The organism is Cupriavidus sp. 05L310, from assembly GCF_056398185.1.
Genome location: NZ_JBFTOX010000007.1, coordinates 1 through 56847 on the forward strand (window position 1 = coordinate 1; position 56847 = coordinate 56847).

Below are 56847 nucleotides of genomic sequence, written 5' to 3' on the forward strand. Positions count from 1 at the left end.
CAGCCGGCCCATACGCTGGACGGGAACGCCCATCATGAATTTCTGAGGGGCTGGTTCAAACGTTTCGTGCTGCGCACTGACCTTCCCGAGCAGGATGCCCGCGTCTGGACATGCTTCTGCCCATGGTCGGACACGATGACCGACAAACCAGTTTTCCTGACCCACCTGATCGCCCCCGGCATCGACAAGATATTCACCTCCGCGACGTGGCAAGATGCGCAGGACAAGCACCGGCGTGTTGCCGAGAAGGCGCGGCGGGTGCTGCCGCTCACGCCCTTGCCAGGAGATGAGGATGTGCACAGCGAACATGAGAAGAAGCCTGACCGTAGCCGCAAACTGGTATGAGCAAAGGATTCACCCGTCCTGCAGAATAACCAAGCTGGGAGCAAGCATCCTTCTGGGCTGCATCATTTCCATGATTCGCGGCAAGGACCTCAGCTGGGATCTGCTGAACTATCACTACTATGCACCATGGGCGCTGCTCAACGATCGGCTGAGCGTCGATCTGTATCCAGCCCAACTGCAAACATTCTTCAACCCAGTAATTGACCTTCCGTTTTACTACTGTGCCACGACGTTCCCTGACTACGTTTCGGTGCTGCTCATGGGGATCCCATTCGGGCTGGCTGTCTTTGTCACATGGAACATCATTGGGACCATAGGCGTCGCCCATCGAGCGCCTGGCTGGGCCCCGAGAATCAATCGCGGGTTGGCTTGCTTCCTTGCGCTGGTCGGCGCTGCAGGGTATTCCCAGGCCAATACCACTTCGGGCGAGTGGACGACAACCGCGCTTGCATTGCTGGCGATCTGGGCGATCTTCGCCTCGCATCGAGGGAACCTGACTACCAGAATGGCGCTGGTCATTGCCGGCCTTTCGCTCGGGATGGCTACAGGACTCAAACTCACGGCAGCCATTCCAACCCTGGCAATCACACTTGCGTTGCTTTGCTCCCTGTCGTGGCGGAGCCCGCGCGCGACCGCTAACGACTTGGCGCTCTACGCCGTAAGTGGATGCGTTTCATTCGCCGCAGTCGCCGGGCCGTGGATGTGGGTTTTGTATCGGGACTATCAGAACCCGCTATTCCCGTTCTTCAACAGTTTGTTTCGCTCGCCACTCCTCGATGAGGCGACCATGCTGGACACAAGGTTCTTGCCGGGAACATGGGTCGAATATCTCTGGTTCCCGATAAAGACTGCGTTTGAGAAGAATCGGCTTCACACAGAAGAGAACATGCGTGATCCGCGACTGCTGATTGGCGGGGTCATCGCCCTACTATGGCTTTCAAAATCTGCGGCCCTCTGGCTTCGAAATCGCGCCGTGGACAGCCAATCTCAATTTAAGCTATTCCTCAGCATCACCTTTGTCGGAATGTACCTGTTCTGGATGACGATGTTTGGCATTTACCGATATGCCATCCTGCTGGAGATACTGTCGATCCTGATGGCGGGTATGGTAATTGGGGAAGCGATCGATAGCGGCCACCGACGAAAAGCACTCTGGATTGCGGTGCTGGTATATGGCTCCGCCGCCATCCTGACGAGATCCCCGAACTGGGGAAGAACGCCGATGGATGGGAACCTGTATTTTTCCACCGAGCTTCCCAAGCTGCCGCAGAAGTCGCTGGTTCTCAATCTAGTGAACGGTCCGGTGGGGTACCTCGCTCCGCAATGGCCAGACAACCCCCCGTTCGTCTACCCGATCTCGAACCTTTCAGGCCCTGGGCGCAACGAAGCCATCCAGCGGATCATCAACGAAAGAGTCATGTCCCATCGGGGCGAAATCTCCGCACTATGGGATGGCATCGACTTCACCGACTCTATGCGCCAACTGCTTGCGAACTATCACCTGCATGTGGACATGGCGTCCTGCCGGCCGGTGTATCGCCCATCGCTTGCCACGCTTCTAGTTTGCCCAACACGGCGCACAGGCAACAACAGGACACCCGCTGCCGAGTGAAACATGAACATCGCTGACGCGTTTGCAGTTGTTGAATATCTTCCAGTCCGGGATCGGTAGGAAAGACGCCGCCCGATTGAGATGCCTTATCGAAGGTGATCCAACACCTGGTTCGCCGCCATGACCACTGATTCACCGGCCGGATGATCCCAGGCCGTGCCTTGAAGGCGCCTCAAGGCACGGGCGAGGTTTGCCGCTCACGCCCCGCAAGGAGATGAGGATTTGCACTAACTACGCCCCCGTGCAGCGCCAGCTGCTGCGCGATGTGTTCGGCGTCGAGCCACCGCAGCTCGACTATCCGCTGGAGACCCGGCCGGACTGCCGCGCCGTTCATCGTCAGCAACGGTGGCGGCCGACAGGCGCTGGTGGGGACATTCGGTATGGTGCCAAAGACCCGGATCCCGCCCGGCGGGGCCAAATTCGACACGACCAACGCGCGATCGGAAACAGTCGGTGAGAAGCGGTCGTTCTCAGGGCCCTGGAAGAAGGGCCAGCTCTGCCTGGTGCCGGCCAGTTCGTTCTACGAGCCCAACTATGAGAGCGGGACCAAGTCCGTGCGCTGGCGGATCTGGCTGAAGGACGAGCCTGAGTTTGCCATCGCTGGGCTGTGGCGCGCCTGGCCGGACGAGGACGGCGCGGAAGTGTTCAGCTTCACCATGCTTACCATCAACTCGGACAAGCATCCGCTGGTGAACCGCTTCCACGCCCCCGGAAAGGAGAAGCGGATGATCGTCATCGTGCCGCGCGCCGAGTGGGGTGACTGGCTGACGTGTCGGGATCCGGAGCGGGCGCACAGCTTCATGCGGCCCTACCCCCCCGAGCTAATGGACGCTGCGCCGGCGCCGCGCGCGCCGCGGGCAAAAGCTGCCGAGTAGCCTTGCGCATCCCATCGAGAGAGTTATGTTCCCTCGGACCTAATTCCACTAGAGTGATGCCGGGCAAACGCGATTGCGCCGTCTTTCCTTCAGCACCCACTCCTTCCCGGCAGCGGGTGCTTTTTTTTACCGCCAGCGCGCCCGCACCTCGTCCGCCAGGTCCATGAGCCGGCGCACTCCGTCGCGCGCCCATCACTAGTAGGGTACCAGCTGTTGATGCGACGCATTATCATTAGCGATGGCAACAGATTGGACCCCTTGTTGCTTTCCGAGGTGTAGGCGCCATCTCCCTGCGCCTACACCCCTTTCTCCCTCTAAGGTGTCTACCATCAGCGCACCAGAGTACCTACGCTTTACCCCAACTCGTTCTCCAGATTCGCCAAGCCACCTCCCCTGCTCCGCCGCGCGCTAATTGACAAGCGGCCACGGCGGCCTCCAGCCGGATCTAATACGGCGCGCGCTGTGCCACCGCCATCTATGAACACTGCAGTGGTGGCACTTCGCAGGGGATCCCGTCTCCGTCACCGTCAATCTTCACGCCAGGGCAATTGCGCAGGTAGAAGCGAGCTTCCTGACAGGAAGTCATTTGGCTGCAGTGCTGCTTCCCCTGACATTGAAAGACCGGCGAAGCTGCCGGAAGTGCTGTCGCTTCAATCATGGGTTCAGCAGGCTGGGCAGCTTGTTCGGCCTTGGGAGATTGCTTGAAGTAGAACCAGGCGGCGGCGACCGCGACAGCGACCAGTAGGAATTTGTTCATGTGACCCCTTCTTTTTATGCGAAGGATGCCACATTTTCTCCTTTATCAGGTCAAAGCGACGGAATAGCCGGCCTCGTCTTTCGCACTGTAGGATACCTTTCCTATTCCAGAATGACAGGCTGGTGGGGTAGATGCGGTTAAGACTCAATGGCTCTGGCCTACCCATCGCGGTCAGTCACCTAGTGCCCAGTGAACAACCGAGCCTAGCTGAAAGCAGCCTCCAAGCGCGGTCATCGAGATGCATTTTGCGTGCATCCTTCACTGCTGTGTCCTGCCCTATGCCGGACGGCGACTCTGCCTTGACAATGCCGTTACCGCTCGCGCGCCGGTTGCTGGCAGAATCGCACATGACACCGGCTTCTCGAAGCCGGCCAAGGACAAGCACCAATGACACTCCCGATGGATGACCACCCCCCACTGATGAGGAACACCCTCGAAGATGCCCTCCCAGTTGCAGCAATGCGACCAAACCTCTTCAAGTACGCGACGTCCGAATTGTCTCAGGACGCGGTAATCTGCTGGATCCTGGCAGTGGCGGACGTCCATTTCCGCGATTCTTGTCCAGAATTGCATGCGTTCGGCCAGGCCTTCGTCCGGTCACTCCTTTCACGAAGCGCCTCCTGCCCTCAGCCACAGGAGGTCAGAAGAGTCCGCGTCGTCCAGCAGGAAGCAAATATCGACATCCTGTGTTGGATCAACGAGGAAATTGTAATTCTTATAGAGGATAAAGTCGGAACCAAGCAGCACAGTAATCAGCTTCATCGATATAAGAACCACCTCGCAAAGGCGCGGGACCGCATAGCGCATTCGGTACTGATTTACCTTCAGACTGGAGATCAGTGCGATTATTCTCCTGTCACGGATGCGGATTATCATGTCCTGCATCGGCGTGATCTGATTGATCTACTTGGTACCGAGAGCGGACGTCAAGGACGCTTGAAGAGTGACATTCTGGAGGACTTCGCATGCCACCTCGAGCGCATCGAGACCTTAGTCCAGGGCTATCCCGTTATTCCAGTGAAGAAATGGGGGAAGAACGCTCGAATCGGCTTCCTCTCGCGCCTCAAGCGAGACCTAGACAGCGGATCATGGAAGTATTGCCCCGATCAGACCGGGGGGCACTATGGCTATTTCGGAGACAAGGTGCAAGTCGATGGCGCGGCGATTTACTTGCGGGTAGTGCTCAGCGATCGTGAGAACAAACTGTTCTTCAAGATAGACGTTTCTACTCCTGCGGAGCAAGTCCGTCTCAGAGACATGTGGACTAGCCTAATCGTTGGCCACGCATGCAAGCTGGGACTGGCGGTTAGCAAGCCTAGGCGGAAGTTCGACAGTAGCACGATGACAGTCGCTATAGTGGGCCATCCATTCCCAATGACCGATCCAAGCGGCTGCCTCGACCTTGAACAGAGCCTTGAGATAATTCGCGAATGCCAAAGGGTCATTGATACTTGCAAGCGCGAGGTTGTCGATGCGGCCACGGGCTACCACGATCGCGCCGCCCGACAACATGCCGGGTTCGTGGAGGCTTGAGCGATGAAGGTCTACTTGGACGACGAACGCCCCACGCCCGCGGGCTGGACGAGAGCGTATTGGCCATCAGAAACAATAGCACTACTTGAAACCGGTGAGGTCACCGATCTGAGCCTCGACCATGATCTTGGAGACGATGAGCGCGGGACCGGCTACGACGTCATCCTGTGGATTGAGGAGGCCGTGGCGCTTAGGGACTTCGTCCCGCCGCGAATCACTGTCCATTCCTCGAATGCATCGGCCGCTGAAAAGATGCGCGCTGGCATCTTGGCCATTGAGCGATTGGCAGGAGGCCGTTGATAGGCCAAGGGAGCGCTACCTCTCTCAGCCCAGAATGCCCCGCGCCCGAACTTCATTCTCCAGGTCTGTCAGCCGCTTCCCCTGCTCGGCTGCGCGCTCATTGGCACGCCGCCACTGCTGCCTTCAGTCTGACCTCATACCCCCCGCGCAGCGCCAGCTCGGCCAGCGCCGCGCGAAAGAACTCGAAGTCGCCGGCCGTCTCCGGCACCTTCGCCAACGGCCAATCCGGCTCGGGGATCTCGGGCGTCTCGCACGGCACGGCCACTGGCACCCTCACCTCCACCGGCTTCTCGATCATCTGCGGCGCGGCGGCGCAGCCGGCCAGCAGAAGCACCGCAAGTACCGCACACGCCGCGAAATTGCGTTTTTGCGCAAGTTGCCACTTCATAGCTTCCCCCGCTCGGTCATAAAGGTCTCGCGCAATCCATGCAGCGATGCGCACAGGTCCGACCCCGGCACCTGCGCCTGGATCTTGCCGGCCAGCAGCGTGTACTTGGACTGAGCTGCCTGAGCCTCGGCGTCGGCCTTCGCTGCCTGGTACTGCCGCAGCTTGGCCTGCGCCTCAAGGGCAGCCACCGCGGCGTTCTGGGTGGTCAGAGATCCGGCCAGCGCCCGGTTGTCACCCTTGGCCTTGACCAGGTCGGCCAAGGCCTGAGCCAGCTCGGCGCGAGCAGCGTCACGCTCGTGCCGGTAGACCAGCACCGAACCGCCAGCCAGCGCCAGCACCACCAGCACCGCGACGAAGAAGATCCGCTGCGGCGTGGCGAAGACGGCTTTGATGACCGCCCCGATAGCGTCAAGAATCGGCATGGTGGATCACCTCCGTGGGACTGAACTGGTAGCCTTCCCGCGCATTCCTCTGGGTGATCCAGAGCGGGAACGGCAAGTCGAATGAAAAAAAACCGTTCGAAGGCGGCTGGAATGAAAGAAAACTGGGAAGGCTGAAAGAAAACTTGGGGCCGTCAGCGGCCCCACCCCTCCGGAAACTCGGCCAGCGGCACGATCTGGCCCGCCAGCGCGTGCGTGCAGTCGCCCAGGAACTGGATGCGGCCATCGGTCACGAAGCTGTGGCAGGTCTTCTTGACGTACGGGATCTGATAACTCGGATCGGCGCGCTTGCGCGCGACCTGGGCGCGCAGCTCATCGGGGTTGCCTGCAGCGGCCGGCTCATCCCACCAGGTCAGCACACTCGGCGTGAACGTCGGGCGCTCCACGTCGCCATTCCAGCCCCAACGCGGTCCGTCACCGGCACCGTGCTGGATATGGTGCGGGCTATCACAGCCAGGGCACCAGAAGGAAAGCCCGTTGCCCGGTGAGTCCTGAAGGACCTTCGATAGGATGCTCATGAAACCCCCAATGCAGTTTTGGCGCGCGCCCAGAAGGCGCGCCGCTCCGCAATACCGTTGATCCCGCCGTTGATGGCTCGCGCCAGACCCACGAAGTCGCCAGCGTCGGCGAACCGGTTCAGGCTATGGGTGTGCCAGTACCAACCGGCGGACGCCGCCGCGTGCACAGGCAGTTCCAGCAGTTCGGGATGCGTCAGCAGGTCCAGGTGCAGCCCGAACCCGCACAGCAGATAGTTCTTGCGGCGGGTGACCTGAATCAGGCCCCGCCCCATGAACCGCTTTCCGTCGCCGGGCTCGGTATTGCCCAGGTCCGCCCGGCCCTCATACCGGCGCTGCGTCGGCGTCGGGCCCCAGATCTCGCGTAACAGGCGCAACTGCCCGGACTCGTGCGCGACCTGCGCCACGAAGGCGGCCGCGCGTGTGGGCGTATTGACCTCGAACTGCAGCATGGCGGTGGCCAGCGGCGCAGCGAACACATCGGCGCGCGCGCCGGCCAGCGGCATGATGGCGTGCAGCTGCACCGCGGTGATAAGCGGGTCAGCCATGCTTCGCCCCAGCCACCGCGTCACGCACGTCCTCCGCCACCTCGGCCAGGTCCTTGTCGCGACGCTTCTCGATGAAGTTGAACAGCCAGCGCACCACCGCCCAGCCCGGCAGGCCGCAGGCGAACACGACGCCGAACAGTGCGACCAGACCGATGTAATCATGCGTCCAGGCCTGCAGCCCGAGCTTCTGCACGACGGCCGCGCCCCCGGCGACGCTGGAAACGACGGTAGAAATCAGCCCTACCGCCCACTCTCTTGGGCTTCGTGGAGTCATCATCATCATCATCATCATCACTACGAGGGCGGCCAGGCCGGAGGCGCCGGCGGCAACCGCCGCCGGGCCGCCGAAGGCTTTGAAGGCAGCAGCGCCGGCTGCGGCGCTGCCGCTGATTGGTTCGGACATTTGTGACCCCGGAAATGAAAAAGCCCGCAGGACGCGGGCGTAAAAAAGCCGCCCGAGGGCGGCATGGTGATAGTTCAGAGTCTCAGTATTAGGAGGCTGGCTGAAGCCCCTTGTCGCTACTTCGCAAACGGCGCAGCCCGGCCTCCACCAGGACGACCAGCATGTGGACGAGCGCGGCCATAGCCACCGTGGAAACAAGGTAGAAGACATAGATCGCCCACAACGGCTGCTCGACGAATCCGAAGAAATGCCGATAGAAGCCGACGAACGGCATGTGCACCAGGTAGATCTCAAAGCTGAGCTTGTTCAGCCAAGCAAATGACCACGGTAGCCGGGCTATCTGGTAGACGCAGATGAAACCGCTGATGGCAATCAGCGGGTCGACCGCTGCGGCGCCGATGTTGTACAGGCTCATCAACGTAGCCGCGAGCCAAAGGACCAAACCAATCGGCCAACTCTTCCTCAGCCGACTTTCAAGCTTCTGGCGATCCTCGTGCAAAGCAATGCCGAAGAGGATACCGACGCAAAAAGATCCCATCACAAAGGAGATATACGTGAACGGCGTGAGTACACCAAGGTCCGGAGGGAACTTGAGCACAGCCGCCTGTATGCACGTTGTGACGACAAGCGCGAACACGCCAAGTTTCCTGCATAGAGCGAAGAACAACGGGAACGCCACGTACAAAACCACCAGGCTAAACAGGAACCAATGATGCGTGGAAAGGTAGGTGGTTCCGCCTATGTTCAGCAAAAACACGTTGGCGACCCACTCCTGAGCGCTCTTCGGCAACACATAGGGCACATCCCAGCTTCCTGCCCAGCGCATAGCGGCTTGATAGATGAGGATTGTGCTAATGGTGACCCAGTATGGCAGGTAAATCCGCCATGCCCTGGCCACTATGAACTGCGTCCAACTCGGACGCTTCCTCATGCACGACAGAGCAAGCCCCAAGCCGCTTGCCGCGAAAAATAACTGATTCCCCTGCCAGCCCAACTCAAACGGGATGGACAAGAAGGCCTTGACGCTGGATAGAAAGTGCAGCGGATCAGTAGTCCGCTTGTTGAAGAACAGCCAGAAATGGAAGGAAATCACCCCCAACATCGCCAGCAACTTGATGTTGTCGACCCAGAGGATGGGCCCGCCACCCCTGTTTTCACCCTGTAATGCCACGCGCCGTCCCCCGGACGTCTAATTTGACGGCGGAAGGATAGCGTATTTCCGAACAGAACACGGGCGCCGGGGGCTCAGGCAGCCGAGTTCAAATTCGACAACGCCGTTCGTAATACAATACGCCGCCCAAAAAAGGATCCTACGCATGACGGCCGAGAAGCCGCACGGGAAGAACCAAGAAATTCAGATGCTTCGCGGGATTTCGATCGCGTTCATCCTGGTCCAGCACTACTACCCTGCTCTCCCGGCGCCGGCTTGGTTTTACGAAGCCGTCCATGCCACAAGCCTACGGAGCGGCGTGGATCTGTTCTTCGTCATCTCAGGATTTGTCATTTCCAAGTCTCTGCTCGAAACAATGCGAACTTTGGCAAACGCCAAATGCCCGGGATGCCTTGATTTATTTAGGGGTGGAGAACTTCAGAGAACTTCTGCGGACTTCATTATGGTCCCGCCGGCAGGAATCGAACCTGCATTTCACGCTTAGGAGGCGCGTGTTCTATCCATTGAACTACGGCGAGAGGACAGACTCCGTGGACATGTTGGTGCGCCTTGGCGGCGCGGATCCGGGAGCAGGCCCGGAGTATATCAAAACCTCACCAGCCACGCTCCCCTGCTCAGCACTCGCCCTTCTTGGCGTGTCCCGGCGGGCAGTGATAACCCTTGTCTTTCTTGCCCGGCCTGCCATCCCAGCGCTCGGGCACCAGCACCCAGCCATCGCGCGCCTGCACCCAGCGCGGCGCCTCGTAGACATAGCCCGCGCGCTCGCGCTCCCACTTGCCCTTCTTCCACTTGTGCTTGTGGCCGCGATCATCCCAGTCCCAGTAGCCGGGCGCCCAGACGTAGCCAGGGCGCGCCACGGGAACAACTTCATAGACGGGAGCCGGCGGCGGCACGCCGATCAACACATTGACCGATACCTGTGCATGTGCCGCAGGCGCCATGCCCAGTGCGCCCATCAAGCCAGTTACAGCCGCCGCGCACAAAAGAATCCTTCTCGTCATCGCTATCTCGTTTTGCCAGTTTCAGGCCCGAGAATAACTTGACGCGAGACTTCCGGCTGTTAGCAAAGGTATCAATGGATTACCCGTGCAACATATGGGTCAGCTTAACGGAAGCCGGAAGTAGCGCTTGCGGTACCCCAAACCCGGAGCACGAACGAAAAAGCCCGCCAGTACACTGGCGGGCTGGTTGCGGACGGTCCGGACCATCCAGGTCAACGCCGGCGCTATCGCGGCAACAGCCGTGCAAGCAGGTTTTCCCATGATTCCGCCCATGACGCGGACGTCCCTCCGGACCACCCGGAGAGCCAAAGGAAAGCTGGCAATGACGCCGACTGCCGCGATATCAGCGGCTAGCGGCACTTAAAGCAAAGCGCCGAGGAAGGTCAGCGGGTTCTCATCGGTCCGCCACCTTGCCGGGCATCGATGCGCCCGACGGATTCAGTATAGGCAGGCGGCCTGCGGATGCAATATCGAATGCGGGATCGGCAAACCCCCATGAAAAGCGCCCAATGAGCCTCAAAAATCGCCGTTCGGCACCTCAAAGTAATTCCTATCGCAGTGCAACAAACTTACTTTTGTTTCTGCTATAATTCGCGCCGTGAGTTCGCACTGTGAGTTGTGCAACACGTCTACCGGTCTCTTCCGGCAGGCGATACCGCCCCCGCTCTCAAGCTCTGCTCCCGGTCCCGCCGGCTGGCCTGCCTTAAAGTTGTTGAATCAAGGCCAAGTGGTGATACCCGACAGAACGCATTTCTCACCGACGTCGCCTCGTCTCCGATCCTGTTGAATAGCTCTACAGAGCTGTTTGCCTGCCAGGGACCGCGCGCCCGGCCTTGTGCCCGGTGTCGCCCTGCCTGCCGCCGTACTGTCAGCTGTGTCTGTCGTAACGGCCTCACCGATTGGCGCCGAAGCCTTTTTAAGACTTTGCACTGCGCCCGCCCCTGTTCGCTAGTTCGGCATGGGGTGCCATGCATTTAAAGAAAACTACGACATGACCCAGCACGACATTCGTGCGGAGCAAGCTTTTGCCTCCGCCGCCGACGCATCGACCGAAGCCGCCGCCATCGCCACGCCCGCTATCCAGGAACCGAGCCCGCTCGACAAGCTCGACGCCATGCTCAGCCCGGAAGCCGTTGCGCCTGCCGCCGCCGCCAACGTCAATGCCGAGAACGGCTTTGCCAAGCTTGGCCTCGAAGAAGCAATCCTGCGCGCCCTCGTTGAACTGAACTACACCACGCCGACCCCGGTGCAGGCACAAGCGATTCCCGCCTTCCTGGCTGGCCGCGACCTGCTGGTGTCCAGCCAGACCGGCTCGGGCAAGACCGGCGCCTTCATCCTGCCGGCCATCCAGCGCATCAGCGAAAAGGCTTCGCCGAATCGCCCGCGTTCCGATGATCCGGTCAAGCGCATGAAGGGCAAGCGCCCCCGTCCGTCGCCGGCGCAACCCGCGCTGCTGGTGCTGACCCCCACGCGCGAACTGGCCCTGCAGGTGACCGAAGCCACCGCCAAGTATGGCCGCCACCTGCGCCGCATCGTGTGCGCCAGCATCCTGGGCGGCATGCCCTATCCGAAGCAGCTCGCCGCGCTGTCGAAGATGCCTGACATCCTGGTGGCAACGCCTGGCCGCCTGCTCGACCACGTCGAAGCCGGCCGCATCGACCTGTCCGCGCTGGACATGCTGGTGTTCGACGAAGCCGACCGTATGCTCGACATGGGCTTCGCCGACGATATCGACGCCATCGTTGCCGCTACCCCGGCCACCCGCCAGACGCTGATGTTCTCGGCCACGCTGGACGGCCGCATCGCCCAACTGGCTTCGCGCCAGCTGCGCGACCCGCAACGCATCGAGATCGCCGCGACCCGCGCCGACCAGAGCAATATCGAACAGCGCCTGCACTTCACCGATGACATGTCGCACAAGGAAAAGCTGCTCGACCACCTGCTGCGCGACGCCACGCTCAAGCAAGCCATCGTCTTCACCGCGACCAAGCGCGATGCCGATTCGCTGGCCGAGCGCCTGTCGGATACCGGTTTCGCAGCCGGCGCGCTGCACGGCGACATGACCCAGGGCGCGCGTAACCGCACCCTGACGTCGCTGCGCCGCGGCAACCTGCGCATCCTGGTGGCAACCGATGTCGCCGCACGCGGCATCGACGTGCCGGACATCACCCACGTGGTCAACTTCGACCTGCCCAAGCAAGCCGAAGACTACGTGCACCGTATCGGCCGAACCGGCCGTGCCGGCCGCTCGGGCGTCGCCATCAACCTCGTGAACCATGGCGACATGTTCCAGTGGAAGCGCATCGAGCGCTTCACCAACAACCGCGTCGACGCTTCGGTGATCGAAGGCCTGGAACCGCGCCGCTCGCCCAAGCCGCGCTCCGGCTTCGGCGGCAAGCCGGGCGGTGACCGCGGTGGCTACCGTGGCAACAGCAATGGCGGCGGCTATCGCGGCGGTGAGAACCGCAGCTTTGGCGACCGCAAGTTCGGCGGCGGCGAAAGCCGCGGCTTCGGCAGCCGTGACGGGGCCCCGCGTCCCGCAGGCGACCGCCCGTTCGGCGATCGCGACGGCAACCGTGGTTTTGGCGACCGTGGCGGCTTCGGCAACGCCAATGGCAACAGCACCGGCTATCGCGGCCAGGGCGCGACCGGCGGCCAGCGCAGCTTCGGCAACGAAGGCGGCTACCGCGGCGGCGACAACCGTGGCTTCGGCAACCGTGATGGCGCGGCTCCCCGCAGCTTCGCCGACGGCAACCGTGGCGCAGGCAACGGCGGCAACGGTGGCTACCGCGGCGGCGAAGGCCGTAGCTTTGGCAACCGCGATGGCAACCGCGACGGCGCGCCCCGCAGCTTCGGCGACGGCAACCGCGGCGGCTTCGGCGGCCAGCGCAACGGCAACGGCAACACCGGTGGCCGCTCGCGTTTCGAGCGTTAATTCGCGCGGTTGAATGGATGCGTCGCCTATGCGGCGCTCCATCGCAACAAATGAAAAAAGCACCTTCGGGTGCTTTTTTCATTTGGCGTGAGACGTCAGACGAAGGGGCCAGCCGGCCCTCTCTATATGGAACAGCTGCGAAAGCCCACGAACGCGAAATCGTCCTCCGGCAGCAGCGCCATGCGCGCGCGCGCATGGCGCTGGCGCGCCACGCCGGCGAAAGAGGCACCGCGCACCACCTGGTGCGTGGCGAAGCAGTCAACGAACTCCACATCGGCCGGGCCAGCGACAAAACCGGCATAGGGCTCGTAGGGCGTCGCCGTCCACTCGCGAACCATGCCCCAGCGCAAGCCGCCGCGCGCCTGCACCGCCGCCAGCTCCCATTCCGCTTCCGTAGGCAGGCGCCGGTCCGCCCAGGCGCACCAGGCCTGCGCCTCGAACAGGCTGACGTGGCGTACCGCCTCGTCAGGATTCAAGGTGCGCAGGCTGCCGAAGCGCAACGCCATCCACGCCCGGGACTCCGGATGCCTGGCCCAGTAACGCGGCGCGGAACGGTCCTGCATCATCAGCCACTGGTGCCCCGCCACCGTCCACCATGCCGCGCGCTCATAACCACCGTCCTCGACGAAATCGAGAAACTGCGCATTGCTGACCGGCGCGGCATCCATCTCGAAGGCTGGCACATAGGTCGGCTGCGGCGGCAGTTCGTCGGGCAGCGCGAAGCCATCCGGCTCATTCCAGCCCTGGATGAACCGCCCACCGGGAAACTGCAAGGTGCCGGCGTGCGGTACCGACACGGAAGGCAGCGCCACGGCCGGCTCCACCGGCGCCATGCCCACGGCCTGCAGCAGCGCAGCCAGGGCCTCGCCCTGGCTGTCTTCGTGAAACAGCGCGCGACGCCATGCGTAGAGCGCCGCATCGCTATCGTCCGGTTGCGCCGCCAGCCGGCGCAAGGTGGCTTCGAGCACCTCGGCGGCATAGCGTTTGACCACCGCTACGTCGGGCAGCGTGGCCTCCCAGCGGGCATCGGGATCGATGCGTTCGGGATCGAACCATTCGTCCGCGCCGGCCAGCAACGAAGGAACCCCGGCGGCCCGCAACGGCAGGCCATCGCGCTCCAGCGTGCGCACATCGCGCAGGCACCACCATTCGGCATGCCAGGCGACATGGCCCAGCGTCCAGAGCGGCGGGTTCGCAAAATCCTGCCGCGGCACCTCCCAGCCGCGCCGCGTCTGGCCGAACGCGGCAAGCCAGGCCAGGGTGCGGTTGCGCGCTTCCACCAGCGCCTGCGCCAGGCCCTCGCGGGGCAGCCTCCGGGCGTCCGTCCAGACGGTCTTGCCACCATTGAAATGAAGGTCGGGAAGCATGGAAAAGCCGCTCATCAAGAACCCTGACGGTGAATGGGATGGCCCACGGTTGGTTTGCCCGGCGGGCGGCGCGCCTCATGCGCCGCGCCCCCAAGGAGGGATGCGGGCATTATGACACCAGCACCATCCCCGCCCGCGCAGCGCCTGCCGCCCTGCTCAGGCGCGCGCATGGAACACTGCGAACCAGCCGCGCGGATCGGTCCACCAGACCGGATCGTCGAAGCCCGCAGCCGCAAGGAGTGTGGCGAAATCGGCCGGCCGGTACTTATAGGAATCCTCGGTGTGAATCCGCTCGCCGGCGCGAAAGGCGCGGCTGCCTTCCGGCCAGCGCACGGTGACGTCCCGCCCGGCCCGCAGGTGCATCTGGATGCGCGAGTTCTCGAGGTCGAAGCTGGCCGCGTGCCGCCAGTCGTCGAGCTGGAAATCGCTGCCGACGATGCGGTTCAGGTTACGCAGCACATTGCGGTTGAAGGCGGCGGTAACGCCTAGCGGGTCGTCATAGGCGGCCACCAGCGCCTGCTCGTCCTTGAGCAGGTCGACGCCGATCAGCACGCCATCCCCCCTCCCCGCGGCCGCCCGCAGACGCTGCAGCAAGGCCCGCGCCTGCTCCGGCGCGAAGTTGCCGATGCTGGATCCCGGATAGAAGAACAGCCGGCGCCCGCGCCTGACTTCCGGCGGCAGGTCGAGCGGCACGCACAAGTCGGCGCCAAGGCCGAGCATGGGAATCTGCGGATGCTGCTGCTGCAGGCAGAACAAGGTGCCGCGCAGGAACTCCACCGAAATGTCGAGTGCGACGTATTGCGCCGGCTGCAGGCTGCCGAAGAGCCGCGCCGCTTTCTGGCAATTGCCCGCGCCAAGGTCGATCAGCACGCAGCCGCTGCCGGCACGCGCGGCCATAGCGGGCGCGAACGCGGAGAAGACCGCGGCCTCCGTACGCGTGGGGTAATACTCGGGCAGATCGGTGATGGCCTCGAACAGGCGGGAGCCAAGTACATCATAGAAGAACTTGGGGCTGATGCTGGCGGCGGGGGCCAGCAGGCCGCGCGTGATCTCGCCGCGCAGGGCACCGCTGTCCTCATGGTACTGCTGGATGAAATCCAGCCGCGGTACCGGATTCGGCAGCGCGTGTCCGTTGGCGATGACGGCAGTGCTGGCCTGGCTGCCGTTGGGTTGCAGGGCCGAAGTGGCGTTGCGGTTGGATTGGGAATGGCTGTGGCGTGGGTTCAACGGGGTCGGGACGGCCGGCATGACGTTTCCTTGTTGGTCGATGGCAATGCATGAAACCCCCAGGTGCCCGCACGTCACGCATGCGCGGGGCTGGCAAGGGATGCGCCTCCGGTGACGTCTGGGGCGCATCGGCCAAAAGCCAGTCTACTCAGAATAGCTGGCGCGCGCGGAGTGTGCTTACCGCAATGCACAAACCCTTCCGGGCGCCGTAATCTTCACTAAGAATGACACGGAAAGCGCCATCGGTTCCGTATATCGTCCTGCCGGCGCCCAGGGAAGAGTCTCTGCCCGTCGATGGCATCGCGATATCCGACGTAAAGTGCGCCTTACAAAACATTCACAACAGCACAAAGCATGTGGCTTCGTTTATAATCCGCCTCAGCGCTTCCGCTTCGGCCTGATCCGAACGGATTCGTCCCTCAAAGGGGAGTAGCTCCGGGGCCCTGCCCTTAGCACAATCGTCATTCCGAGGCTGATCACAAATAGCCTCCGGTTGTGCTGACCGCGCCAACAACCATATGGCGGTCGAGCAAGACCTTTGCAACCTGGTTTCATGGTTTGCAAAGGCGCCCCCCACAGCTCCCAACCAACATGTCTCCAGGCTAACCCGGTGTTTGCGCACGGCTTTTGGCTATCGTTGTTTCGAGGAGATTTTATGGAATGGTTTACCGATCTGTTCACGATGCAGTTCCTGACGGCACTGCTGTCCATCGTCGTCATTGACCTGGTGCTTGCCGGCGACAATGCCATCGTGATCGCGCTTGCCGCGCGCAACCTGCCGCCCCACCTGCAGAAGAAGGCCATCGTCTGGGGTACGGTCGGCGCAGTCGTGGTCCGTTCGGCCATGACGATCGGTGTGGTCTGGCTGCTCAAGATTCCTGGCCTGCTGCTGGTCGGCGGCGTGGCCCTGGTGTGGATCGCCTACAAGCTGCTGTCCGACGACGGCAATGGCGACGAACATGGCGCGGGCGCGACCACCCTGGTGGGCGCGATGAAGACCATCATCATCGCCGACGCGGTGATGGGCGTGGACAACGTGCTGGCAGTGGCAGGCGCGGCGCACGGCAGCTTCCTGCTGGTGGTGCTCGGCCTGCTGATCAGCATCCCCATCGTGGTGTGGGGCTCGAGCCTGGTGCTCAAGCTGATGTCGCGCTTCCCGTCGGTCATCTTCGTGGGCGCCGGCGTGCTGGCCTTCACGGCAGTCAAGATGATCGTCAGCGAGCCGCTGGTGAAGGAGTTCTTCAACACCAACGCCCTGGCTTACTACGGCTTGTTCGTGCTGGTCATCGGCGGCGTGCTGGGCGGTGGCTACCTGGTGCAGAAGCGCCGGGCTCCGACCACGGCGGCGCAGTAATGCACGATGGCGCCGGCACCTGAGGACGCCGGACCATGAAAGGAGGGCCGCCGCGAGGCGGCCCTTTTTGCTTTGCGATAAAATGCTAGGCCTTTAGCAATTTGCCGACCTCCGGGCAGATTGCCCCATTACGCGCACAACGCTGTCGCGTCACTTTCCCCAACACCCGCGCCGATGAAACAGTACCTCGACTTCATGCGCCATGTGCAAGAGCATGGCACCGAAAAGGCCGACCGCACCGGCACCGGCACGCGCTCGGTGTTCGGCTACCAGATGCGCTTCGACCTGCGCGAAGGCTTCCCGGTGGTGACCACCAAGAAGCTGCACATGAAGTCGATCATTCACGAACTGCTGTGGTTCCTGCAAGGCTCGACCAACATCAGGTACCTGAAGGACAACGGCGTCAGCATCTGGGACGAATGGGCAGATGAAAACGGTGAACTGGGACCTGTCTACGGCTCGCAGTGGCGCGCCTGGCCGACGCCGGACGGCCGGCACATCGACCAGATCAGCGAACTGGTGGCGCAGATCCGCAGCAACCCGGACTCCCGCCGGCTGATCGTGTCGGCCTGGAACGTGGGCGAGATTCCGCAGATGAAGCTGCCGCCCTGCCACGCCTTCTTCCAGTTCTATGTGGCCGAAGGCCGCCTGTCCTGCCAGTTGTACCAGCGCAGCGCCGATATCTTCCTGGGCGTGCCGTTCAATATCGCCAGCTACGCGCTGCTGACGCACATGATCGCCCAACAGACCGGACTGGAAGTGGGCGACTTTATCTGGACCGGCGGTGATTGCCATATCTACAGCAATCACGCCGGACAGGTGGCAACGCAACTGGCGCGCGAGCCGATGGCGCTGCCGCAACTGAAGATACTGCGCAAGCCGGACAGCCTCTTCGACTACAAGTACGAAGACTTCGAACTGGTGGGTTACGAGTCGCATCCGGCCATCAAGGCACCGGTGGCCGTATGACGCTGTTGACCCTGATCGTGGCGAAGGCCCGCAACGGCGTGATCGGCCGCGACAACACCCTGCCCTGGCGCTTGCCCGAGGACCTGGCGCACTTCAAGCGCACCACGATGGGCGCGCCCATCGTGATGGGCCGCAAGACCTGGGAATCGATCGGCCGGCCGCTGCCGGGCCGGCGCAATATCGTGGTGAGCCGCAACCGCGGCCTGCGCATCGAAGGCTGCGACGTGGCGAACTCGCTCGAGGAAGCGCAGCGGCTATGCGTCGGCGTCGAGCAGATCTTCCTGATCGGCGGTGCGCAACTGTATGCCGAGGCGCTGCCCAGCGCGGACCGGCTGGTGGTGACGGAGATCGATGCGGATGTCGAAGGCGATGCGGTGTTTCCCCCCATCGACCCGCAGCAGTGGATCACCACCGCGCGCGAATCGCATCACTCGGAAGCGAATGGCTTCGACTACGCCTTCGTTACCTACGAGCGCCCGCCGTCCGGCGAGGAATAAGACATTGCCGGCGTGAAACGCGCGGCGGCCCGGGAACCAGGCCGCCGCCGTGGCTTTAGTTGCCCGCGATCGTCATCTGCTCGATCAGGATCGAGCCGGTTTCCTTGGTGCCGCGTACCAGCGAATCGGCGCCAATCGCCACGATCTGGCGGAACATCTCCACCATATTGCCGGCAATGGTGATCTCTTCCACCGGAAACTGGATCACGCCGTTCTCGACCCAGTAGCCCGAGGCGCCGCGCGAGTAATCGCCCGTCACGTAGTTCACGCCCTGCCCCATCAGTTCCGTCACCAGCAGGCCGGTGCCGAGCTTGCGCAACATGCCGGCGAAGTCGTCGTCCGGCGCGGTCAGCGAGCTGGACAACGTCAGGTTATGCGAGCCGCCGGCATTGCCGGTGGTTTTCATGCCCAGCTTGCGGGCCGAGTAGGTGGAGAGGAAATAGCCTTCCACCACGCCGGCGCGAACCACGTCGCGCGCGTGGGTCTTCACGCCTTCTTCGTCGAAGGGGGCGCTGCCCATGGCGCCCGGCAGGTGGGGCTGTTCGTGGATGTGGATGTGCGGCGCGAACACCGCCTTGCCCAGCGTGTCGTACAGGAACGTCGACTTGCGGTACAGCGCGCCGCCGGACACGGCCTGCACGAAGGCGCCGAGCAAGCCCGCCGCCAGCGGTGCCTCAAACAGCACCGGGCAACGGCGCGTGGACAGCTTGCGCGAGTTCAGGCGGGCCAGCGAGCGTTCGGCGGCATAGCGGCCGATGTCCTCGGGCGCGGCCAGTGCGTCGGGCGCGCGCTTGGACGAGTACCAGTCGTCGCGCTGCATGCCGCTGCCGGTGCCGGCGATCGGCGCGCAGGAAATAAAGTGGCGGGAGTACGGATAACCGCCCGTGAAGCCGCGCGAGGTGGCCAGCACGAACTGCGAATGCTGGGCCGACACGCTGGCGCCGTCGCTGTTGCGAATGCGCGGCGAGACCGCGAAGGCGGCGGCTTCGGCGCGGCGCGCGATCTCGATGGCCTGTTCGGCGTCGATATTCCACGGGTGGAACAGGTCGAGATCCTGCGGGTTGCGTTCAAGCAACTCCTCTTCGGCCAGACCCGCGCAATCGTCTTCGGCGGTAAAGCGGGCAATGTTGTAGGCCGCCTCCGCCGTGGCCCGCAGCGCCGCGGGCGAGAAATCCGAGGTGCTGGCGTTGCCGCGCCGCTTGCCGATCATGACCGTGACGCCCACCACCTTGTCGCGGTTCTGCTCGATGGTTTCCACCTGGCCCTTGCGCACCGAGACCGACAGGCCGCTGCCCTCGGAAATCTCGGTTGCCGCGTCGGTGGCGCCCAGTTCGCGTGCCACCCGCAGCACATCGGCGGCCATCTCGCTAAGCTGGGCCTGGGTATAAGTGAAATGGGCGGTCTGGTCGGCGGATTGATCCATTGTGGGCGCGGTCATCAAAAGTCCAAACAAGAATCATAGCAAGATAAAATGCCACCCATGACGCGAAACTCCCGCACCTCCCCCCGGAACGCCTCCGGCTTCCCCGGCCAGTTCGCCCCCGAACCGGCCGACGACGACGACCTGCCCAAGAGCAAGTCCCAGAAAAAACGCGATATGCTCGCCCTGCAGGACCTGGGCGTGGAACTCGAAGCGCTGCCCAAGGACCGGCTGGCGCGCGTGCCCATGCCCGAAGCGCTGGCCGACGCCATCCGCGACGCGCGGCGCATCACCAACCACGAAGGAAAACGCCGCCAGATGCAGTTCGTGGGCAAGGTCATGCGCAAGCTGGACGACGACGAGGTCGAAGCCATCCAGCGCGTACTGGAAGGCTTCAAGGGCGCCAGCAAGGCCGAGACGGCCAAGCTGCACCTGGTGGAGCGCTGGCGCGAACTGTTGCTGGCGGACGACGCCGCCCTGACCAAGTTCCTGGCCGAACACCCGGCCATCGATGTGCAGGCGCTGCGCAACATCATCCGCAATGCGCGCAAAGAGCACGAGATGAACAAGCCGCCGCGCTATTTCCGCGAACTGTTCCAGGCCATCAAGAATGCGCTGGAGAGCAAGAAGGCGGCGGCATCCGACGAGCCGCAAGCCGAGCCGGACGCCGAAGAATAACCAGGACGCCAAACCCATTGGGGACAAGATGACGCAAACCACGACGCACGCGATGGTTCATCCCATTGCCCGCAACCATCCGGACGAATTGCTGGTCGGCTTTGTCTCGATCTCCGACCGCGCCTCGGCCGGCACCTACCAGGACGAAGGGATCCCGGCCCTGCGCGAGTGGTTCGGGCACGCCCTGACCTCGCCCTGGCAGGGCGTGGAACGCCTTATCCCCGACGAACAGGCAGTCATCTCCCGCACGCTGATCGAACTGGTCGACGTGGCCGGCTGCGACCTGGTGCTGACCACCGGCGGCACCGGCCCGGCGCGGCGCGACGTCACGCCCGAGGCCACGCTTGCGGTGGGCACCAAGGAAATGCCCGGCTTCGGCGAGCAGATGCGCCAAGTCAGCCTGCACTTCGTGCCCACGGCCATCCTGTCGCGGCAGGTGGCGGTGATCCGCGAAACCGCCAGCCGCGCCGCCCTGATCATCAACCTGCCGGGCCAGCCGCGCGCCATCCGCGAAACCCTGGAAGGCCTGCGCGGCGAAGACGGCAAAGCCATCGTGCAAGGCATCTTTGCCGCCGTGCCCTACTGCGTCGACCTGATCGGCGGCCCTTACATCGAGACCGACGATGCCGTGGCCAAGGCGTGGCGTCCCAAGCACGCAATTCGCACCCGGCCGGCGGCCTGAATCACCGGCGGGGCTGCCTCAGCGCAGCCCCAGATACAGCCCCAGCGGCACGAACACCACTGCGGCGACATTGCCCAGCAGCACGATCGAAGCCACCTGATCCGGCTCCTGCCGGAAATGATCGGCCACGAGAAAGTTGAGCACGGCCGGCGGCAGCGACGCGAACACAAACAGCAGCCCGCGCTGGAGCTGGGTCAGCGGCACCAGTTGCGCCAGCAGCAAGGCGCAGGCGATGCCGGTCAGCGGACAGGCCACGGCGCCGATCGCGCCCATGCCCCAGTTGCGCAGGCTCACGTCCTTCATGCGCACGCCCAGCGCGAACAGCATCAAGGGCACGGTCGCATCGCCCAGCAGCTTGATCGACTGGAACACCGGCTCAGGCAGCGCGAACCACGGCCGCGCCAGCGACAAGGCCACCCCCAGCACCGTCGCCAGCACCATCGGATTGCGCGCGATCTGCGTGACCGACGCATGCCGGTTGACGATCTTCATGCCGATGGTGAAGTGCATCAGGTTGGACGCGGCGAACAACGCCACCGCCGGCGCCAGGCCGACCGGGCCGAAGGCGAACACCGATAGCGGCAAGCCCATATTGCCGCAGTTGTTGAACATCATCGGCGGCACGAAGGTACGCGGATCCACCCGCAGCAGCCGCGCGGCCAGCCAGGCCAGCAGCCCGGAACCCAGCACCACGGCCACCGCGCAACCCAGCAGCACAAGCTGGTCGGCCAGCACGAATTCCTTGCTGACAAAGGCCGACACCACCAGCAGCGGCGCGATCACGTCGAGCGTGGCCCGGTTGATGCCCGACATGTCCGGATGCGCGCGGCGCCCGTAAAGCCAGCCCACCAGGATGATCAGGATGACCGGCGTGATAATCGAGACGATGCGCGCGAGCATGGGAGGGCGGCAGTTGGACCGAGGCGCCCCTCGGGGCGCCTCGGAAGTGACGTTGGATGGTGCGGATCAGGCGGCCGGAGCGGCCGGAGCCTCGGGCGCGGCGGGCGCTTCGCCCGCTGCCGCTGCCGCCGGCGCGGAATGGCGGATAAAGTGGGTGCGGTAGTAACGCAGCTCTTCCACCGACTCCAGGATATCGGCCAGCGCGGTGTGCAGTTGGCGCTTGACGAAACCCTTGTGGATGGCCGGCTCCCAGCGCTTGCACAGTTCCTTCAGCGTGGACACGTCGAGGTTGCGGTAGTGGAAGAACGCCTCCAGCTTGGGCATGTAGCGCGCCATGAAGCGGCGGTCCTGGCAGATCGAGTTGCCGCACATGGGCGACTTGCCGGCCGGCACCCAGCGCTTGAGGAAGGCCAGCAGCTCGGCCTCGGCCTGGGCTTCGGTCAGGGTCGAGGCCTTGACCTTGTCGATCAGGCCCGAGCGGCCATGGGTGCCCTTGTTCCAGTTGTCCATGCCGTCGAGCACGGCATCTTCCTGGTGGATCACCAGCACCGGGCCTTCGGCCAGGATATTGAGCTCGGAGTCGGTCACGACGATGGCAATCTCGATGATGCGGTCCGTGTCCGGCATCAGGCCGGTCATCTCCATGTCCAGCCAGATCAGGTTGTTTTCGCTCTTGACGGATTTGGCGCCGCTGGGCACGTGGGTATTTTGGCTGGTCATCTGGACTGCAATCGAAGGAGAGGCAAAGAAGAAGGCGCGCCCGAGTTCCCGATGACAAACACGGTCGGAGGGCGCGAACAACTTATAATTCTCGCATATCCGCTGCCGCTCCCGGTTCCAAAGCGGTCCGGCACCCGCTCCGGCGATCCGGCCGCCCCCGCGTACGCGACGGCTTTACACGACAAGGCTCTGCCCGATGTTCACGTTTCTGTTCCTAGCCGCCCTGATGCTGATGGTGCTGACCAAGCTCTGGCTGGCAGCCCGCCAGGTGCGCCATGTGGCGCAACACCGTCATGCGGTACCCAGCCGCTTTGCCGACAGCATCACGCTGTCCTCGCACCAGAAGGCGGCCGACTACACCATCGCCCGCACCCGGCTGTCGATGCTGGAAGTGCTGGCCGGCTCCGGCCTGCTGATCGTCCTGACCATGCTGGGCGGGCTGCAGTGGATCAACCAGTTCTGGCTCGGCACCTTCGGCCCGGGCTATGCCTACAGCGTGGCGCTGGTCGGCAGCGTGGCCGTGATCGGCGGGCTGGTCGACCTGCCCTTCTCGCTCTATGGCCAGTTCGGCATCGAGCAGCGCTTTGGCTTCAACCGCATGAGCTGGAAGCTCTACCTGGCCGACCTGGCCAAGATGGCCGTCGTCGGCTGCGCGCTGGGCCTGCCGCTGTTGCTTGCCGTCCTGTGGCTCATGGAACATATGGGGCAATACTGGTGGGTATGGACGTGGCTGACGTGGATCGCCTTCACGATCTTCGTGCAGATGATTGCGCCCTCGGTGATCATGCCCATGTTCAACCGCTTCGAGCCGCTCGCCAACGCCACGCTGGAAGCGCGCATCAAGCGCCTGCTGGAAAAATGCGGCTTCCGCAGCCGTGGCCTGTTTGTGATGGACGGCAGCAAGCGCAGCGCGCACGGTAACGCGTACTTCACCGGTTTCGGCGCCGCCAAGCGCATCGTCTTCTTCGACACCCTGATGGAGCGCCTGGCCGACGACGAGATCGAAGCCGTGCTCGCGCACGAGCTCGGCCACTTCAAGCGCCGCCATATCCTCAAGGGCATGCTGGTGAGCTTCGCGCTGAGCCTGGCCTTCCTGGCCGCGCTGGGCTGGCTGGCCAGCCGTACCTGGTTCTACACGGGCCTGGGCGTGCTGCCCAATCTCGGCACCACCAACCATGCGCTTGCCCTGGTGCTGTTCTTCCTGACGCTGCCTGTTTTCACCTTCCTGCTGGGGCCGCTGGCCAGCCAGACCTCGCGCCGCCACGAGTTCGAGGCCGATGCCTTCGCCGCCGGCCAGACCGATGCCGGCCACCTGGTCTCGGCACTGGTCAAGCTCTACAAGGACAACGCCTCCACCTTGACGCCCGACCCGATCTACAGCGCGTTCTACTACTCGCACCCACCAGCGGCACAGCGGATCGACCGCCTGCTGGCGCAGGCATGAGCCGCGCCGCCCGGGGAGGCCCGCAGCGCGCCGCAAGCGCTGCCAAAGCCAACGCCAATGGCGCCGCCGCCGAAGAGGCGCTGATCGTCGCCGCGCACGGCCGCCACTATGTGATCGAGCTGGACGACGGCAGCCGCCTGCACGGCTTCCCGCGCGGCAAGCGCAGCGAGTGCGCGGTGGGCGACCGCGTCACCATCGAGCGCGCCGCCTCCGACCAGTGCGTGATCACCGGCTTCAAGCCGCGCAAGAACCTGCTGCACCGCTCCGACCAGTTCAAGTCCAAGCTGCTGGCGGCCAATATCGACCAGGTGGTCATCGTGCTGGCGACCGAGCCGGGCTTCTCGGAAGACCTGCTCGGGCGTGCGCTGGTGTCGGCCGAGGCGCTCGGCATCCGGCCGCTGATCATCCTCAACAAGATCGACCTGACCGAGCGGCTGGAAGAAGCCCGCGGCCGGCTGGCGCTATACCAGGAGCTGGGCTACGAGACGCTGTTCCTGTCCGTGCACGGCTCGCCGGAAGATACGCTGGCGCAACTGCGCCCGCAACTGGCGCACCGCGCCAGCATCCTGATCGGCCAGTCGGGCATGGGCAAGTCCTCGCTGCTGAACCTGCTGATCCCCGGCGTGGAAGCGCAGACGCGGGAAATCTCGGCCAAGCTGGATTCGGGCAAGCACACCACCACCTTTACCCGCCTCTACCACCTGCCGGCCAGCGTGGATGGCGACGCAACCATGGATGGCGAAAGCAATGATCCCCAGGCCCGCCAGCGTGGCTGCCTGATCGATTCGCCGGGCTTCCAGGAATTCGGCCTGCATCACCTGAGCGAAGGCATGCTGGAGCGTGCCTTCCCGGAATTCCGTCCGCGCCTGACCGAGTGCCGCTTCTACAACTGCCATCACATCAACGAGCCCGGCTGCGGCGTGCTGGAATCGATGAAGGCGGGCGAGATCTCCGGACGGCGCCACCAGCTCTACACGCAACTGCTGCACGAATCCCGCCAGCAAAAGCCGTGGTAAGGTGATCGGGCGTGCCTGCAACGGCATGCCCGATCCCCATGAAACTACTGCTCTCGACCCCTTCCCTAGTCCATGCGGCACACTGCCAGAACTTGCTGGAAGCCGCCGGCATCCGTGCCGAAATGCGCAATACCTGGCTGGCCGGCGCGATGGGCGATATCCCGTTTCGCGAGAGCGCACCGCAGGTCTGGCTGATCGATGACGAAATGGAAACCCAGGCCTGGGCGGTATTGCGCGCGGCGGCCAATCCGGAGCCGGGGCCACGGTGGCAATGCCTGTCATGCGGGGAATGGCACGAAGCGCAGTTCAATTCGTGCTGGCAATGCGGGGCGCCGCGGCAGCCTTAGCGCGCATAAGAGTACATAGGCGCACAAAAGAGCGCACCCAACAAAACGCCCGCGGCAAGCGCGGGCGTTGGCGATAGCGGGATGGCAATCCGGCTCAGCCGACCCAGAGCGCCAGCGACAGCATCGCCAGCAGCAGCATCCACAGCACCACGGCACGCCACACCAGCCCAATCGCCGATTGCAGCGTACGCACGTTCGGCTCCATGCCGAATTCAGGCGCGGCCGGCTCAGGCTCGCTGTCGTCTTCCATGCCGGGCGCATAGTCGATGGCCGGGCCGGCCAGGCTGGTGCGCAGCACCACGGTGGAATCCTCCTCGGCCAGCGGCGCGCCCAGGCGCACGCCAAGCGCGCCGCCGCCACTGGCGAGCAGGATGCCGTTGACGGCATCGTTCCACTTGCGCGCGTGGTTGCGCCAGGCATAGACCGCATCCTCGAAATTACCGACGATGGCAAAACCGACCGCGGTCAGCCGCGAGGGGATCCAGTCCAGCAGGTAGAAGGCCCGCGCGGCAAACCGCCCCAGCGCGGGGCTGCGCTCGGTGGAAGGCAGGTTCCAGTGGCGCGCGAGGTATTCGGCGATGCGGTACAAGATGACACCACCCGGGCCGATCGGCACCAGGAACCAGAAGAACACGCCGAACACATGCCGGTGGACCGCCACGATGGCGGCTTCCAGCGTATGCCGTACGATCTCGGTGACAGGCATTTCAAGGGTTTCGAGACCGGTCCACTGGTGCAGCAGCGCGCGGGCGCGCGGCAGATCGTCGCGATTGAGCGCTTCGTGGATATCGGTGAAGAAGTGGCTGAATTGCCGGAAACCGAGGGTCAGGTAGAGCAGCAGGACGTTCCAGGCGAGCGTGAGCGCCACGCTGATGGAGGCCAGCAGGTAGTGCACCACCATGGCGGTCAGCGTCAGCGGCAGCACCACCGTGAACCAGGCCAGCGCCGTATCGCGCGGGCGCCCGGTGTCGAAGGCGTGCTCCGCCCGCTCGGCCAGCACGCGCACGATGTCGTAGATCGGATTGTTGCGGCCCAGGGCGCGGAACTGCTCGGCGATCAGCGCGAGGAGGACAGATACAAAAGTCATCTCTGGAGTGGATGTCGAAGGCCAGGGCACGCCAGGCGGCACGTGTGCCGGCCCGGTCGCTTATCTATAGCGAGACGATAGCACACGGCAAACCCGCCCAGAGAAAGCGCCGCAGCCCGCCGGCATGGCGGGCGGGCTGCGTGCTCTTCAAGCGGCGCTTCAGGGCAGGTCAAACACCAGCACTTCGGCACCATCGCCATGGGTCAGGGCCACCGCGTCTGCCCCTTCCAGCTGCGCGGCATCGCCCGCCTCCAGTGCCTTGCCGTTGACGGTGACGCGCCCGCGCGCCACATGCACGTAGGCACGCCGCTTTGGCGCCAGGGCCAGCGTGGCGGATTCATCGCCGTCGAACAGGCCGGCATACAGGCGCATGTCCTGGTGGATCACCACCGAGCCCTCGGCGCCGTCCCGGCTGCCGACCAGGCGCAGACGGCCGCGCTTTTCCGCGGGCTCGAAGCGCCTTTCCTCGTAGCCGGGCTCGAGATCGGCCTTCTCCGGCAGGATCCAGATCTGCAGGAAGTGCGTGGTGTCGTCCGCGGCGTGGTTGTACTCCGAGTGGCGCACGCCGGTCCCCGCGCTCATGCGCTGCACATCGCCGGGGCGGATCACGCTGCCGTTGCCCATGCTGTCCTTGTGGGCCAGTTCGCCTTCCAGCACATAACTGATGATTTCCATGTCGCGGTGGCCGTGGGTGCCGAAACCCATGCCCGGTGCGACGCGGTCCTCATTGATGACGCGCAGCGGCCCGAACTGGACGTGCTTGGGATCGTAGTAGTCCGCGAAGGAAAAGGTGTGATAAGACTTGAGCCAGCCATGATCCGCGAAACCGCGTTCGCCCGCCTTTCTGATTTCAATCATTTTGACGGCCCTCCTTCAGGCCTTGTCGGCGCAGCAGCTGGGTTAAAACCTAGCTCTGGCCTTGCACTACGTTGCAATACTAGGCAGTTTAGGGTGGCAGGCGTATATTTGGCGGGACGATCTTAGAAGTATTCATTCAGAATTTCTGAACATGGCACTCTCTCTCGAATCCCTGGAAGTTCTCGATGCCATCGAGCGCAAAGGCAGCTTTGCCGCCGCCGCGCACGAGATGGGCAAAGTGCCTTCGGCGCTTACCTATGTGGTACGCAAGCTGGAGGAGGACCTGGACGTCCTGCTGTTCGACCGCCGCCGCCACCGCGCCGAACTCACCCCCGCCGGACGCGCCCTGCTGGACGAGGGCCGCCACCTGCTGCACGCCGCGGACGACCTGGCCCGCCGCGTCAAGCGGCTGGCCACCGGCTGGGAAGCCACGCTGACCATCGTGGTGGACGACCTGATCAACTTCCGTGCCCTGCTGCCGGTCATCCACGACTTCTACACCGAGAACACCGCCACCCGGCTGCGCTTTGCCAAGGAGGTGCTGGGCGGTGCCTGGGATGCGCTGGTCAGCAGCCGCGCCGACCTGGTGATCGGCGGCGCCTACGATGCGCCGAGCACCCAGGGTTTCCAGGTACGCCCGCTGGGCACCATGCCCTTTGTCTTCGCTGTGGCCGCGCATCATCCGCTGGCGAACGAACCGGGTCCGCTGACCACCCTGCAGATCGCCAAGCATCGCATCGTGGCGGTGGGCGATACCTCGCGCAACCTGCCGGCCCGCACCCATGGCGTGCTCGCCGGACAGGACGTGCTGGTGGTGCCCACCATGCGCGACAAGCTCGAGGCGCAGATCCGCGGGCTGGGCTGCGGCTGGCTGCCGGCGCCGATGGCGCAGCCCTTCATCGAGAGCGGCGTGCTGCTGGCGCGCGAAACCCTCGAAGTGCGCAACCCAGGCAATTTCAAGGTGGCCTGGCGCACCAGCACGCGCGGCAAGGCGCTGCAATGGTGGGCCAACAAGCTGGAAGATCCGCGCCTGGCGCAAGCCCTGCTCCAACAACAGCCGGGCCAGCCCGACTAGCGCGCCGCCGCCATGTCCGTCCACCCGAGCCCGGTGCCCGGCTACCGGGGCCGTTTTGCCCCCTCCCCCACCGGCCCGCTGCATATGGGGTCGCTCGTCACCGCGCTGGCCAGCTGGCTTGACGCCCGCGCCCATCGCGGGAGCTGGCTGGTGCGCGTCGAAGACATCGACTATCCCCGCTGCGTGCGCGGCGCCGACCTGCAGATCCTGCAGGCGCTGGCCCGCCTCAGCCTGCATCCGGACGAGCCGCCGCAGTGGCAGAGCCGGCACGAGGCGCGCTATGCCGAGGCGCTACGCAAGCTGGACGCCGATCATCGGATTTATCCCTGCGGCTGTTCGCGCAAGGAAATCGCGGACTCGCTATTGCATGCGCGCGAACGGCACCAGACCCTGGCCTATCCCGGCACCTGCCGCGATGGCCTGCATGGCAAGCTGCCGCGCGCCTGGCGGGTGCGGGTGCCGGACGGCGATGCCGCGCTGATCTGCTTCGACGATCGCTGGCAAGGCCGACAATGCCAGAACCTGGCGACCGAGCTTGGCGACTTCGTGCTGCGCCGCGCCGACGGCTTGTGGGCCTACCAGCTGGCCGTGGTGGTCGACGATGGCCATCAGGGCATCACGCATATCGTGCGCGGCGCCGACCTGCTCGATTCCACCCCGCGGCAGATCCACCTGCAGCATCTGCTGGGGCTGCCGACACCGTCGTACCTGCACGTGCCGGTGGTGACCAACGCGCTCGGCGAGAAACTCAGCAAGCAAAGCGGCGCGCAGGCCATCGACGAGCTCGATCCGCTGGCGGCGCTGCGCACGGCCGGCGCGCACCTGGGGCTGGCGAGCCACGCGCAATCGGTGGACAGCTGGCTGAGCGATGCCACGGCGGGCTGGGCCGCGCTGCCGCGGAACCTGGCGGCGGGTACCGTGCAGGAATACAAGACTGGCGTTTGACCCTGCCCCTGCGTAAAGGTAAAGGCCAGCTGTATGCCTTCCAGCGCCTTGAATCCGGCGGAGCTTCGCGCAACCGCACACCGTGCAAGCCTGACGTCCAGCCAACAAAAAAGCGCCCTCGGGCGCTTTTTTGTTGGCTGCGGCAAAACGCTTCGCGCCGGCCGGCTCAGGACTTGCGCGGCACGCCGCCAAGCAGCGCCGCCAGTTGCCGCTTGGGCGCCGGACGGCCACGGCCAAAGGCGGCGGCGTTGCTATCCGTCACGTCGGGCTGGGCGGCAATCGCGCTGCTGCTCGGCTCGTAAGGACGCGAGAAGAAAGAGTCGTCGGACGGACGGAACGCGTTGCGCGAGCTGGCCGGATCGTTCCGGCGCGGACGCGGTTCCTCGCTCTCGCCATTGCCGCGCGGGCGGCGCACGTCGCTGCTGCGTGCGCGGCGGCGGTCGCCTTCCTCGGCACGGGCGCTGGCACCGGTGGGATCGAAACCCTCCAGCGGCGTGCGCGGGATGCTGCGCTTGAGCAGCTTCTCGATATCGACCAACAGGCGCTCGTCGCCCGGCACGTAAATCGACAGCGCGTCGCCGCTCGCGCCGGCACGGCCGGTACGGCCGATACGGTGAACGTAGTCTTCAGCGCTGTACGGCAGGTCGAAGTTGATCACGCACGGCATGTCGGGAATATCGAGGCCGCGCGCCGCCACGTCGGTGGCGACCAGGGCATCGATACTGCCTTGCTTGAAGCCATCGAGCGTCTGCATGCGCTCGGTCTGGGTCTTGTCGCCATGGATGGCGGCGGCGTTGATGCCCTCGCGCTCCAGGTGGCGCGCCAGGCGCGAGCAGCCGATCTTGCTGTTGACGAAGACGATGCACTGGCGCGACAGGCCTTCGGCGGCGCGCTTCTTCAGCAGATGCACCACGGCGGCCTGCTTGTGGCCGTCTTCGACCTGGAACACGGTCTGGCGCACGTTCTCGTTGGCCGAGTTGCTGCGCGCCACTTCGATGGTGACCGGCTCGCGCAGGTAGCTGGCGGCCAGCCGCTTGATTTCGTTCGAGAAGGTGGCCGAGAACAGCAGCGTCTGGCGCTGTGCCGGCAGCAGGTTGATGATGCGCTGCAGGTCGGGCAGGAAGCCCATGTCGAGCATGCGGTCGGCCTCGTCCAGCACCAGCATCTGCACTTGCGACAGGTTCACCGATTTCTGCTGCACGTGATCGAGCAGCCGGCCCGGGGTGGCCACCAGGATTTCCACGCCGCGGCGCAAGGCATCGGTTTGCGGGTTCATGTCGACCCCGCCGAACACCACCGTGCTGCGCAGATCGGTGAAGCGCGCGTAGCGGGCCACGTTGTCGTAGACCTGGTCGGCCAGTTCGCGCGTGGGGGTCAGCATCAGGGCACGCACCGGGTGGCGCGCCGGCGAGGCGCTGGCATTGGCCATCGGCAGCAGCCGCTGGATGATCGGCAGCGCGAAGCCGGCGGTCTTGCCGGTGCCGGTTTGCGCCGCGCCCATCACGTCCTTGCCGAGCAAGACCACGGGGATCGCCTGCTCCTGGATGGGCGTGGGCTTGGTGTAGCCCTGCTCGGACAATGCGCGCTGGATGCGGGCGTCCAGGCCGAAGCTGTCGAAGGTGATCTCGGGGGTGGTCTGGTCGGTGGTCGTAGTCGTCATGGTTTCCGTGTCTTGCAGGAGGCGAACCCGGCGCCAACGGACACGCGTCTTGAACCGAGCGGGGGAGATCTGCGCATGGATTTAAGGCCCGGCCGCATGGTGCGCGCCCTGCTGGCGCGACCGCCGCGAACCGTCGTCTGTCCTTGCCTCTGCAGGGCGATTCCGCCGCGAGATCAATAGCTCATGTAAATCAAAGACTTAGATTGTAGCATTTGCAGCCCTGATAAGGGTAGTGCGAGTGTGGCGGCTACGCCAGTTTCGGCCGGGCGGATTTCAATTTCGTGTCACGCGGGCACGGCACCATGGCTATGCGGGGGGGGGGGCAAACCCGGCCTTTGCAAGGCTGGTTTGCCCAAGAGTCGCACCGGGCCTGGCTTTGCGGCGTGGCGGCGAGCGATTCGCCGCCGCTCGCGCTTGAGGTCCTGCCTGCCGCCGCCGCTCGCCACGCTGGACCGGTGAAATGTCATTTTTTGTTTACAAACGTATACAAAGAGTGGCGAGTGACCTATGCTTGGTTCCAGTGATCCGAACCAGGCAGAACCAGATGCAAACCGTCTCCGTCCGCATTCCCGAAGAAGACCTCGCCTGGCTGGCCGGCATCGAGTTGCCGGGCGCCAGCAGTCCCAGCGACAAGATCCGTGCCCTGCTGGCCGACGCGCGCCGGCGCGCGGACGGCTCGTCCGACTACATCGGCTGCGTCGCGCTCCTGCGCGAACAGCTGCGTCCCCTGCTCGACGCCACCCAAACCCTGGAGCATGAGCACCAGCAGCACTCGGAAATCGTCCCGATGCTGGCCATGCAATTGCCCGAACTGATGGCCAGCCTGATCGCGGGCGTGCCGTCCGGCGACCGGGCACCGGCGCAGGCAAGGGAGCTGGAGGCTCGCCTCACTGCCCGCGCCATGCGCATGCTGCTCGGCCTGTTGCGCCTCGCGGTGACCCAGCGCACCCCGGCCTATGATCCCGCCGTACTGGACGCTTACGTACCGGAAGTGTTAGAACTGGCAAAACTGATACATAGCGCACGGCAGCCTGACTGAACGCGTTTCTTGTTGCGCCGCCTTTGCTGCGCGGCGTCTTAACGTTGCACCGAGGAATCACATCATGACGACAGAAGGCCTGGGTAACCGCGTGAAACGACTGCTGACCGCCAATGTGCACGCGTTGGTCAGCTCGCTGGAAAGCCGTACGCCGCAAGCTGTGCTGGAGCAGTACCTGCGCGAGTTCGACGAGGTGATCGCGCAGGCGCGGGTCGGGCTCGGCCAGCACGAGGCGGCCAAGCACCAGGCCGCCAAGGCCATCGCGCGGCTCAACAACGAGATCGAGCGGCTCGACGAGCAGGTGACGATTGCGCTCAACCACGGCGACGACGACGCGGCGCGCGCGGGGACCGAGCGCCAGATCGACCTGGAGGACCAGCTCGGCACGCTCAACGCCAGTTTGCAGGAAGCGGTGGAAAAGTCCGTGGCGACCGAGACCGACCTGCTGGGCCTGCGCGCCAAGCGCGCCGAGATGGAACAGGCGCTGGCCGGGATGGTGGCCGCGCGCGCCGTGGCCGAACGCGCTGGCGGCAGCGGCAGCGCGCCTGCCGGGGCCGGCGCGGGTGTCCGCGCCGAGCAGCTCGAACAAGGTTTCAACCGCGCCATGACCGCCGCCACGGGCGTCGCCGGCCTCGGCGTCGGCAGTTCAGGCGCCGACGCCTCCCTGCTGAAGCGGCTGGAAACGCTGCACAAGGAACAGCGCATCAACGAACGGCTTGAGCGCCTGAAGGCCGGGCGCGACGGTACCCGCTCCTGAGCACCGGACAACAAACGCCGATCCCGACCGATTCAGCACAAAAAGAACCCAAATGAATCAGCTGTTATTGCCGGGCAATGCCCCGTTCGTGGTGGCGATTGGCCTGATGGTATTGATCGGCGTGCTGGAGGCGCTGGCCCTGCTGCTGGGCCTCGGCCTGTCGCAGCAGGCCGACAGCTTCCTCGTCACGCATTTCGCCATCGACCACAGCGACGCCAGCGACGCCAGCGACGCCAGCGCGGCCGATGCGGGCGCGATCGGCCAGTTCCTCGGCTGGCTGCATGTGGGACGCGTGCCGCTGCTGATGCTGGTGGTCCTGTTCCTGATGGGCTTCGCCATCGTCGGCCTGGTCCTGCAATGGGTGCTGGCCGCGGCGGCCGGCCACCTGCTGCCGGTGCCGGTGGCGGTCGTGCTGGCCACGCTGGGCGCCCTGCCCTTCGTCCGCATGACCGGTGGCCTGGTGGGGCAGTACTTCCCGCAGGACGAGTCGTCCGCCGTTTCCGAGCTCGACTTCGTCGGGCGTGTGGCGCAGGTCACCGTCGGCGAGGCTTCCAGCGGCAATCCGGCGGAAGCGCGCCTGGTGGACGAGTATGGCCAGCCGCATTACATCCGGGTCGAACCGGATGTGCCGGGCCAGCGCTTTCCACGCGGTGAAACCGTACTGATCGTCGCGCGCGCATCGGGCACCTTGTATCGCGCCATGTCAACCCGCGGCCCGACCTGCTGTAGCGGCACCGCGGGTGCGGCCAGCCAGCCGTCTTTGTCTTTCCACGGTCTCTTCCAAGTTTTCAAGGAGCGTCTGAATCAATATGGATTCCATCATCTTCTGGGGTGTCGTCGGCCTGGCCGGCGTAATCGGCCTGTGCATCATCGGCCTGATCTTCTCGCGCCTGTACACGCGCGCCTCCGCCGAACGCGCCTTCGTGCGTACCGGCCTGGGCGGGCAAAAGGTGATCATGAGCGGCGGCGCCATCGTGCTGCCGGTGTTCCATGAAATCATCCCGATCAATATGAACACCCTCAAGCTGGAGGTCAGCCGCGCCTCGCGCGACAGCCTGATCACCAAGGACCGCATGCGGGTCGACGTGGTGGTGGCCTTCTTTGTGCGCGTCAAACCCACCGTGGAGGGCGTCTCCACCGCCGCCCAGACGCTGGGCCAGCGTACGCTGGCGCCGGAGAGCCTGCGCGCGCTGGTGGACGACAAGTTCGTTGATGCGCTGCGCTCCACCGCGGCGCAGATGAGCATGCAGGACCTGCAGGACGCGCGCGAGCAGTTCGTGCAGGGGGTGCAGAACACCGTCGCCGAAGACCTGACCAAGAACGGACTGGAGCTGGAGAGCGTGTCGCTGACCAACTTCAACCAGACCTCGAAGGAGTTCTTCGACCCCAACAACGCTTTCGACGCGGAGGGCCTGACCAAGCTCACGCAGGAAACCGAGCGCCGCCGCAAGGAGCGCAACGAAGTCGAGCAGGACACCGAAGTCTCGGTGCGCGAGAAGAACCGCGATGCGCTGGCCAAAAAGCTGGAGATCGAGCAGCAGGAATCGTTCATGAAGCTCGAACAGGAACAGCAGGTGAAAACCCGCACCGCCGAGCAGAACGCGCGCATCGCCTCCTACGAAGCGGAGCGCCGCCAGGAAGCCGAGCAAAGCCGCATCACCGCCGAGCGCCAGGTGCAGGAGTCCGAGATCCAGCGCGAGCAGGCCGTGCGCACGCGCAAGGTTGAGGCCGAGCGCGATGTGCGGGTCAAGGAGATCGAACAGCAGCGCGTTACCCAGATGGCGGCCATCGAGCAGGCCAAGGTGACGGAGATCGCCGAGCAGGAAAAGGCCATCGTGATCGCCGCCAAATCGGAAGCGCAATCGCAGGCGCAGGGCCGCGCCAACGAGGCGCTGGCTGAAGCGGTCAAGGCCGAGCAGATGGTGGAGACCACGCGGCGTACCGCCGAAGCCGACCGGGCCAAGCAGGTGGCCCTGATCGAAGCCGCGCAGGAGGCCGAAACCCAGGCCGTGCACGTCACCACGCAGGCGCGCGCCGAGCGCGAGGCGGCGCAGATGCAGGCCACCGCCATCGTCGAACTGGCCGAGGCGGCGCGCAAGAAGGGGCTGGCCGAAGCCGAGGCACAGCGCGCGCTCAACGACGCCATCAACGCGCTGTCGTCGGACCAGACCAGCCTGAAGTTCAAGCTGGCGCTGCTGCAGGCGCTGCCGGGCGTGATCCAGCAGACCGTGGAGCCGATGAAGGCGATCGACGGCATCAAGATCATCCAAGTCGACGGCCTCAACCGCGGCGGCGCCGTGGCGGGCACCGGCGACGCAGGCAATGGGAATGGAAATGGCAACGGCAATCTCGCCGAGCAGGCGATGTCCGCCGCGCTGTCCTACCGTGCGCATGCGCCGCTGATCGATTCGCTGCTGAAGGAGGTGGGCCTGACCGGCGGCTCGCTGCAGGGACTGGTCCCCGGCCTCGCGGCAGCCGCGGCGCACCACGAGGATGCACAGGTATTGCCGCTGACGCACGCCAGCCACGCCGCCGGCGGGCCAAGGATCGAACCGGGCAACGCCGCCAGCAACTGACGGCTGGCCGGCTACGCCGCTGAAAACGGGCCGCATGCATTGACCGCATGCGGCCCGCTTTTTTTTGCCTTCTTGCTCAGTCCAGCTTCGCGCCCGACTCCGCCACCAGCGTCTTCCACACCGGCCACTCGCGCGCAAAGATGGCCTGCGACTGGGCAGGCGTGCTGCCCACCGGACGCAATCCAAGCGCGGAGAAGCGCGCCTGCATGTCCGGCGTCTGGATCAGCGCCCGCACCTCTTCATCCAGTCGCGCCACCACCGGCGCGGGCGTGCCGACCGGCGCCAGCAAGCCGATCCAGCCCAGCACCTTGAAGGCGTTGTCGTCCATGCCGGCTTCCGCGAAGGTCGGCAGGTCCGGCAGCACCTGGCTGCGCTGCGTACCGGTCACCGCGATCGCCTTGAGCTTGCCGCTCTGGATGTAAGGCTTGGCCGACAGCACGCTGGCCACGGCCCACTGCACCTGGCCACCCAGCAAGTCCTGCAGCATGGGCGCTTCGCCCTTGTACGGCACGTGCACCATCTCCCCGTGCGTGACCTTGCTGAAGTAGGCGCCAGCCAGGTGCGGATAGGAGCCCACGCCCCAGGACGCGTAGCTGACCTTGCCCTTGTGGGCGCGGCCGTAATCAGCCAGTTCCTTGACCGACCTGACCGGCAGCGACGGTGTGGTGACCAGCACCAGCGGCGCATCGGCGATCACATTGACCAGGGTCAGGTCCTTGCGCGGGTCGTAGGGCAGCCTGTTGTAGAGGAACTGGTTGGTCAGCACCGATTGCGTGATCGTGACCAGGAGCGTGTAGCCGTCCGGCGCCGCCTTGGCCACCGCATCGGTGCCGATGATGCCGGAGGCACCGGCCTTGTTATCCACAATGATGGGCTGGCCGAGCTTCTTGCTCAGTTTTTCGCCTAACGCACGCGCCACGATGTCGCTGCCGCCGCCGGCCGCGTACGGCACCACCACGCGCAGCGGCTTGACCGGATAGGCGTCCGCCATCGCATGGGAGGTCATGAGGGACGTGCCGCCAAGGGCCAGCGCGAGAAAAGCGCGTCGAATCATCTGTGTCTCCTGAAATCTTCTTTTAATGGTGAGGGACATGCTTACCGACTTGAGAAAATACGTCCAATGCAATATTTTTCAGTTTTCCATGCATTAAAAGCAAAATCATGGGCCTGCGCCGCCTGCATCATTTCGTCACGCTGATCGAACAAGGCAGCTTTGCGCGTGCCGCCACCGTGCTGCACCTGTCGCAACCGGCGCTGTCGCGCAGCATCCAGGGCCTGGAAGCGGAGTTCGGCAGCCAGTTGCTGGACCGCAGCTACGGCAAGGCGCGGCCCACGGCTTCCGGCAGCATCGTGCTGGAGCGCGCGCGCCGCATGCTGCGCGAGGGCCGGGAACTGCGGCGGGATCTCGATCTGCTGCGCGATGTGGAGATGGGTGAAGTTAGCGTGGGATTCGGGCCGTTTGCCGCGGCCTTCCTGATGGAGCCGGTGCTGACGGCGCTGCTGGCACGCTATCCAAAGCTGCGCATCGATATCGAGATCGCGGACACGCCCTCGATGGCGCAGAAGCTCAAAGCCGAGCAACTGGACTTCTTCGTCGGTGAAAGCCAGAGCCTGAAAGAGCAGCCCCAGTTGCGCATCGAGCGGCTGCGCGCGCTCGAAACCAGCTTCTTTGTGCGCAGGGACCATGCGCTGGCAGCGCGCGGCGCGATCGCGCTGACCGAGCTGCTGGCGTTTCCCGTGGCGGGGCCACGCATCCCGGCGCGGGTGGCGGAGTTCTTCCGCGGCCGCATCCACGCCGAAGCCGGCGAAGACGCGCGCGAACTGCTCACCGTGACCTGCGACGACATGCACACGCTGCGCACGCTGATCCTCAACACCGATGCGGTCGGCCTGGTACCGCGGGCCATGATGAGCGCCGAGGAGGCAAGCGGCACGCTGGTGCCGCTGCAGGTGACGCCCGCCATCGATCTCAAGGCCGCCTATGGCCTGGTCTCGCTGGCCGGGCGTTCGCTCTCGCCAGCGGCGCAGGCGCTGGTTGCGCTCGTGCACCAGATACTGCCCGGCCATCCGGCCCTGGATGACGAGCCGCGCGCGGACAAACCCGTGCCGTCCCGGCCTTCGGCGCAGTGAAAAGAAAAAGGCCGGACAACCCCCGCGTGCCCGGCCTTTCCTTCCCTACCGACCCGATCCGGCCGGCGGCTGCAGGAGACTAACCTCAGTCGCCTCAGTCACCCTTGATGCCGTTGTCCTGGATCACCTTGCCCCACTTCTTGTAGTCGTTACGCATGCGCGCCGCCAGTTGCTCGGGCGGCTGGTAGGCCGCGACCGTGCCCGCGCCCAGCAGCTTTTCCTGCACCACCGGATCAGCCAGCGCGGCCTTCAGTTCGGCCGACAGCCTGGCAATCACATCCTTGGGCGTGCCGGCCGGGGCCAGCAGGCCGCCCCAGGCGGTTGCCTCGAAGCCGGGGAAGCCCTGCTCCGCCACCGTCTTCACATCGGGCGTGAAGCTAACGCGCCTGGCCGAGCCCACGGCGATGGGCCGCAGCTTGCCGGCCTTGATGTGCGGCAGCGCCGCGATCATGTCGGAGAACATCATCGGCACCTGGCCCGCCAGCAGATCGGAGATCGCCGGCGCGCTGCCTTTGTACGGCACGTGCTGCACGTCGAAATGCCCGGTGCTCTTGAGCAGTTCGGTGGACAGGTGGCCAAAGCTGCCATTGCCGGCGCTGGTGTAGTTGAGCGCGCCGGGCTTGGCCTTGGCGCGGGCGATGTATTGCTGCAGGTCGGTCACTTCGGGCATGGCCTGCGGGTTGACCACCATGACGATGGGCAGGTCGTAGGCGGAACCGATCGGCGTGAAATCCTTGAAGATGTCGTAGCCCTTGCGGCTGATCAGGTGCGGAGCCAGCAGCGTGGGCGTGGCCAGCACCATCAGCGTGTAGCCATCCGGCGCGCTCTTGGCGACGGCTTCCGCGCCGATCGTGCCGGAAGCGCCCGGGCGGTTGTCCACCAGCACCGTCTGCTTGAGCGATTCGCCCATCTTCTGGCCGATGATGCGCGCGGCGGTATCGGTCGGGCCGCCCGGCGGGAACGGCACCACCAGGCGGATCGGTTTGGACGGATAGGCTTGCGCGAAGGCCTGCGGCGCGCACAGCGGCAGCGAAACGCCCAGGATGGCCGCGCCCAGGCGGCGCGAGAAAATACGACGGCTTGTCTTCTGCATGATGTGTATGAAACGTAATCCAGCAATGACGCGTGCCGGCTTCACAGCCTGCGCGCGCGTCGGCGATCCGGCAAAACCAACGGGAAAGACAGGACAAAGCTTCGATGGCCTCCTCCATGACCGGTCATGGCCGGCCGTTAGTTATCGGGCAGCTACCCAGCGGCCTCAGAGCCTCAGCGGACCGGCGCGGAACAGCCGCGCATCCATGGTGCGCAGGTCGGGCGCCACGGCGACCGCGGTGGCGCACTGGTCCAGCACATCGCGCTGCAGGTCGATGCCCGGCGCGATCTCGATCAGGGTCAGGTGCTCCGCGCCGATGGCGTCGGGGCGCATCTCAAAGACAGCGCGCTCGGTGATGTAGAGCACGGGGATGCCGAGCGAGGCCACATAAGGGCCGTTGAAGCTCAGGTGCGAGACCTGCGGCACGATCTTCTTCACGCGGCCTTCGCGCACGATGCGCAAGGCGCCGTCTTCGGCGCGGACTTCCAGGCCGCCGGCGGTGAGCGTGCCGACGAAGACCACTGCCTTGGCGCTCTGCGTGATGTTGATAAAGCCGCCGACCCCGGCGATCAGAGCTTCGCTGCCTTCGCCGAACTTGCTGACGTTGACGTTGCCATGCCCGTCCAGCTCGGCCAGCCCGAGGATGGCCAGGTCGATGCCGCCGCCCTCGTAGAAATCAAACTGCGCAGGCTGGTCGACCACCGCCTCCGGATAGGCAGAGGCGCCGAAACTGAGGCCGTCCGCCGGCGTGCCGCCGATCGGGCCGGCTTCCACCGTGAGCGTGAAGCCGTCGACGCCGGCCTCCACCGCCAGCATGCCGACCGCTGCCGGCATGCCGACGCCGAGGTTGACCACGCGCGGCTGCCGGCGCGCCAGTTCCAGCACCGCGCGCCGCTGCACGATGGTGCGGGCGTCGAGCACGGTTGGCGCCGCCGGCGCGGGCGCGCTGGCGGCGCTTGCCGCCTCGCCTTGCCACGGTGTGACGTAAGCCGGATTGAACGACTCCGCGAACGTCATCTGGTGATGCGCCGGCTCCTCACTCACCACCACGTAATCGACCAGGATGCCGGGCACATGAATGGCCTGCAGGTTGTCGTGGTGATCCACCAGCGATTCCACCTGCGCGATCACGATGCCGCCGGAGTTGTGGGCGGCCTGCGCCAGCGCCAGCAGTTCGTGGTGGAAGGCCTCGCGGTGCGTGCTCAGGTTGCCGCGGGTGTCGGCGGCGGTGCAGCGGATCAGCGCGCAGTGGATCGGGAAGCTCGGATAGAACAGGTATTCGTCGCCGCGGAAATCGATCGCCTCGACCCAGTTCGCGCGTCCTTCGGCAATCGCCTGCTGTGCGCTGCGGTTGACGGCGCCGCCATGGTAGCGGCTGTCCCGCGCCGTACGCGGATCGACGAAGGTGTGCAGGCCGATCTTGGTCATCACGCCGGGCTTGCCGCCGGCGATGGCGCGGTACAGGTGCGTCAGCACGCCCTGCGGCAGGTTGTAGCCTTCGCACTCCTCGGCCATCGCAAGCGCCGCCAGCCGCGTGGCGGAGCGCCAGTGGCCGCCGACGATGCGGCCGGTCATGCCGGCATTGCCGAAGTGGTTCACCCCGCGCGCGCCGCGATCGCCCTGCCCCGCCGAATACACCAGCGTCAGGTCGCGCGGCAAGCCGGCTTCCAGGAAACGCCGCTCCAGCGCGTCCGTCACCGCTTCGGCATGGCCGGCGCCCACGAAGCCGGCACTGGCCACGGTCCACTGGGATTGCACGAGCGCAGCAGCCTGCTGCGCGCTGATCACCTTCATGGCTGTCTCCATCGTGTTCTTCTTGCCGGTCGTCTCTCGTTGTGAGTCGGGCCGCGTTTTGCGAACATTTGTTCGCAAAACGCATATCATACGGAGTCATGCCGGCTTCGCGCAAGTGCGCTTAGCGCACTAAAATCCCGCTATTTCGCTCTCGCCATTCCATGATCAGCCCCGACAACCCCCACGCAAGCCCGCAAAAAAAGGAAGAGCTGCTCGATTCGCTGACCAACGGCCTGGCGCTGCTCCGGCTGTTCGCCTCCTGCACGGGCAGCCTCACCATGCAGGAAGTGGCGGAGCAACTCGACGTCACCCGGGCAGCCGCGCGGCGCCTGTTGCTGACGCTGCAGCACAACGGATACGTGGCGCAGGACGGCCGCGAATTTTCCATCACGCCGCGCGTGATGGACCTGGGCTTTGCCTACTTTGCCTCGATGGACCTGCCGCGGCTGGCCGGGCCCTACCTGAAGGCGCTCGCGGTGGAAGCCGGGGAGACGTGTTCGCTGGGCGTGCTCGACGGCGAATCGGTGACGCTGGTGGCCCGCGAGGAGCCGCAGCAGATGCTGCGCGTCGACATGGGAGTTGGCCGCCGCATGCCGGCATACGCGCACTCGCTCGGCCGCGTGCTGCTGGCGGGGCTGGACGACGCGGCGCTCGATGTCTATCTCGCGACGGCGCAATTGCGCAAGCTCACGCCGTTCACGGTCAGTTCGCGCACGGCGCTGGCGCGCACGCTCAGGCAGGTACGCAGCGATGGCTACTGCACGCTGGTCAGCGAACTGGTGGACGGCTACGCGGGCATCTCGGTGCCGCTGCGCGCGGCCTCCGGCAAAGTGGTGGCCGGGCTGGGCTTCAGCATGGTGCTGGGCAGCCGCGACGCGGCGCACCTGCTACGCCACCACCTGCCGCCCCTCAGGCGCGCCGCGGAGGAAATCGAAGCACTGCTGCGCACGCGCTGAATAGCGCCGGCGGGCCGCCGGACTGGCGCGTAAGCCACATTGACCACGCTTTGCCCGACCCTGAGGCGAGACAGGCGCGCACGGCCTAGAATGGAAAGCGGGCCAGTTCATTGCCACAGGAGCGCGCCATGATTGCCTCGATCGTGCTGACTTTAGCCGTCCTGCTGCTCTATGTGTTTGCCGTAAGGGCAGTTTTCTTCCGCAAGTCGGTGGTCTACCCCACGCACACCCACCCCCTCCAGTACTGGTGGCACCGGCTCACGCACCGCCGGGGCTGACCGCCGCGAAGCCATTGCCTGCCGCCGGCCCGCCGGGCCGGCACGGACCGTGTTTGACCGTACCACCCGCATGACTATCAGATCGATCGACTGGGCGCGCGACGGCGCCGGCATCCTGAATCTCGACACCAGCTACCGGACCGATCGCATCTACGCGGTAAGAAGCGGCCCGCTCGGCATCTGGCTGGTGGAACAAATCCTGGGGCAGCCCGTACTCAACCACTATGACGCGTCGGGCTTCGAGCAGGATTGCGCGCGGGCGGATCACGCGCTCGTCTTCGAAAGCGCCAACGGCGCCATCTGCGGCTTTGCCACCGTCAGGCTCGAGCGATGGAACCGGTCGGCCATGCTGAGCGCGATCTTCGTCGCCCCGTCATTCCGCGGTACCGGCATCGGCCGCGTGCTGCTCGGGGAAATCAACCGCCTGCTGCAAGCTACGCCAGCCCGCTGCCTGCGCGCGGAAACGCAGAATACGAACTATCCCGCCATCGGCTTTTACCGCGCGCTGGGATTCTCGCTGTGCGGGCTGGACTGGGATCTGTACGACCCTGACACCGCAGGCACGGAGACGGCGCTGATCTTCACCCGGCCCGTGGTGCGGAAGAACGCTGGCTAGGCACCGTGCCGCGGCGCATGGCGAAAGCCGATCCAGGCATGCAAGACACCAGCATGCGCGAACGAAGCGATGCCGAATGCGAGGGCAATACCTATGCTCCACAGCGCGGCCTCGATCCCGGGCGCGGAGGCATCGGCCGTGGCCACCACCGGCGCCACCATTTCCGGCAGCGCGCCCGTGCTCCAGCCCAGGATCAGGAACATGGCGCAGCCGGCCGACATGCCCGAAGACAAGTACCGCACGGCCAGCATCCCGCGCCGCGCGAAGGCGGCCCGCCGATGCAGCTGGTTGATCCGCAGGATCGCCACGGCATTGGCGAGCGCCACGATGACCATCAGCGACGGCCAGAAGACCGGATGATCGCTGCGGGCGTCGCGCATCAGCAGGACGCCGATGGTGAGGAACGTCGGCGCGACCAGGGTCGCCATGCAGCAGGACAAGGCTTGCCACGCCCACCACGGCCTGCGCCAGAGCAGGCCGGGCGATAGCTCGCGGCCGGCGGCAGCGCTACGCGCGAGTCGCTCCATCCCTGTATCCCCGCCCATATCGAGGCCCACCCGCGCACCGCATCCGGATGGGCCCCGCCCCGCGTCAACGCCGGAGATTGCGGCGCTCCGTGGCGGTCAGCTGGCTGAGCTGCGCTTCGCTCAGCTCCATCTGGCCCAGCACCTGCACCACCCCGTTGGGGTCGTAGCTGGCCGGCGCTGCCCTGGCCCCTTCCCTGGCCTTGGGCGTGGCATCGTCCCCATCCGTCCCAAAGCCGAGCACGCGAACGGTGAAGATCGACGGCAATCCCTGGCGCGCCGCGGTGCGCTCGCGCTGCATCGCGTCCTGCGCGGCGCTCACCGCCTGCGATGCTACCGCGCTGGCGTTGCTCAGCGCGCCGACGTTCACCGCGGCCAGCACGGGAATGCCGGTCGCCTTGCCCTGCACCTGGATGTTCTCCGCATTGACCACCCGCAGCGCGGCCAGGTTGACGTTGCCGGACACGCGGATGCCCGCTTCGCCGGCATCGATGGTGCCCAGCGGCGCGATCAGGTCGATGTCGCCCTGCGGCACCTCGGGGATGGGATTGAGCGTGGCAATGCCCGCGCCGGTGTTCGGCGTGGTCGGCGACAGGCTGACCAGGCCGATGCCGTCGTACACACGCCGCTGCGGCGTGTAGACCACGGTGGACTTGGAACCGCGCCCGGCGTTGATATCGCCCTGCGCCGACCACGCCAGGATGTTGCCGCCGAAGGTGGTGAAAATGCGGCTCTGCCCCAGCAGGATGCTGCCATTGGCGTAGATCTGGATCTCGCCCGCCCCCTGCGTCAGCACGCCCGAGCCTTCGCCGGGGACGAAACCGCCATCCACGCCGACCAGCGTGCGGCCACCCGGCGTCATGATGTTGATGTCGCCGCCGAAATCGGTGTGGATGCCGGCGTCCAGCAGGTCGTACACGCCGATGGTGGCGGGCCTGCCGGCTGCGTTGTGCTCGTCGCGCCGCAGGTAGGTGACGCCCTTCAGCGGCCGCTTGGTCGCGGGGGCATAGGTCGGGTCGGCGTAGTAGTTGGCGCTGCTGAACATGGTCAGGTCGCCCTGGTAGGCGAGCGCGTTGCCTTGCGCGTCATGCGTCGGGAACAGCGTGGCGATGGCTTCGCGGCCGCGCAGGTAGCTGCCTTCGCGCGGGCCGCCCGCCTGGTTGTATTCGCGGCCGGATGCCTTGAGCTCGGCGTAGTACACATTGCGCAGGTAGGCGCGCTGCTGTTCCGGCGGCAGCGCGGCGAAGAACTGACGCGCGTCCATGCTCGCCGCGTCGAAATGCAGGCCCAGGCCGTTGTGGCCGCCGAAACGGTCGCGCAGCCAGTTAACCAGGTGCAGCTGACCGGCCAGCCCGTACTCGCGCTGCAGGTCGCGCCTGGCGGCGGGCTCGCCGCTGGCTGCCGCTTGCTGGCGCGCGCGGTCGAGTTCCGCCTGCTTGGCTTGCAGCCAGGCTGGCGCGCCTGCCTCGTCGCCGGTGTAGCCGAACTGCGCGCGCAGCCAGTCAATCAGCTTCAGTTCACCGCTGTAGATAGTCACCGCCTTGCCCGGCTGACCAGCGAACGCCCGGCCCGGATCGGCCAGGTTGGCCGGGTCCAGGTAGCGCGCGGCGAAGGCGTTGAAGTCCGGCCCGTTGCGCCCCACGCCCGCGGCCACCGCGATGCCGGCACCGCTGCTGCGGTCGCCCGGCGTCACGTTGCCTGCGACCGGCCCGATGCTCTTGAGCTCGGCCCGGTCCGCCATGTACAGGTCGCGCCCGGCGCTGACTTCCAGCAAGCCGGGCCCGGCCACGTAGAAGCTGCTGTAGCGGATGTCGCGGCCGGCGGAGACCACCGATACATCGTCCGCGTTGTCATGCACGATCAGGTTGCCGCGCGCGCTGCCGCCTAAGACCGCAGTGGGTTTTTCAGCGAACGTGCCGTCTCCGCGGCGGGCCGGCATGTACCATCCGCGTGCCCCCTCCGGCGCCAGTTCGTACTCGCCCAGCGAGGTCCCGGCATTGACGAGATCGCGTCCCGCGTGGATCGCCACCGGCCCCCCGCCTTCATACCAGGTGCTGTACGGGCCTGGTGCGCCAAGGTTGTTTCCGCGATAGACGATCGTCCCGGTGCGCAGGCCGATGATATCGCCCTCCACCGCGTAGAAGCGGGCCGGCTGGCGGCCTTCGGCCACATAGCCCGAGGCTGTCGGCGACGTGAGGCTGAACAGCGGGTAGATCTGCCCGCTGCCCGCGGCCGTCATGTTCGCCAGGAACGCGCTGGACGGCAACCCGTCCGGGCTGATGTTGCTGATCTTCAGCGTCCCGTAGTGGATCTTCTCGGTGCTGCCCACGAAGGCCGGGTTGAACGGATTGGGCAAGGCCCTGGGATCGGCGCCCGACTGCGTGACCGCATAGCCGGCGGCATAGATGGAATCGGCCGCCAGCAGCTCCAGCTGGCCCGCGCCGGTGCGGGCATACTGCGGACCCACCGGCGACGGCGCGAGTATCACCCCGGTGGCGGACTGTACCGGCTTGTTCGTGCCGTCAATTGCGCCGGTGCTTGCGTTGCCGTAGTAGAGACTGCCGCTGGCCGCCACCGCGCGCAGCATCGACGGCATGACGAAGCGCCCGTCGGTGGCCGAGTGGTTGCTGTCGCGCCGGTCATCCGCCGCGGCGGTGGACGGCGTCATATTGCCGCCCGCGCTGAACAGGTCGATGCCGGTGGCCGGTGTCCACAGCGAGAACCAGCTCCAGCCCTCGCCGTTGTAGCGGATGCCGTTGGCGGTAAATGGCGTGCCATTGGTATTCAATGTCATCCGGCCAGCGTCGCCGACCCCGCCCAGCACCAGGTCGCCTCGCGTATCGATACGTACGCCGGCGTCGCCCGGCACCAGCACCGGCCCGCCGCCGGCGATGGACGACGTGGCCTTGTAGACGTCGTAGGCACGCGACTCTTCCGGGTCGGCGCGGTCGAAGCGCAACTCGATGCCGCCCACCGAGCCGGCCTCCACGCGCAACGCGCCGCGCAGGTTGACGAAGGTGCTGTTGAGGTCGCTGCGCACGCCCTGGTAGCGGGTCAGCGGGGTAATTTCGCCGGAAGGGGACGCGAAGGCGCGCACTTCCGCCACGGGATTCAGGCCGCCGCCGATGCGGATGTCCAGGTCGCCGCCGCCGGTCAGCGTGAGCTGCCTGCCATCGGCCGAGACCCGGCCCGTGCTGGCAACGGCCAGGTTCAGGCCCTGGCTGCGCGACAGATAGATGCCGGTCGCATCCATGCGCGGCGACAGCATGCCGGCGTCGCCGCCGGTCTCCAGCACCAGGTTGCCGCCACCGAGCGTGCCGATGCCGGTGAACCCGACCAGGAACGGCGCGCTCCCGAACAGTTCATAAGCCGAGCGCGGGCCGGCGACATAGCTGCCAAAGTTGACCCACCAGGCGGTAGGCACGCCTTCGCTGCCCGCCACGGCACTGCCCGTACCCTGGCGCCACAGCCAGTTGCCTACGGCGCTGTTGTCGTAGTGGGCGCGGATCGTGCCGATCGCATCGTCGCGTTGCTGGCTGGTACCGCTGCCGATCAGGTCACCCTTGACGTCGCCCTGGGCCCGTACCAGCACATTGCCACCGCGCTCCGGGTACCAGGCGCGGTACATGCTCTGGCCGCCGCCATCGACGAACGGCACGAACGCCGCACCGTCCGCGCCCAGCAGCGTACCGTCCTGCGCGCTGGGGAGTGGCACGTCCTTGGCGCGCGGCAGGTTGTAGGCTGCGCCCACATTTGCGGACTGGGTCCCGGCGGTATAAACACCGAAGGGCGATGTCATGGTGAAATCGCCGCCGGAGATCAGGTCCAGGTCGCCCGTGCCGGTGCGCAGCACGCTGAACATCTGCTGGCGGGCCGGCAGCATCTCATCCTTGTACACGGCAGGGGTGCCGTCCTTGACCTTGACGACCAGTTCGCCCAAGCCAATGTTGTTCAGGTCGCCGATCGCATCGCCAACGCCAAAGCCCTCGACGGGCTCGCCCGGCACGCCCCACCCATAATTCACGACGTCGGGACCCCACACCCACTCGGATGGCAGGCCCGTTCCAGGCACCAGCGCTTTGCCCGGCATCAGCCCGTAGTGCGTGTCGGCCAGCAGCATGCCCGCGTGCTTGCTGCGGGTCTGCAAGGCGCGCGTGTCCGCGGCCTGCGTGTCCGCGCCGCTCACCAGCCGTATCGACCACGACTGCGAGCCCTCGGCCAGCATCGGCGCCAGCGCCCAGTTGCGGCCCTGGTTGCCGCTCGCGTCGCCGGTTCGCAGCGCCACCATGGTGGCGCCGCCGGGCAGCTTCACCACGGTTTCGCTCGGCACCACCGCGCCCTTGCGCAGCATGAGCGCGCTCGCAAGGACCACGCCGTTGAAGGCAGGATCCGCCGAGTCCTTGATGGTGCCATTGGGGAACGGCAGCGGCACGCCGGCAGGCCAGGTCATGGCGGCCACGCTGGCCGCGACCGGCAGGCGGTTGCCGGCATCGAGCTGCATGCCGCCGGCCAGCGGCACGTCCCTGGCCAGCACCGTGCCGGCGGCATGGATGACATTGCCCTGCGCGTCGCGCACGGCGCCGCCCAGCACGCTGCCCGCCGGCAGCACCAGGTCCGCCGCCAGCGTGGCGCGTGCCGCCAGCACCGTGCCGGCCCGCAGGCTCATGGCCTTCATCGGCAAGTCGTAGTTGAGCGTGCGGCCCGACTGGAAGAAGGTGTCTTCCGCCAATGTCACCAGATCGCCGTGCGGCACCACCACATCGCCGCCCCAGGGCACGCGCCCCTTCACCAGCACCCAGCCCTGGTCGTCCGGCGTGACTGGCAGGACCGAGGCATCGAAGCCATCGGTCAGGCTGCCGTAGATATTGAGCTTGCCGCCCGCGCGCAGCACCAGCGCGCCGGATTCTCCCGAGCCGTAGACGCCGGTCTGCTGCGTGTGCGGATTGACGCTGGCGTAGCGGTAGCGCGACAGATCGATGTCGCCATCGATATGCAGGTCGCCATCGGGCGTGGCGCTGACGATCTCCACGCCGGGACGCAGGTGGAAGGCGTCCGCATAGCCACGCAGGCCGGCGAGCTTGCGGTTCATCAGGTCGCCGTTGGCCAGCGCCTTGCCCATGAACTTCAGGCTGTCGTCGTGCTTGCGGTCCAGGTAGGCCTGGTCGATCACCTGGTAAGGACGGCCATCCGCCGCCAGGTCGGTGCCGGCGTCCGCGTCCCGGTACGTCCAGAAGCCGTTGACGGAGATCGACCGGGCGCCGTCGACGCGCACCGCGCCGCTGGCGTCGATGTCGATATCGTTGCCGGTCGCGCCACCCAGGCGCCGGGCATTGAGGTCTACCGTGCCGAGCGTCTGCGCGTTGGCGCCGGCGCGCAGGTCCATGCGCGCGCCGCTTTCCAGGGTGAGCCGGCCGGTGCCGGCATTGATTTCGATGGTCGCGCGGTTGGGCGCTTCGATGATCTGGCCATAGCTGTCCACGCGCAGCACCGTGCCGTGGGCGTCGAGCACCGCGCCGCCTGCAATGGTGACGCCTTGGCGCCCCGCCAGGCGGATGCTGCCGACCTGTTCGCCACTGGCATCGATGGTGCCGGCCACGGTGAGCTTGCCGCCGTCCACCGATACGCTGACTTCGCGGGCCTTGATTTCACTGCCCACCGTCAGGTCGCCCTGTTTGAGCTGGAAGCTGCGGCTACCGAAGAGCTTGCCGTCGTTAAGGCGCTGGTTCAGTCCGGTGAAGCCGGCGATATGCTGGCCGCGGATATCCGCGCCGCCGGCCGCGAACGGCACCAGCGTGCCGCCGGCATCGTAGTGGCCACTGCTGCCACCCAGGATGCTGCCACCCAGGTCGACGGTGCCCGCACCCGCGCCCAGCGCAAGCGCGGTCAGTTTGCCGGCGCGGTTCTCCACGGCGGAGAGGTCGATGCGGGAACCGGCCGACTGGCGCACGTCGCCGTTGCGGCTTTCCAGCACGACATCGCCGCCCCAGCTGTATTTGCTGACGTCGTAGAAGTCGATCTTGCGGCCGGCCAGGTCGAGCCTTGCGCCATCGCCCAGCACCACGTCGCGCTCGGCGGACACGGTGAGCTTGCCGCTGGGCAGCAAGACCGTGCTGTCCAGCGTCACGCTGCCGCCATCGAGCGCGATCTCCGCACCCAGCGCGTCGGCAAGGGTCTTGCCGGTCAGCGCCACCGGGGCCGCACCGGCGGGCGCTGCCACGCGGATATCGCCGCCGGCGGTGATCTTGTTCACCGATCCGGCGTGGCCGGTCAGCAGCGGCGTGTTGAGACGGAGATTGCCGCCACTATAGGCGTAGCCCTTGCGCGCGTCGTCCCATGCGCCTTGCGACTGGTAGACCGCGAGCGAGCCCCTGTGGTTGGCGGTGATGCGCTCGCTGGCGTTCAGGTCGACGTTGCCAAAGCCCAGGATCAGCCGGTCCAGGCTGTGGATGGTGTCGGGGCGGCTGCCAGGTCCGTAGCCGAATTCGATCTGCCGGGCATCGGCCTGCAGCCGGCCGCTGCCGGTGCCGGCGCCATTGGCCGCCACAAGTCCCGGCGCATTGGTCGAGCCGTTCCACACCAGGACATCGGTATGAATACGCGCCAGCGCATCGGCATTGCCATAGCCAAAGATCGCCGGCGTGCCCAGCACCAGCCGTTCCAGCGACGACTTGCCGGTGGCCGGGTCGATGGTGGACAGTTCCACCGAATCGTAGAAGCGCACTGCATCGCGCACGTTCAACACCAGGTTTTCCAGCGCCGGTGCGCCCTGGCTGGCGTCGCCCTTCAGCAGGCGGTCCAGGATGCCCTGGTTCAGCGTCAGGCCCGCGGGCAGCGCGTTGCGCGCGGCGACGGCCGCGAGCGAGGCTTCGCTGCCGGCGTTGACGCCCCCGACCGACAGCACCAGATTGCGCGTGCCGTAGCGGGCCGCGTCTCGCAGGTTGAAGCTCTGGTCCGTGGAAGCGGCGATCGTGCCTTCGGAGTAGAGCTGCGTCACGCCGCTGCAAGCCGCACCTGGCGCGCAGGCGCCAATGTCGATGAACCCGGCGCCGCGGGTGGGATCGGTGCTGTAGCCCGGCGCCAGCATGTCCAGCCACCCGTTGGACACCGCCAGCACGCTCAGCGCATCGGGCTGGTAGATGAAGCCGTGGGTGGAATCCCAGGCGGCCTTGCCCTGCCCCAGCGTGTTGATGCCGGCCCCCTGCTCCACCACGATGCCGCCGGCCTTGGTGTTGGTCACGAGGAAGACTTCGGCGGCCTTCAGCACAGCGCCAGTGCGCAGGACAATGTTCCCGGCGCCGGTGTCGAACGTGGCAATGTTGGCGCGCTGCGGCGTGCCCGTGATGGGATCGAGGTAGCGGACCGAGGGCAGGCCGCCGATGCCGATACGCGACGCGCCGATGGCATTGATGTCCGCGGCGTGCAGCGAGATGCCCCTGAAGCCCGGCGTCGGCGCCGTGCCGGCGGCCAGGATTTCGTAGTCGACGCCGTTGTTGCCGAGCATCAGCGCGCTGCCGCCGAAGCCGCCTTCGCCCGGCGTGTACAGCGTGCTGCCCGCGAAACGCAAGGCAGGCGCATCGCCAAGCGAGCCTTCTCTCACAGGCAAGGCGAAGTCGAAGCGCAGCGTCTTGGCATCGCGCTCCAGCAGGGCGCGCGGCACGCCGTTGCGCACCGCCTCGGCCTGCGCGAATGCAGCGTAGCTGGTCTCGTTGTACTGCGAGTAGGCGCGCAGCACATCGGCCGGCGTCAGGAAGACCTGCGTGGGCATGGCATTGCGGATGCCGGTGCCGGCAATGCCCATCTGCGCGGCCGTGGTGTACGAGCCATTGCGCATGGCAATGGTGCTGCCCGCCGGCATCGCGCCCGCGGCCATGCCGTTCAGTTCGACGCGGAATGCGCCCGGCAGCAAGGCAAAAGTAGAAGGCAGCAGCGTATAGGTGCCGGCGGGCAGACCGGGAACGCCGGCGCCGATGGTGATCTGCCGGCCGATGGAGGGGTTGCTGGCCCCCTTCTCGGCGACGACCGGCGCGTAGCCCGCCTGCGCGCCGGGCACGATGGCGTAGACCGGGTTGGTCGCCAGGTCTGGCAAGGTGAAGCCGCCCTGCGCGCCCACCTGCACCAGCGGATTCATGCGCGCATCGACGGAGCCGCCGCGCCCGGCCAGGAAGGCCGCGCCGGTCAGCGTGCCGCCGCCCGTCATGTCCAGCACCGCGCCTTGCCGCACATCGATGGCATGGCCAGCCAGGGTGATGGCCGGGGTGTTGCCCACGCCCTTGAACTCCACGTCCTTGCCGTCATGGATATAGCTGAGCCCGTCGAGCGAACCGCCATAGGGCATGACCAGCCCGCTGGCGCTCACCGAGGTGACGCTGCCCGGCAGCAGGTTGACCAGCCCGGTGACCGTACCCGTGCCCGTGGAACCCACATTGATCTCGCCCAGCGGCGCGCGCAGCACGCCGCCCTGGTTCACCGTGGCCGCGCTCAGGCTGAGCCGGCCGAAGACGGAGTACGGCGCCTCCGGCAGCGTATCGCCCACGCGCTGGATATCGAGATGGCGCGCGGGGTCGAACTCGCGCAGCAGAGTGCCCCACTCGTTCACATAGTTGCGCTGCCCGACCACCACCGTGCCGCTGTCGCCCATGCCCGGATAGATCTGCGCGGCCGCCAGCGTCAGGTTGCCCGGCACGGTCAGGGATGCCGCGCGGTACATGCGGATATCGCCGCGGCTGCGCAGCGTCATGTCGTCGAAGCCGTTGCGCTCCACCTCCAGCGGCGTGTCCGCGTTGCGATTGATGGTGCCACGCACGCCGGCACTGAGCGTGCCGGCCAGGTCCAGCAAGTCCGCCTCGACCCGCAGCGCGGACCCTTGCGCCACCGGCGCCACCTTCCCCGCGAGCCTTGCGGGGTTCGGCATGATGCTGTTGTCGAGCTGGCCGCGGGAAACGCCGGCCAGGCGCACATAGGGCGCGGCCATGCTGACCGCGGAGACGGCGCCAGCATGCTCCGCGAGGCCGATGGCGCTGGCCGTCAGGCGCAGGCTCTGCGCCAGTGCCAGGTTCACATTGCCGTCGAAGCTGATGAGCCCGTTGGCCAGCAGCGCCACATTGCCGAAGCCGCCGGCATCGATGCGGTCCACGCCGATGCGCGCGGTACCGTAAGCGAGGGCCGCGTCGCGGTCTCCGGCTTGCAAGCCGTCCGCCAGGGCACTGCCGCCCTGCGCTTGCGCCAGCACCAGTTCGCGCGGCAGGCGCACCGCGTCTTCGACCCCGGGGCCCTTCTCGGTCAGGTTGGCCACCGGGCCGTAATTGGGCGTCTCCAGGCTCAGCGCCAGCGTGCCGCCGGCAGCGCCGTGGCCGCCGGACGCCGCGCGCAGGCTGCCGTCCAGGAACAGCCCGCGGTAGGAACTCAGCGCAATGACGCCACCGTCGCTCGCCACCGTGGTGGCGCCAAGGCCGGGCAGGTCCAGCACGGCCGAGGTGCCGGAGGCATCCAGGCGCGCGCCGGGGCGCACCACGACGAAGGCATCGGCGGCGTCCACCTGGGTGGCGTCGAGGTCATGGCGCGCGCCAACCTCGATCTTGCCGCCCTGGCCGACATGGCCGTAGACGCGCCCGCGTGCATCGACGGCGGTAACGGCGCGGCCCGCGGCATCGAGCACGGCGCCGTTGCCGATCCAGATCGACATCGTATCGGCGATGCCGTTGGGACGGCCCGCGTCGCTGCCGGTGCCCAGCGCGCCGGGCAGCACGGCGATGTTGCCGCCCCAGGCGTTGAGTCGGCCATCGATCGTGATCTGGCCATTGCCCTGCAATGTCAGCGCATGGCCCGGATCGACGCTGACGGTCGCGCCCTCTCCGATGACAAGCGGCGCCCGCGTGAAGACGGAACCCGCGGAAAGCGCGAGGTCCGCGCCGCCGCGTTGCGTCAGCCTGGCCTTGGCCGCGTCCTCCTGCCACAGCGGGGGGAGCCAGCGTTCCAGAGCCCCCGCGGGATCGGCACCGGTTGCCAGGGCGTGGCCCGCGGCAACATCAAAGCGCAGCACCGGCATCAGTACATCCAGCGCGGCGCCCCTGGCCACCTGCACGCCCTGGTGACTGCCCACGGCATAGCGTGAGAAGCCACTCTGGAACAAGCCGCTGTCGAGCACCAGCAACGGTTTGACCGCCACGGCATCCGGCAGCTTCGTGCCTGCCAGCAGCCTGGTGCCTTCGGCCAGCACCACTTGCCTTGGCAGCGGCGTGCCGGCCGCCAGCGTGATGTTGAACTCCGGCACGGGCATGCCGTCCGGAAACGCGTCCGCGGGCACCACGTAGCCTGGCGCCATGTTGCCGGACACGCGGTTCAGTACCGTACCCGCGGGGATCACGTTGCCGTTGGCGTAGAAGTTGCCCCTGGTGTCCTGAATGAAGAAAGTACCGTTGGTTCCGCGCGGCACGGTCCATGCTGCCTTCAGGGTGTACGGGCGCGACGTGCTGAAGCCCGGGTTGCCGGCCATCGCCTCCCCTGGCGCGACGATATCGGACGCGAACGTGAAATCGCTGGCGAGCACCGTCCCGGCAGCCAGGGTGACGGCCTGCGCCAGGGTCAGGTTGACCGACACCGATTCACCCGCCGGCAGCAAGCCGCTGTCGGCCAGCAAGCCGCCGCCGATGGCAACGCCGATGCCGGTATCGATGGTGAGCGTGCCGCCGCCCCTGACGCCGTGGCCGCGCAGCTCGCCATCCATCCGCAGGGCGCCGGAGCCCTTGCCAGCGGTGTCGTTCTGGTTGGACATCAAGGTGATGCTGCCGCCGCGCCCGCCCTGGAGCTTGCCGCCCGGCAGCAGCGCCGCGCCCGAGGACACGTCGGCCAGGCTGCCCGCGCCGAGCGCGACATCGCCGCTACTGCTGATCGTGACCGTGCCGCCGTTCACGTACGGCAGCCCGTGGATATCGGTGGGATCCTGCTTGAGATTGGTCCACAGGCCGCGCGCGTCCAGCTTGACGCCAGGTCCGACCATGACACCCGGCACATAGCCCTTTTCCGTCGGCACGGTTACCGGGACAGCCAGCCAGCCGCCGCCGGCGTCGCTCGTGAACCGGTTGATCATGTTGCCCAGCGCGATGCCACCGCCGCGCGCCGTGAGGCCCGCCTTGACGTCAACCTGCGTGGCGTGCAGCGCGATGCTGCCGCCCGTCGCCACCTGCACGTCGCCGCTCACTGCGATGCCATCCATGGCATAGACTCTCAGTGCGCCCAGGCCAAGCCCGTTGAGCCAGCCGGCATCCAACCGGATCGTGCCTTGCAGGTCTTCCGGCAGCGCGTCCGTCAGGGCCAGCCCGGACGCAATGCGTTGCACGGCGCCGATATCCACCTGCTTCGCCACGGCTTGCGGACTGTCGCGCAGCGTACCGCCCTTGCTGTCGTAGACCGGCATGACCTGGCCGATGATCAACTGGCCGGCACGCGGCGCGGCGGCCTGGGATTGCCTGTAGCCGTCCAGGCCGCTGTCGGGCGCATTGCGCTGGCGGTCGCCCTGGAATACGGTGGCGTCGATATTGCCCTCCAGCACGGCCGACCGCGTACCGACGACCACCCGCCCGGCATCGCGCCCGACCGTGTAGCCGTTCTCCAGCCGCTCGCCCGGCGCGATCAGCGGGCTGAGGAAGTATTCCGTGGTGTTCTTGCCCCAGCGCGCGTGCGTGTCCTCGAAGCCGCGATACAGCCCGGTGTAGAGATTGTCCGCGGGCGCCGTGGCCAGGTTGTACAGGCGCCCGTCCGCTCCCTTGAGCCAGGTCTGCCTGATGGTGCCGCTCTGCACGTTCAGCGAACCCCCGGAGACGTTGATGCCGGACCCCGCCTGCGTGACCAGTTCGCCGCCGCTGAAGCCCACCGTACCGCCCTGCGCGGCCCATTCGCCGATGCTGTGGCCGCCGGTGCTCAGATAGCCGCTGACTTCCAGCAGGCCGCCGCCCGTGTACATGCGCTCGGTGGCATAGCCGTTGGTGCCCGCGGCGACGCGCACCAGGGTGCGGCGGTCGATCCAGATATTGGCGTTAATAAGCAGCTTGCTGTCGCGGTTGAGCGGCGAGTCCCGCTGCTCGTTGCCCTGCACGTTGACCATGACGTTGTTGGATTCCATCGCCACGCTGACGCCCACGGCGCCGGCCACGTCGATCGCGGCGCGGTCCGCCACGCGCGTGCGGCGCACGGCTCCCACCATCACCTGGCCGCCGGTGGCGAGCGTCATGGAATCGGACTGGAAGTCGACGTCGCCGCTGGAATCGATCTTCACGAGCGACTGGTCGCGCCGGTTGTAGGCGCCGTCGCTAAGCCGGGTGGAATCCTTGACCAGCGCGTCGCGCTGCGCATCCAGGGCCGTGGCGTTGCTGTCGTCGAGCAGGATGGCGCTGACGCTGTTGGGCGCCAGTGTCACGCGGCTCCCGGTGTCGCCCGTGGCCTTCAGGTGCAGCGTGCCGCGCGTGTTGACCGAGGTGCTCGCGAGAGCGACGCCCTTCTGCTCCACGTTGCCGCCGGTCAGGGTGATGTCGCCGGTCGCGGCCTGGATCCAGCCGCTGTTGCTGACGAGCCCGGCCAGGTTGCCGGCATTGCGCCGCACATCGACTTCGTTGCCGCGCGTGCTCGAATCCTGGTTGGCGTCCGTGCCCACGCCCTTGCGGATGATAAAGCTGTCGCCGGCCGCCAGCGTGGTCTGGCCGCCGGGCGTCACGATGGTGCCGCGGTTATGCGCCTCGCGCCCGGCCAGCAGGACGTAGCCGCCGCCTTCCGTCACCGATTGCGGCTTGCGCGTTTCGATCCGCGCGCCGGCTTCCACAACCACGTCGCCTGTGGCATTGCCATGCGAGGAAGTCGCAGTGCCCACGACCAGGTCGTTGGCGAGCGTCGGCACATAGGACGCGCCCAATGCGTCGCTGTAGAGCCCCTTGCGGAACTGCGAATCGGTCATGCCCACCGCTGCGGCCATCAGGTTGCGCGTATTGACCTGGCTGCTGCCCGAGAACACGATGCCGTTGCGGTTGACGATCATTACCGTGCCGTCAGCCTTGATCTGCCCCTGGATCTGGCTGGGACGCGCGTGCGGATCGTTGACGCGGTTGAGCACCGCCCAGCTCGGCTGCTGCTCGAAGCGCAAGGTGGTGCTCTTGCCGACGTTGAACGTCTCCCAGTTCAGGATAGCCTTGTCGGCGGTCTGCTGGACGGCAACCTGCGTCCTGCCGTCGACGACCTTCTGCCCGGTTTCCTTGTCCAGCGGCCGCGCATTGATCCAGCCCGCGGTGAGGCTGTTGGTGTCCACCTTCAGGCCGCCTTCTGCCAGGCCGTCGGGGACCGATGGGTCATTCATCGCAGCCTGGCGTGCCGCCGCCTGCGTCGCCTGCATGGCGGCGATGCCGCGCGCCGCCGCATTCAGGTTATCGATGGAGTGCCGCAGTTGTTCGTTGGCGCGTTGCTGCTGTGCGAGGGGGTTGGTCAGCGATGCTGCCGGCTGGCCGTTGGGCAGGCGGCCGGTTGCAGCGGCCGTGTCCTGCATCATGTTCTTCTGCGCCATCCAGGCGCGGCTGAACGCCTGTTGCGCATGCGCGCTGTGTATTGTCCCGCCCGCCGCCACGAGCAGTGCGATGGCGTGGGCCACGGGCCTGATCGTGAGTACCGTCCTGCTGAATCGCTCCGTCTGTCGCGAAGGCATCTTCTTGTAGTGAACGCGCTTATCCATTCTGGCTTTCATCCCCGTCAAGCAAATTCGGCGAGTCCCGCTCGCGTGTATTGCCTGGCGAACCGGTCCTGCGATTGTGTCCACCGACGGTTTGCTGTCGATGCTCCTGGGATCTAGACCGTTGGGGGCGGGGGAATCGGCAAGGTTTTATTTGAAGATTTCGTGACAGGGGGATGGGGGGTAGGGGGTGGGGGGGTGTTGGGGGCTTTTGGTTGCTGCTGACGTTTGGGGGCGGGGTTTTATTGCTTSTAGCTGCTGTCGCGGCTGTACGKRGTTGGCCGTTTTCGCACACGGAGGTGTCACTTTT

The 56847-nt window shown here is 66.0% G+C and carries 43 protein-coding genes, 1 tRNA gene and 2 pseudogenes; 24 read left to right on the top strand and 22 right to left on the bottom strand.

What is annotated here, in order from left to right; all coding sequences use genetic code 11:
* From AC1DS6_RS06050 to AC1DS6_RS06060, 3 genes and pseudogenes are all read left to right on the top strand, one after another.
* Positions 1 to 345: hypothetical protein (locus AC1DS6_RS06050; protein WP_477102267.1), on the top strand; the 345-nt coding region annotated here is incomplete at its 5' end.
* Entirely contained in the window at positions 308 to 1957 is a 1650-nt protein-coding gene (locus AC1DS6_RS06055; RefSeq protein ID WP_441626864.1) for a hypothetical protein, read from the top strand. The genes AC1DS6_RS06050 and AC1DS6_RS06055, both read left to right, overlap by 38 nt.
* Before the next feature lie 220 nt (positions 1958 to 2177).
* Positions 2178 to 2832: pseudogene (locus tag AC1DS6_RS06060) on the top strand (SOS response-associated peptidase).
* A 475-nt stretch (positions 2833 to 3307) separates the two neighbouring features.
* Here the strand turns inward: AC1DS6_RS06060 and AC1DS6_RS06065 are convergent.
* Positions 3308 to 3589 (bottom strand): excalibur calcium-binding domain-containing protein, encoded by a 282-nt coding sequence (locus tag AC1DS6_RS06065; RefSeq protein ID WP_441626866.1) that lies wholly within the window; start codon positions 3587 to 3589, stop codon positions 3308 to 3310.
* Between the two features lie 399 nt (positions 3590 to 3988).
* On the opposite strand from AC1DS6_RS06065, the gene AC1DS6_RS06070 reads away from it, so the two are divergent.
* Together AC1DS6_RS06070 and AC1DS6_RS06075 are read left to right on the top strand one after the other, a co-directional pair.
* A complete protein-coding gene (locus tag AC1DS6_RS06070) occupies positions 3989 to 5122 on the top strand; it encodes a PD-(D/E)XK nuclease family protein (RefSeq protein WP_441626868.1) in 1134 nt (377 codons plus the stop codon).
* Between the two features lie 3 nt (positions 5123 to 5125).
* Positions 5126 to 5422 carry a cyclic-phosphate processing receiver domain-containing protein gene (locus AC1DS6_RS06075; RefSeq protein WP_477102268.1) on the top strand — a complete coding sequence of 99 codons (297 nt, stop codon included), beginning with the start codon at positions 5126 to 5128 and terminating at the stop codon, positions 5420 to 5422.
* Between the two features lie 97 nt (positions 5423 to 5519).
* On the opposite strand, the gene AC1DS6_RS06080 is transcribed toward AC1DS6_RS06075, so the two are convergent.
* From AC1DS6_RS06080 to AC1DS6_RS06115, 8 genes are all read right to left on the bottom strand, one after another.
* Positions 5520 to 5810: a hypothetical protein gene (locus AC1DS6_RS06080; RefSeq protein ID WP_441626872.1), complete on the bottom strand. Its 291-nt coding sequence runs from the start codon at positions 5808 to 5810 to the stop codon at positions 5520 to 5522.
* A complete protein-coding gene (locus AC1DS6_RS06085; protein WP_441626874.1) occupies positions 5807 to 6232 on the bottom strand; it encodes a hypothetical protein in 426 nt (141 codons plus the stop codon). Before AC1DS6_RS06085 ends, AC1DS6_RS06080 begins: the two co-directional genes overlap by 4 nt.
* Before the next feature lie 152 nt (positions 6233 to 6384).
* Entirely contained in the window at positions 6385 to 6768 is a 384-nt protein-coding gene (locus tag AC1DS6_RS06090) for a ubiquitination-like system serine protease family protein (RefSeq protein WP_441626876.1), read from the bottom strand.
* The gene (locus tag AC1DS6_RS06095) at positions 6765 to 7313 is read right to left on the bottom strand and encodes a glycoside hydrolase family 19 protein (RefSeq protein ID WP_477102269.1); all 549 of its coding nucleotides are present in this window, start codon (positions 7311 to 7313) and stop codon (positions 6765 to 6767) included. Before AC1DS6_RS06095 ends, AC1DS6_RS06090 begins: the two co-directional genes overlap by 4 nt.
* Positions 7306 to 7716 (bottom strand): hypothetical protein, encoded by a 411-nt coding sequence (locus AC1DS6_RS06100; RefSeq protein WP_477102270.1) that lies wholly within the window; start codon positions 7714 to 7716, stop codon positions 7306 to 7308. Before AC1DS6_RS06100 ends, AC1DS6_RS06095 begins: the two co-directional genes overlap by 8 nt.
* 88 nt (positions 7717 to 7804) lie before the next feature.
* Positions 7805 to 8887: an acyltransferase family protein gene (locus tag AC1DS6_RS06105; RefSeq protein WP_441626882.1), complete on the bottom strand. Its 1083-nt coding sequence runs from the start codon at positions 8885 to 8887 to the stop codon at positions 7805 to 7807.
* Between the two features lie 443 nt (positions 8888 to 9330).
* Positions 9331 to 9405 (bottom strand) — tRNA-Arg (locus AC1DS6_RS06110).
* A 96-nt stretch (positions 9406 to 9501) separates the two neighbouring features.
* Entirely contained in the window at positions 9502 to 9888 is a 387-nt protein-coding gene (locus AC1DS6_RS06115) for a YXWGXW repeat-containing protein (RefSeq protein WP_441626884.1), read from the bottom strand.
* A 991-nt stretch (positions 9889 to 10879) separates the two neighbouring features.
* On the opposite strand from AC1DS6_RS06115, the gene AC1DS6_RS06120 reads away from it, so the two are divergent.
* Positions 10880 to 12823, top strand: coding sequence for a DEAD/DEAH box helicase (locus AC1DS6_RS06120; protein ID WP_276286664.1), 1944 nt, complete (start codon positions 10880 to 10882; stop codon positions 12821 to 12823).
* A gap of 122 nt (positions 12824 to 12945) precedes the next feature.
* On the opposite strand, the gene AC1DS6_RS06125 is transcribed toward AC1DS6_RS06120, so the two are convergent.
* Positions 12946 to 14205 (bottom strand): SUMF1/EgtB/PvdO family nonheme iron enzyme, encoded by a 1260-nt coding sequence (locus AC1DS6_RS06125; protein WP_441626886.1) that lies wholly within the window; start codon positions 14203 to 14205, stop codon positions 12946 to 12948.
* A gap of 141 nt (positions 14206 to 14346) precedes the next feature.
* Positions 14347 to 15438 carry an L-histidine N(alpha)-methyltransferase gene (gene egtD, locus AC1DS6_RS06130; RefSeq protein WP_441626888.1) on the bottom strand — a complete coding sequence of 364 codons (1092 nt, stop codon included), beginning with the start codon at positions 15436 to 15438 and terminating at the stop codon, positions 14347 to 14349.
* Positions 15439 to 16072: 634 nt separating this feature from the next.
* Between egtD and AC1DS6_RS06135 the strand changes: the two genes are divergently transcribed.
* The 3 genes from AC1DS6_RS06135 (at position 16073) to AC1DS6_RS06145 (ending at position 18237) form a co-directional block, all read left to right on the top strand.
* Entirely contained in the window at positions 16073 to 16771 is a 699-nt protein-coding gene (locus tag AC1DS6_RS06135) for a TerC family protein (protein WP_045239580.1), read from the top strand.
* Positions 16772 to 16945: 174 nt separating this feature from the next.
* Positions 16946 to 17740, top strand: coding sequence for a thymidylate synthase (locus tag AC1DS6_RS06140; RefSeq protein ID WP_441626890.1), 795 nt, complete (start codon positions 16946 to 16948; stop codon positions 17738 to 17740).
* A complete protein-coding gene (locus AC1DS6_RS06145) occupies positions 17737 to 18237 on the top strand; it encodes a dihydrofolate reductase (RefSeq protein WP_441626892.1) in 501 nt (166 codons plus the stop codon). Before AC1DS6_RS06140 ends, AC1DS6_RS06145 begins: the two co-directional genes overlap by 4 nt.
* A 55-nt stretch (positions 18238 to 18292) precedes the next feature.
* On the opposite strand, the gene pmbA is transcribed toward AC1DS6_RS06145, so the two are convergent.
* Positions 18293 to 19660: a metalloprotease PmbA gene (gene pmbA, locus AC1DS6_RS06150; RefSeq protein WP_441626942.1), complete on the bottom strand. Its 1368-nt coding sequence runs from the start codon at positions 19658 to 19660 to the stop codon at positions 18293 to 18295.
* Between the two features lie 57 nt (positions 19661 to 19717).
* Here pmbA and yjgA point away from each other — a divergent pair, with 57 nt between their 5' ends.
* Both yjgA and mog read left to right on the top strand, forming a co-directional pair.
* Entirely contained in the window at positions 19718 to 20335 is a 618-nt protein-coding gene (gene yjgA, locus AC1DS6_RS06155) for a ribosome biogenesis factor YjgA (RefSeq protein WP_414629473.1), read from the top strand.
* Between the two features lie 28 nt (positions 20336 to 20363).
* On the top strand, positions 20364 to 21017 hold the full coding sequence (mog, locus tag AC1DS6_RS06160) for a molybdopterin adenylyltransferase (protein WP_441626894.1): 654 nt from the start codon (positions 20364 to 20366) through the stop codon (positions 21015 to 21017).
* Between the two features lie 18 nt (positions 21018 to 21035).
* On the opposite strand, the gene AC1DS6_RS06165 is transcribed toward mog, so the two are convergent.
* Positions 21036 to 21917, bottom strand: coding sequence for an AEC family transporter (locus tag AC1DS6_RS06165; RefSeq protein ID WP_477102271.1), 882 nt, complete (start codon positions 21915 to 21917; stop codon positions 21036 to 21038).
* A 66-nt stretch (positions 21918 to 21983) separates the two neighbouring features.
* Complete coding sequence (gene orn / locus AC1DS6_RS06170) at positions 21984 to 22637, bottom strand: oligoribonuclease (RefSeq protein ID WP_441626898.1); 654 nt, start codon at positions 22635 to 22637, stop codon at positions 21984 to 21986.
* Positions 22638 to 22833: 196 nt separating this feature from the next.
* Here orn and AC1DS6_RS06175 point away from each other — a divergent pair, with 196 nt between their 5' ends.
* Genes AC1DS6_RS06175 through AC1DS6_RS06185 form a run of 3 tightly spaced genes read left to right on the top strand, consistent with a single transcriptional unit; the run spans position 22834 to position 25444 of the window.
* Positions 22834 to 24081, top strand: a complete 1248-nt coding sequence (locus tag AC1DS6_RS06175; RefSeq protein WP_477102272.1) for a M48 family metallopeptidase — start codon at positions 22834 to 22836, stop codon at positions 24079 to 24081.
* The gene (gene rsgA, locus AC1DS6_RS06180; RefSeq protein ID WP_441626902.1) at positions 24078 to 25097 is read left to right on the top strand and encodes a ribosome small subunit-dependent GTPase A; all 1020 of its coding nucleotides are present in this window, start codon (positions 24078 to 24080) and stop codon (positions 25095 to 25097) included. Before AC1DS6_RS06175 ends, rsgA begins: the two co-directional genes overlap by 4 nt.
* Positions 25098 to 25135: 38 nt before the next feature.
* Positions 25136 to 25444, top strand: a complete 309-nt coding sequence (locus AC1DS6_RS06185; RefSeq protein ID WP_441626904.1) for a putative signal transducing protein — start codon at positions 25136 to 25138, stop codon at positions 25442 to 25444.
* 94 nt (positions 25445 to 25538) lie between these two features.
* On the opposite strand, the gene AC1DS6_RS06190 is transcribed toward AC1DS6_RS06185, so the two are convergent.
* Positions 25539 to 26531 (bottom strand): CobD/CbiB family protein, encoded by a 993-nt coding sequence (locus tag AC1DS6_RS06190; protein ID WP_441626906.1) that lies wholly within the window; start codon positions 26529 to 26531, stop codon positions 25539 to 25541.
* 159 nt (positions 26532 to 26690) lie between these two features.
* Positions 26691 to 27389: a pirin family protein gene (locus tag AC1DS6_RS06195; protein WP_477102273.1), complete on the bottom strand. Its 699-nt coding sequence runs from the start codon at positions 27387 to 27389 to the stop codon at positions 26691 to 26693.
* Between the two features lie 151 nt (positions 27390 to 27540).
* On the opposite strand from AC1DS6_RS06195, the gene AC1DS6_RS06200 reads away from it, so the two are divergent.
* Entirely contained in the window at positions 27541 to 28464 is a 924-nt protein-coding gene (locus AC1DS6_RS06200; protein WP_035869784.1) for a LysR family transcriptional regulator, read from the top strand.
* 12 nt (positions 28465 to 28476) lie between these two features.
* Complete coding sequence (gene gluQRS, locus AC1DS6_RS06205; protein WP_477102274.1) at positions 28477 to 29409, top strand: tRNA glutamyl-Q(34) synthetase GluQRS; 933 nt, start codon at positions 28477 to 28479, stop codon at positions 29407 to 29409.
* A 166-nt stretch (positions 29410 to 29575) separates the two neighbouring features.
* Here gluQRS and AC1DS6_RS06210 read toward each other — a convergent pair whose 3' ends face one another.
* Positions 29576 to 31069, bottom strand: coding sequence for a DEAD/DEAH box helicase (locus tag AC1DS6_RS06210; RefSeq protein WP_441626912.1), 1494 nt, complete (start codon positions 31067 to 31069; stop codon positions 29576 to 29578).
* A 544-nt stretch (positions 31070 to 31613) separates the two neighbouring features.
* Between AC1DS6_RS06210 and AC1DS6_RS06215 the strand changes: the two genes are divergently transcribed.
* From AC1DS6_RS06215 to AC1DS6_RS06230, 4 genes and pseudogenes are all read left to right on the top strand, one after another.
* The gene (locus tag AC1DS6_RS06215; RefSeq protein ID WP_441626914.1) at positions 31614 to 32108 is read left to right on the top strand and encodes a hypothetical protein; all 495 of its coding nucleotides are present in this window, start codon (positions 31614 to 31616) and stop codon (positions 32106 to 32108) included.
* Positions 32109 to 32172: 64 nt separating this feature from the next.
* Positions 32173 to 32865, top strand: coding sequence for a PspA/IM30 family protein (locus AC1DS6_RS06220; RefSeq protein WP_477102275.1), 693 nt, complete (start codon positions 32173 to 32175; stop codon positions 32863 to 32865).
* A gap of 106 nt (positions 32866 to 32971) precedes the next feature.
* A pseudogene (locus tag AC1DS6_RS06225) lies at positions 32972 to 33508 on the top strand (OB-fold-containig protein); the annotation flags it as partial.
* 166 nt (positions 33509 to 33674) lie between these two features.
* A complete protein-coding gene (locus AC1DS6_RS06230; protein WP_477102276.1) occupies positions 33675 to 35441 on the top strand; it encodes a flotillin family protein in 1767 nt (588 codons plus the stop codon).
* Positions 35442 to 35517: 76 nt separating this feature from the next.
* Here the strand turns inward: AC1DS6_RS06230 and AC1DS6_RS06235 are convergent, their stop codons facing one another.
* Positions 35518 to 36495 carry a Bug family tripartite tricarboxylate transporter substrate binding protein gene (locus tag AC1DS6_RS06235; RefSeq protein ID WP_477102277.1) on the bottom strand — a complete coding sequence of 326 codons (978 nt, stop codon included), beginning with the start codon at positions 36493 to 36495 and terminating at the stop codon, positions 35518 to 35520.
* A gap of 107 nt (positions 36496 to 36602) precedes the next feature.
* Here AC1DS6_RS06235 and AC1DS6_RS06240 point away from each other — a divergent pair, with 107 nt between their 5' ends.
* Positions 36603 to 37571 (top strand): LysR family transcriptional regulator, encoded by a 969-nt coding sequence (locus tag AC1DS6_RS06240; RefSeq protein ID WP_477102278.1) that lies wholly within the window; start codon positions 36603 to 36605, stop codon positions 37569 to 37571.
* Between the two features lie 94 nt (positions 37572 to 37665).
* On the opposite strand, the gene AC1DS6_RS06245 is transcribed toward AC1DS6_RS06240, so the two are convergent.
* Entirely contained in the window at positions 37666 to 38664 is a 999-nt protein-coding gene (locus AC1DS6_RS06245; protein ID WP_477102279.1) for a Bug family tripartite tricarboxylate transporter substrate binding protein, read from the bottom strand.
* A gap of 165 nt (positions 38665 to 38829) precedes the next feature.
* The gene (locus AC1DS6_RS06250; RefSeq protein ID WP_441626928.1) at positions 38830 to 40458 is read right to left on the bottom strand and encodes an acyl CoA:acetate/3-ketoacid CoA transferase; all 1629 of its coding nucleotides are present in this window, start codon (positions 40456 to 40458) and stop codon (positions 38830 to 38832) included.
* Between the two features lie 161 nt (positions 40459 to 40619).
* Here AC1DS6_RS06250 and AC1DS6_RS06255 point away from each other — a divergent pair, with 161 nt between their 5' ends.
* The 3 genes from AC1DS6_RS06255 to AC1DS6_RS06265 all read left to right on the top strand — a co-directional run bounded on the left by AC1DS6_RS06255 (position 40620) and on the right by AC1DS6_RS06265 (position 42308).
* A complete protein-coding gene (locus tag AC1DS6_RS06255; protein WP_477102280.1) occupies positions 40620 to 41414 on the top strand; it encodes an IclR family transcriptional regulator domain-containing protein in 795 nt (264 codons plus the stop codon).
* Positions 41415 to 41542: 128 nt separating this feature from the next.
* Positions 41543 to 41692 (top strand): hypothetical protein, encoded by a 150-nt coding sequence (locus AC1DS6_RS06260; protein WP_160172222.1) that lies wholly within the window; start codon positions 41543 to 41545, stop codon positions 41690 to 41692.
* 70 nt (positions 41693 to 41762) lie between these two features.
* Positions 41763 to 42308, top strand: a complete 546-nt coding sequence (locus AC1DS6_RS06265; RefSeq protein ID WP_441626932.1) for a GNAT family N-acetyltransferase — start codon at positions 41763 to 41765, stop codon at positions 42306 to 42308.
* On the opposite strand, the gene AC1DS6_RS06270 is transcribed toward AC1DS6_RS06265, so the two are convergent.
* Positions 42305 to 42736 carry a hypothetical protein gene (locus tag AC1DS6_RS06270; RefSeq protein ID WP_477102281.1) on the bottom strand — a complete coding sequence of 144 codons (432 nt, stop codon included), beginning with the start codon at positions 42734 to 42736 and terminating at the stop codon, positions 42305 to 42307. The two genes, AC1DS6_RS06265 and AC1DS6_RS06270, sit on opposite strands and share 4 nt — an antisense overlap.
* Positions 42737 to 42899: 163 nt before the next feature.
* Positions 42900 to 56540 (bottom strand): filamentous haemagglutinin family protein, encoded by a 13641-nt coding sequence (locus AC1DS6_RS06275; RefSeq protein WP_477102282.1) that lies wholly within the window; start codon positions 56538 to 56540, stop codon positions 42900 to 42902.
* Positions 56541 to 56847 lie beyond the last annotated feature (307 nt).

Excerpts from the sequence above, each read along its gene's own strand:
- AC1DS6_RS06055 (WP_441626864.1), top strand. The coding sequence starts at position 308 with ATGAGAAGAAGCCTGACCGTAGCCGCAAACTGGTATGAGCAAAGGATT.
- AC1DS6_RS06065 (WP_441626866.1), bottom strand. The coding sequence starts at position 3,589 with ATGAACAAATTCCTACTGGTCGCTGTCGCGGTCGCCGCCGCCTGGTTC.
- AC1DS6_RS06070 (WP_441626868.1), top strand. The coding sequence starts at position 3,989 with ATGGATGACCACCCCCCACTGATGAGGAACACCCTCGAAGATGCCCTC.
- AC1DS6_RS06075 (WP_477102268.1), top strand. The coding sequence starts at position 5,126 with ATGAAGGTCTACTTGGACGACGAACGCCCCACGCCCGCGGGCTGGACG.
- AC1DS6_RS06080 (WP_441626872.1), bottom strand. The coding sequence starts at position 5,810 with ATGAAGTGGCAACTTGCGCAAAAACGCAATTTCGCGGCGTGTGCGGTA.
- AC1DS6_RS06085 (WP_441626874.1), bottom strand. The coding sequence starts at position 6,232 with ATGCCGATTCTTGACGCTATCGGGGCGGTCATCAAAGCCGTCTTCGCC.
- AC1DS6_RS06090 (WP_441626876.1), bottom strand. The coding sequence starts at position 6,768 with ATGAGCATCCTATCGAAGGTCCTTCAGGACTCACCGGGCAACGGGCTT.
- AC1DS6_RS06095 (WP_477102269.1), bottom strand. The coding sequence starts at position 7,313 with ATGGCTGACCCGCTTATCACCGCGGTGCAGCTGCACGCCATCATGCCG.
- AC1DS6_RS06100 (WP_477102270.1), bottom strand. The coding sequence starts at position 7,716 with ATGTCCGAACCAATCAGCGGCAGCGCCGCAGCCGGCGCTGCTGCCTTC.
- AC1DS6_RS06115 (WP_441626884.1), bottom strand. The coding sequence starts at position 9,888 with ATGACGAGAAGGATTCTTTTGTGCGCGGCGGCTGTAACTGGCTTGATG.
- AC1DS6_RS06120 (WP_276286664.1), top strand. The coding sequence starts at position 10,880 with ATGACCCAGCACGACATTCGTGCGGAGCAAGCTTTTGCCTCCGCCGCC.
- AC1DS6_RS06125 (WP_441626886.1), bottom strand. The coding sequence starts at position 14,205 with ATGAGCGGCTTTTCCATGCTTCCCGACCTTCATTTCAATGGTGGCAAG.
- egtD (WP_441626888.1), bottom strand. The coding sequence starts at position 15,438 with ATGCCGGCCGTCCCGACCCCGTTGAACCCACGCCACAGCCATTCCCAA.
- AC1DS6_RS06135 (WP_045239580.1), top strand. The coding sequence starts at position 16,073 with ATGGAATGGTTTACCGATCTGTTCACGATGCAGTTCCTGACGGCACTG.
- AC1DS6_RS06140 (WP_441626890.1), top strand. The coding sequence starts at position 16,946 with ATGAAACAGTACCTCGACTTCATGCGCCATGTGCAAGAGCATGGCACC.
- AC1DS6_RS06145 (WP_441626892.1), top strand. The coding sequence starts at position 17,737 with ATGACGCTGTTGACCCTGATCGTGGCGAAGGCCCGCAACGGCGTGATC.
- pmbA (WP_441626942.1), bottom strand. The coding sequence starts at position 19,660 with ATGGATCAATCCGCCGACCAGACCGCCCATTTCACTTATACCCAGGCC.
- yjgA (WP_414629473.1), top strand. The coding sequence starts at position 19,718 with ATGACGCGAAACTCCCGCACCTCCCCCCGGAACGCCTCCGGCTTCCCC.
- mog (WP_441626894.1), top strand. The coding sequence starts at position 20,364 with ATGACGCAAACCACGACGCACGCGATGGTTCATCCCATTGCCCGCAAC.
- AC1DS6_RS06165 (WP_477102271.1), bottom strand. The coding sequence starts at position 21,917 with ATGCTCGCGCGCATCGTCTCGATTATCACGCCGGTCATCCTGATCATC.
- orn (WP_441626898.1), bottom strand. The coding sequence starts at position 22,637 with ATGACCAGCCAAAATACCCACGTGCCCAGCGGCGCCAAATCCGTCAAG.
- AC1DS6_RS06175 (WP_477102272.1), top strand. The coding sequence starts at position 22,834 with ATGTTCACGTTTCTGTTCCTAGCCGCCCTGATGCTGATGGTGCTGACC.
- rsgA (WP_441626902.1), top strand. The coding sequence starts at position 24,078 with ATGAGCCGCGCCGCCCGGGGAGGCCCGCAGCGCGCCGCAAGCGCTGCC.
- AC1DS6_RS06185 (WP_441626904.1), top strand. The coding sequence starts at position 25,136 with ATGAAACTACTGCTCTCGACCCCTTCCCTAGTCCATGCGGCACACTGC.
- AC1DS6_RS06190 (WP_441626906.1), bottom strand. The coding sequence starts at position 26,531 with ATGACTTTTGTATCTGTCCTCCTCGCGCTGATCGCCGAGCAGTTCCGC.
- AC1DS6_RS06195 (WP_477102273.1), bottom strand. The coding sequence starts at position 27,389 with ATGATTGAAATCAGAAAGGCGGGCGAACGCGGTTTCGCGGATCATGGC.
- AC1DS6_RS06200 (WP_035869784.1), top strand. The coding sequence starts at position 27,541 with ATGGCACTCTCTCTCGAATCCCTGGAAGTTCTCGATGCCATCGAGCGC.
- gluQRS (WP_477102274.1), top strand. The coding sequence starts at position 28,477 with ATGTCCGTCCACCCGAGCCCGGTGCCCGGCTACCGGGGCCGTTTTGCC.
- AC1DS6_RS06210 (WP_441626912.1), bottom strand. The coding sequence starts at position 31,069 with ATGACGACTACGACCACCGACCAGACCACCCCCGAGATCACCTTCGAC.
- AC1DS6_RS06215 (WP_441626914.1), top strand. The coding sequence starts at position 31,614 with ATGCAAACCGTCTCCGTCCGCATTCCCGAAGAAGACCTCGCCTGGCTG.
- AC1DS6_RS06220 (WP_477102275.1), top strand. The coding sequence starts at position 32,173 with ATGACGACAGAAGGCCTGGGTAACCGCGTGAAACGACTGCTGACCGCC.
- AC1DS6_RS06230 (WP_477102276.1), top strand. The coding sequence starts at position 33,675 with ATGGATTCCATCATCTTCTGGGGTGTCGTCGGCCTGGCCGGCGTAATC.
- AC1DS6_RS06235 (WP_477102277.1), bottom strand. The coding sequence starts at position 36,495 with ATGATTCGACGCGCTTTTCTCGCGCTGGCCCTTGGCGGCACGTCCCTC.
- AC1DS6_RS06240 (WP_477102278.1), top strand. The coding sequence starts at position 36,603 with ATGGGCCTGCGCCGCCTGCATCATTTCGTCACGCTGATCGAACAAGGC.
- AC1DS6_RS06245 (WP_477102279.1), bottom strand. The coding sequence starts at position 38,664 with ATGCAGAAGACAAGCCGTCGTATTTTCTCGCGCCGCCTGGGCGCGGCC.
- AC1DS6_RS06250 (WP_441626928.1), bottom strand. The coding sequence starts at position 40,458 with ATGAAGGTGATCAGCGCGCAGCAGGCTGCTGCGCTCGTGCAATCCCAG.
- AC1DS6_RS06255 (WP_477102280.1), top strand. The coding sequence starts at position 40,620 with ATGATCAGCCCCGACAACCCCCACGCAAGCCCGCAAAAAAAGGAAGAG.
- AC1DS6_RS06260 (WP_160172222.1), top strand. The coding sequence starts at position 41,543 with ATGATTGCCTCGATCGTGCTGACTTTAGCCGTCCTGCTGCTCTATGTG.
- AC1DS6_RS06265 (WP_441626932.1), top strand. The coding sequence starts at position 41,763 with ATGACTATCAGATCGATCGACTGGGCGCGCGACGGCGCCGGCATCCTG.
- AC1DS6_RS06270 (WP_477102281.1), bottom strand. The coding sequence starts at position 42,736 with ATGGCGACCCTGGTCGCGCCGACGTTCCTCACCATCGGCGTCCTGCTG.
- AC1DS6_RS06275 (WP_477102282.1), bottom strand. The coding sequence starts at position 56,540 with ATGGATAAGCGCGTTCACTACAAGAAGATGCCTTCGCGACAGACGGAG.